45 protein-coding genes and 1 other RNA gene are annotated in these 42,805 nt (G+C 67.1%); 27 read left to right on the top strand and 19 right to left on the bottom strand.

The window, feature by feature from the left end:
• Nucleotides 1-100: 100 nt before the first annotated feature.
• The 7 genes from rnk to AAHM44_RS17915 form a co-directional block, all read right to left on the bottom strand.
• Nucleotides 101-490 (bottom strand): nucleoside diphosphate kinase regulator, encoded by a 390-nt coding sequence (gene rnk, locus AAHM44_RS17945; protein ID WP_342250833.1) that lies wholly within the window; start codon nt 488-490, stop codon nt 101-103.
• Nucleotides 491-701: 211 nt separating this feature from the next.
• Entirely contained in the window at nt 702-1,859 is a 1,158-nt protein-coding gene (locus AAHM44_RS17940; protein WP_342250832.1) for an MFS transporter, read from the bottom strand.
• Between the two features lie 43 nt (nt 1,860-1,902).
• Nucleotides 1,903-2,460 carry a helix-turn-helix domain-containing protein gene (locus tag AAHM44_RS17935; RefSeq protein WP_269574852.1) on the bottom strand — a complete coding sequence of 186 codons (558 nt, stop codon included), beginning with the start codon at nt 2,458-2,460 and terminating at the stop codon, nt 1,903-1,905.
• Between the two features lie 31 nt (nt 2,461-2,491).
• Complete coding sequence (locus AAHM44_RS17930) at nt 2,492-2,695, bottom strand: hypothetical protein (RefSeq protein ID WP_269574853.1); 204 nt, start codon at nt 2,693-2,695, stop codon at nt 2,492-2,494.
• Nucleotides 2,688-3,902 (bottom strand): radical SAM/SPASM domain-containing protein, encoded by a 1,215-nt coding sequence (locus AAHM44_RS17925; RefSeq protein WP_342250831.1) that lies wholly within the window; start codon nt 3,900-3,902, stop codon nt 2,688-2,690. Before AAHM44_RS17925 ends, AAHM44_RS17930 begins: the two co-directional genes overlap by 8 nt.
• Complete coding sequence (locus AAHM44_RS17920; RefSeq protein WP_184167549.1) at nt 3,899-4,132, bottom strand: hypothetical protein; 234 nt, start codon at nt 4,130-4,132, stop codon at nt 3,899-3,901. The genes AAHM44_RS17925 and AAHM44_RS17920 overlap by 4 nt, the downstream gene beginning before the upstream one ends.
• A gap of 258 nt (nt 4,133-4,390) precedes the next feature.
• Entirely contained in the window at nt 4,391-6,463 is a 2,073-nt protein-coding gene (locus AAHM44_RS17915) for a TonB-dependent siderophore receptor (RefSeq protein ID WP_342250830.1), read from the bottom strand.
• Nucleotides 6,464-6,582: 119 nt separating this feature from the next.
• Here AAHM44_RS17915 and AAHM44_RS17910 point away from each other — a divergent pair, with 119 nt between their 5' ends.
• A complete protein-coding gene (locus AAHM44_RS17910; protein WP_342250829.1) occupies nt 6,583-7,695 on the top strand; it encodes a DUF1624 domain-containing protein in 1,113 nt (370 codons plus the stop codon).
• Between the two features lie 53 nt (nt 7,696-7,748).
• Nucleotides 7,749-8,558 (top strand): hypothetical protein, encoded by an 810-nt coding sequence (locus tag AAHM44_RS17905; protein ID WP_342250828.1) that lies wholly within the window; start codon nt 7,749-7,751, stop codon nt 8,556-8,558.
• Nucleotides 8,559-8,610: 52 nt separating this feature from the next.
• Here AAHM44_RS17905 and AAHM44_RS17900 read toward each other — a convergent pair whose 3' ends face one another.
• The gene (locus AAHM44_RS17900; RefSeq protein ID WP_342250827.1) at nt 8,611-11,022 is read right to left on the bottom strand and encodes a TonB-dependent receptor plug domain-containing protein; all 2,412 of its coding nucleotides are present in this window, start codon (nt 11,020-11,022) and stop codon (nt 8,611-8,613) included.
• Between the two features lie 176 nt (nt 11,023-11,198).
• On the bottom strand, nt 11,199-11,891 hold the full coding sequence (locus AAHM44_RS17895; RefSeq protein WP_342250826.1) for a hypothetical protein: 693 nt from the start codon (nt 11,889-11,891) through the stop codon (nt 11,199-11,201).
• 294 nt (nt 11,892-12,185) lie between these two features.
• Here AAHM44_RS17895 and AAHM44_RS17890 point away from each other — a divergent pair, with 294 nt between their 5' ends.
• The 10 genes from AAHM44_RS17890 (at nt 12,186) to AAHM44_RS17845 (ending at nt 25,209) form a co-directional block, all read left to right on the top strand.
• Complete coding sequence (locus tag AAHM44_RS17890) at nt 12,186-12,782, top strand: XrtA/PEP-CTERM system exopolysaccharide export protein (protein WP_409372633.1); 597 nt, start codon at nt 12,186-12,188, stop codon at nt 12,780-12,782.
• A 10-nt stretch (nt 12,783-12,792) separates the two neighbouring features.
• Nucleotides 12,793-14,307, top strand: coding sequence for an XrtA system polysaccharide chain length determinant (locus tag AAHM44_RS17885; RefSeq protein WP_269574861.1), 1,515 nt, complete (start codon nt 12,793-12,795; stop codon nt 14,305-14,307).
• Between the two features lie 337 nt (nt 14,308-14,644).
• Entirely contained in the window at nt 14,645-15,487 is an 843-nt protein-coding gene (locus AAHM44_RS17880; protein WP_342250825.1) for an AAA family ATPase, read from the top strand.
• Nucleotides 15,484-17,079 carry a hypothetical protein gene (locus AAHM44_RS17875; RefSeq protein WP_342250824.1) on the top strand — a complete coding sequence of 532 codons (1,596 nt, stop codon included), beginning with the start codon at nt 15,484-15,486 and terminating at the stop codon, nt 17,077-17,079. The genes AAHM44_RS17880 and AAHM44_RS17875 overlap by 4 nt, the downstream gene beginning before the upstream one ends.
• Before the next feature lie 16 nt (nt 17,080-17,095).
• On the top strand, nt 17,096-18,298 hold the full coding sequence (locus AAHM44_RS17870; RefSeq protein WP_342250823.1) for an XrtA/PEP-CTERM system-associated ATPase: 1,203 nt from the start codon (nt 17,096-17,098) through the stop codon (nt 18,296-18,298).
• Between the two features lie 8 nt (nt 18,299-18,306).
• A complete protein-coding gene (locus tag AAHM44_RS17865) occupies nt 18,307-19,161 on the top strand; it encodes an XrtA system polysaccharide deacetylase (protein ID WP_269576600.1) in 855 nt (284 codons plus the stop codon).
• A complete protein-coding gene (locus AAHM44_RS17860; protein WP_342250822.1) occupies nt 19,158-20,231 on the top strand; it encodes a FemAB family XrtA/PEP-CTERM system-associated protein in 1,074 nt (357 codons plus the stop codon). Before AAHM44_RS17865 ends, AAHM44_RS17860 begins: the two co-directional genes overlap by 4 nt.
• Complete coding sequence (locus tag AAHM44_RS17855) at nt 20,231-21,481, top strand: TIGR03087 family PEP-CTERM/XrtA system glycosyltransferase (RefSeq protein WP_342250821.1); 1,251 nt, start codon at nt 20,231-20,233, stop codon at nt 21,479-21,481. Before AAHM44_RS17860 ends, AAHM44_RS17855 begins: the two co-directional genes overlap by 1 nt.
• A 156-nt stretch (nt 21,482-21,637) precedes the next feature.
• Entirely contained in the window at nt 21,638-23,146 is a 1,509-nt protein-coding gene (gene xrtA, locus AAHM44_RS17850) for an exosortase A (RefSeq protein ID WP_342250820.1), read from the top strand.
• 170 nt (nt 23,147-23,316) lie between these two features.
• Nucleotides 23,317-25,209 (top strand): XrtA/PEP-CTERM system amidotransferase, encoded by a 1,893-nt coding sequence (locus tag AAHM44_RS17845; protein ID WP_342250819.1) that lies wholly within the window; start codon nt 23,317-23,319, stop codon nt 25,207-25,209.
• A 110-nt stretch (nt 25,210-25,319) separates the two neighbouring features.
• On the opposite strand, the gene AAHM44_RS17840 is transcribed toward AAHM44_RS17845, so the two are convergent.
• The 4 genes from AAHM44_RS17840 to AAHM44_RS17825 form a co-directional block, all read right to left on the bottom strand.
• Nucleotides 25,320-25,799, bottom strand: a complete 480-nt coding sequence (locus AAHM44_RS17840) for an MAPEG family protein (protein ID WP_342250818.1) — start codon at nt 25,797-25,799, stop codon at nt 25,320-25,322.
• A gap of 59 nt (nt 25,800-25,858) precedes the next feature.
• Nucleotides 25,859-26,440 (bottom strand): TetR/AcrR family transcriptional regulator, encoded by a 582-nt coding sequence (locus AAHM44_RS17835; protein ID WP_342250817.1) that lies wholly within the window; start codon nt 26,438-26,440, stop codon nt 25,859-25,861.
• 216 nt (nt 26,441-26,656) lie between these two features.
• On the bottom strand, nt 26,657-27,742 hold the full coding sequence (locus AAHM44_RS17830; RefSeq protein WP_269574869.1) for a 1,9-bis(guanidino)-5-aza-nonane synthase: 1,086 nt from the start codon (nt 27,740-27,742) through the stop codon (nt 26,657-26,659).
• Between the two features lie 166 nt (nt 27,743-27,908).
• Nucleotides 27,909-29,150, bottom strand: coding sequence for a type III PLP-dependent enzyme (locus tag AAHM44_RS17825; RefSeq protein ID WP_342250816.1), 1,242 nt, complete (start codon nt 29,148-29,150; stop codon nt 27,909-27,911).
• A gap of 153 nt (nt 29,151-29,303) precedes the next feature.
• Between AAHM44_RS17825 and AAHM44_RS17820 the strand changes: the two genes are divergently transcribed.
• From AAHM44_RS17820 to AAHM44_RS17795, 6 genes are all read left to right on the top strand, one after another.
• The gene (locus tag AAHM44_RS17820) at nt 29,304-30,272 is read left to right on the top strand and encodes a threonine ammonia-lyase (protein ID WP_269574871.1); all 969 of its coding nucleotides are present in this window, start codon (nt 29,304-29,306) and stop codon (nt 30,270-30,272) included.
• Between the two features lie 4 nt (nt 30,273-30,276).
• Entirely contained in the window at nt 30,277-30,453 is a 177-nt protein-coding gene (locus tag AAHM44_RS17815) for a hypothetical protein (RefSeq protein ID WP_269574872.1), read from the top strand.
• Nucleotides 30,453-30,620, top strand: a complete 168-nt coding sequence (locus AAHM44_RS17810) for a hypothetical protein (protein WP_269574873.1) — start codon at nt 30,453-30,455, stop codon at nt 30,618-30,620. Before AAHM44_RS17815 ends, AAHM44_RS17810 begins: the two co-directional genes overlap by 1 nt.
• A 75-nt stretch (nt 30,621-30,695) precedes the next feature.
• On the top strand, nt 30,696-31,541 hold the full coding sequence (locus AAHM44_RS17805; protein ID WP_342250815.1) for an alpha/beta hydrolase: 846 nt from the start codon (nt 30,696-30,698) through the stop codon (nt 31,539-31,541).
• A gap of 38 nt (nt 31,542-31,579) precedes the next feature.
• Nucleotides 31,580-31,789 (top strand): DUF2093 domain-containing protein, encoded by a 210-nt coding sequence (locus AAHM44_RS17800; RefSeq protein WP_260396068.1) that lies wholly within the window; start codon nt 31,580-31,582, stop codon nt 31,787-31,789.
• Between the two features lie 46 nt (nt 31,790-31,835).
• Complete coding sequence (locus AAHM44_RS17795; protein ID WP_342250814.1) at nt 31,836-32,279, top strand: hypothetical protein; 444 nt, start codon at nt 31,836-31,838, stop codon at nt 32,277-32,279.
• A 5-nt stretch (nt 32,280-32,284) separates the two neighbouring features.
• Here the strand turns inward: AAHM44_RS17795 and AAHM44_RS17790 are convergent, their stop codons facing one another.
• A complete protein-coding gene (locus tag AAHM44_RS17790) occupies nt 32,285-32,941 on the bottom strand; it encodes an alpha/beta hydrolase (RefSeq protein WP_184167482.1) in 657 nt (218 codons plus the stop codon).
• Nucleotides 32,942-33,038: 97 nt separating this feature from the next.
• Here AAHM44_RS17790 and AAHM44_RS17785 point away from each other — a divergent pair, with 97 nt between their 5' ends.
• From AAHM44_RS17785 to AAHM44_RS17775, 3 genes are read left to right on the top strand one after another with little or no spacing between them, the layout of a single operon-like run.
• Nucleotides 33,039-34,115, top strand: coding sequence for a cysteine desulfurase family protein (locus tag AAHM44_RS17785; protein WP_342250813.1), 1,077 nt, complete (start codon nt 33,039-33,041; stop codon nt 34,113-34,115).
• Nucleotides 34,112-35,203 (top strand): cysteine desulfurase family protein, encoded by a 1,092-nt coding sequence (locus AAHM44_RS17780; RefSeq protein WP_342250812.1) that lies wholly within the window; start codon nt 34,112-34,114, stop codon nt 35,201-35,203. The genes AAHM44_RS17785 and AAHM44_RS17780 overlap by 4 nt, the downstream gene beginning before the upstream one ends.
• Nucleotides 35,200-35,535 carry a 2Fe-2S iron-sulfur cluster-binding protein gene (locus AAHM44_RS17775; RefSeq protein ID WP_269574878.1) on the top strand — a complete coding sequence of 112 codons (336 nt, stop codon included), beginning with the start codon at nt 35,200-35,202 and terminating at the stop codon, nt 35,533-35,535. The genes AAHM44_RS17780 and AAHM44_RS17775 overlap by 4 nt, the downstream gene beginning before the upstream one ends.
• Here AAHM44_RS17775 and AAHM44_RS17770 read toward each other — a convergent pair.
• On the bottom strand, nt 35,532-36,026 hold the full coding sequence (locus AAHM44_RS17770; protein ID WP_342250811.1) for a GNAT family N-acetyltransferase: 495 nt from the start codon (nt 36,024-36,026) through the stop codon (nt 35,532-35,534). The two genes, AAHM44_RS17775 and AAHM44_RS17770, sit on opposite strands and share 4 nt — an antisense overlap.
• Before the next feature lie 194 nt (nt 36,027-36,220).
• Here AAHM44_RS17770 and AAHM44_RS17765 point away from each other — a divergent pair, with 194 nt between their 5' ends.
• The 5 genes from AAHM44_RS17765 to AAHM44_RS17745 all read left to right on the top strand — a co-directional run bounded on the left by AAHM44_RS17765 (nt 36,221) and on the right by AAHM44_RS17745 (nt 38,995).
• The gene (locus tag AAHM44_RS17765; protein WP_342250810.1) at nt 36,221-36,451 is read left to right on the top strand and encodes a hypothetical protein; all 231 of its coding nucleotides are present in this window, start codon (nt 36,221-36,223) and stop codon (nt 36,449-36,451) included.
• Between the two features lie 69 nt (nt 36,452-36,520).
• An RNA gene (gene ffs / locus AAHM44_RS17760) (signal recognition particle sRNA small type) lies at nt 36,521-36,618 on the top strand.
• A gap of 85 nt (nt 36,619-36,703) precedes the next feature.
• Nucleotides 36,704-38,323 (top strand): DNA polymerase III subunit gamma/tau, encoded by a 1,620-nt coding sequence (locus AAHM44_RS17755; RefSeq protein WP_342250809.1) that lies wholly within the window; start codon nt 36,704-36,706, stop codon nt 38,321-38,323.
• Between the two features lie 8 nt (nt 38,324-38,331).
• Nucleotides 38,332-38,652 (top strand): YbaB/EbfC family nucleoid-associated protein, encoded by a 321-nt coding sequence (locus tag AAHM44_RS17750; RefSeq protein ID WP_221416264.1) that lies wholly within the window; start codon nt 38,332-38,334, stop codon nt 38,650-38,652.
• 58 nt (nt 38,653-38,710) lie between these two features.
• Nucleotides 38,711-38,995 (top strand): hypothetical protein, encoded by a 285-nt coding sequence (locus AAHM44_RS17745; protein ID WP_342250808.1) that lies wholly within the window; start codon nt 38,711-38,713, stop codon nt 38,993-38,995.
• Here AAHM44_RS17745 and AAHM44_RS17740 read toward each other — a convergent pair.
• From AAHM44_RS17740 to AAHM44_RS17725, 4 genes are all read right to left on the bottom strand, one after another.
• Nucleotides 38,989-39,390 (bottom strand): NUDIX hydrolase, encoded by a 402-nt coding sequence (locus AAHM44_RS17740; RefSeq protein ID WP_342250807.1) that lies wholly within the window; start codon nt 39,388-39,390, stop codon nt 38,989-38,991. The genes AAHM44_RS17745 and AAHM44_RS17740 overlap by 7 nt on opposite strands.
• Complete coding sequence (mtgA, locus tag AAHM44_RS17735) at nt 39,390-40,187, bottom strand: monofunctional biosynthetic peptidoglycan transglycosylase (RefSeq protein WP_184168330.1); 798 nt, start codon at nt 40,185-40,187, stop codon at nt 39,390-39,392. Before mtgA ends, AAHM44_RS17740 begins: the two co-directional genes overlap by 1 nt.
• Before the next feature lie 167 nt (nt 40,188-40,354).
• Nucleotides 40,355-41,257 carry an RNA polymerase sigma factor RpoH gene (gene rpoH / locus AAHM44_RS17730; protein WP_184167455.1) on the bottom strand — a complete coding sequence of 301 codons (903 nt, stop codon included), beginning with the start codon at nt 41,255-41,257 and terminating at the stop codon, nt 40,355-40,357.
• A 55-nt stretch (nt 41,258-41,312) separates the two neighbouring features.
• On the bottom strand, nt 41,313-42,260 hold the full coding sequence (locus AAHM44_RS17725) for an RluA family pseudouridine synthase (RefSeq protein ID WP_184167452.1): 948 nt from the start codon (nt 42,258-42,260) through the stop codon (nt 41,313-41,315).
• A gap of 18 nt (nt 42,261-42,278) precedes the next feature.
• Between AAHM44_RS17725 and AAHM44_RS17720 the strand changes: the two genes are divergently transcribed.
• Nucleotides 42,279-42,683 carry a M67 family metallopeptidase gene (locus AAHM44_RS17720; RefSeq protein ID WP_184167449.1) on the top strand — a complete coding sequence of 135 codons (405 nt, stop codon included), beginning with the start codon at nt 42,279-42,281 and terminating at the stop codon, nt 42,681-42,683.
• Nucleotides 42,684-42,805: the final 122 nt, after the last annotated feature.

Genomic DNA, 42,805 nt, shown 5'->3' with positions numbered 1-42,805 from the left:
CCCCCGGCCCCCCCCCCGGGGAACCGATGGGTGAATGGGCCGGCCTTTGGGTGTCCCGATATTCGTCTATCCCCTGCCACCAGGGGGAAGGGCAGGATTTTCAGGCCCGTTGCACCCCCAGCACCGTGAGATAGCGGTCGGGCCAGAGGATCGACTGGCCGGTGCGCAGGCCGATCAGGGCGGCACCGACAGGGGTGAGGATCGAGATCCGGCCCTGGGCGATGTCCGCATCCGGCGGATAGACCAGGGTGACGGTGCGGGGCTTGCCGTTGCTGTCGTCGACGAACTCCACCGTGGCGCCCATCGTCACCGTGTCGGGCGAGATGGCGGCGGCGCTGTGCAGGCGGGCGCGCTCGGTTTCGCGCAGCAGCAGCGCACTGACCGCCGGGAAGCGGCGGGCGACGCTGAGCGCCAGGCCGGCGAGGCGCTCGGCTTCGGAATCGATCATGTCGATCGGCGGCCGGCTGGCCGCCTTGCGGGTCTTGCTCATGTTCTGGAACTCCCAGGCAAAGGCGGCCTTACCGCCGGGGCGCCTAACGACGGCGCGCTGCTTGGCCCCGGGCCTCCCGGGACATGCCTGAGGAGAACCCGGGGCTAGATGCCTGCCAGGAGCTGTCCCGCATGGACGCGGTATCGCAGCATGGGTGCGCGAGCGGTCATGCTGCGAGGATGGCCGCCGGGGTGCGGCTTGTCAAACCAGGTCAGAGGCTTTCGGCGAGCAGCAGGCAGGCGAGCATCGCCAGCACCAGCCCGATCATCGCGATCCCGAGCGCGGGCCAGCCCCAGACGGCGACGACCATGCCGGCCAGCGGCGGCCCGAGCAGCGCGCCACCGGCGCCGAACTGGGTGATGAGGCCGTTGGCGGCGGCGATGCGGGGATCGTCGGGCGTGGTCGCGCCGGACTGGGCGGGCAGGCGGGCGAACATCAGCGGCGGGACGAGGCCGCTGACCAGCGTGGCGGCGATGGCGAGGATGGCGCTCGTGGTCAGGCTCGCGCCGCCGGCCTGGTAGAGCCAGAAGACCAAAGGCAGGGTGGCGAGCAGGGCGAGGGTGGAGACCAGCATCATCCGCCGGCGGCCGAGCTGCCCGCCGCGCATCAGCCACATCGCGGCGGCGGAGCCCGGCAGCGCGGCGAGCGAGGCGAGCGCGGTGACCAGCCCGACCTGCTCGATCGGGGCGCCGCTGCGCTCGACCAGGAAGCTCGGCAGCAGCATCAGCAGCGCGCAGACGAACAGCGTGTAGAGCCCGAAGGCAAAGGTGGAGACCCAGGCGGCGGGGGCGGGCAGGGTGATCCGCCTGCCGCTGGCGCCGGGGAGGGGGAAGCGGGTGAGCAGCACGGTGATGCCGGCAAGCGCCACCGCCCAGGCGAGCATCACCCCGCGCGGGCCCGCCAGCGTGACCAGCGAGGCAGTGACCGCGCTGCCGAGCGCGAGGCCGACGGGGACGAAAGTGCTCCACAAGGCGAGCGCGCGGCCGCGGCTCTCGTCGGTGGCAATGGCGGCGATCGCGGTGGGGCAGACGATGACCATCAGCAGATAGCCGACGCCTTCCACCGCGCGGGCGGCGAACAGGAGGGCGGGGCCGGGGGCGATCGCCTCGACAAGGCTGGCGGCGGCGAGGGTGGCACCGCCGGCGAGCAGGAAGGCGCGCATGCCGAAGCGGGCGAGGCCGAGGCCGGCGACGAAGCCGAACAGCCCGCCACCGACTTCGAGCAGCGAGATCAGCAGGGCGATCTGGGGGAGCGAGAGGTGGAAGCCCTCGCGCAGGATCGGCGCGATCGCGGAAATCTTGGCGAGCTGCGCGGCGGCGAGGATGCCGACCAGCCAGAGGATCAGGATTCGGGGCCAGGGGGTACGCATGCCGCCCTGCTAGGGACGGGCGCCGGCGATGGCCACGAATAGATTATACGGGGTCGGAAGCGATCGTGGTGGTGATGCGGCCGATCCGGCCGTCGGCGAGCGGCACCGTCTCCCAGCGCATCAGGCTGGGCAGCACCGCGATCACCGCGCTGTCGTTATGGCCGGTGTGGAACTCGAGCCGCTGGAACGGGCGATCATACCAGCCGCGATCGGCAAGGCTTTCCTCGGCGGCGATGATCTCGGGACTCGCGAAGGACCAGAGCGAGCGGTTGAGGAACGCATCGGCGCTGCTTCCCCAGCCCTGGGTCCGGGCGGGCGAGGCGGCCAGCAGGCGGTGGGTGGCGTCGCAGACGAGGTGGACGGGCGCGCGCGAGGTCTCGATCAGGCGCTTGAGCGCGGCGTCGGCGTCATTGCCGGCATTGGCGGCGATCATCGCGAGGATGCGTTCGCGCATCGCCGGCTCGGGCTCGTGCATGCCGCTTTCCCAGCGCGACACGCTGGCCTGGGTCACCGCCAGGTGCTCGGCGACATGACCCTGCTTGATCCCGTTGAGGATGCGGAAGCGGCGCAGGGCCCTGCCCACGGGGAGATCGTGCAGCATGGCGGGGAAGATAGGCCGGCCGGGCGGCAGGTCAATGCGCGGACGCGGTGCCGCTGAGGGCCGCCTGCAGCCTGGCGATCATGTCCTGCACCTCGGCGCTGCGCAGCTGGTGCGCCGCCTCCAGCGCGGCGAGGTCGCCGCCGCAGAAGTCGCAGGCGGCGTTCTCGATGCGGACGAAATGCTGGCAGCCGCGGCAGAGGCGCAGCGGCACCGGGATGCGGCCGGGTTCAGGCATGGACCGGAACTTCGGCAAGGGCCTCCACGACGATCTCGAACTCGCCATGATCGAAGGAGCGGCCCTCGGCGTCCTTCACCTTGACCAGTCGCTCGCGCAGGCCGCGCGACTGGAAGTCGAGCGCGCGGTGGTGGCACATCGGGTTGTTGCCGGCGCGGCCCATCAGCGCGTGCGCGGTCCAGGTGCAGCCGGCCATGCAGGTCTCGGCATAATAGCAGCCCCGGCAATAGCCCCAGAGATCGTCGAGCGTGCGGCGGCGGTTGAACGCCATCGGCTCGGCATTCTCCCAGATGTCGCGCAGGCGGCGCTCGCGGACATTGCCGCCGGCATAGGGGCTGGGCAGGCCGGGGCAGGACTTGATCGTGCCGTCCGCTTCGATCCCCATCACCGTGTCGCCGGCATTGCAGCCGTGGAAATGGATCTCCTCGTTCATCACGTTGCGCAGCGCGCTTTCGTGCGGGCCGAAATAGCCGATATTGCTGGCGGGCTGGAGGAAGAGGCCGCGCTCGCGCCCCTTGGCGGCGAGATCGGCGAGCAGCGGCATCACTTCGAGCATCTGCCAGGGCTGGAGCAGCATCTCCGGATGATCGGCGGCATTGCCCATCGCGGTGGTGATGGCCAGCTGCCAGTTGCGGCAGCCGGCTTCGATGATGATGTCCATCAGCTCGGGCAGCTGGGCGAGGGTGAGGGCGTTGATCTGGGTGTTCACCCCGACTTCCAGCCCGTGCGCGCGGACATGGCGCATCGCCGCCAGCGCCATCTCGAACGAGCCGATCACGCCGCGCAGGCGATCATGGGTGGCGCCGATGCCGTCGATCGAGATGCCGACCGCGTTGAGCCCGGCGGCGGCGGCCTGGGCGACGCGATCCTCGCTGAGGTTGCGCCCGCCGGTCTGCAGGTCGCACTCCATGCCGGTGGCGCGGATCGCGGCGATGATCTGGAGCCAGTCCTTGCGGAGATAGGCCTCGCCGCCGATCAGCCCGACGCTGCGCGCGCCGAGCTCGGCGATCTGCTCGACCAGGTCGAGCGCCTCGGCGGTGGAGAGCTCGTCGCGGCGGCGGCGGCCGGCGCGCGAGCCGCAATGCTGGCAGGCGAGATCACAAGCCAGCGTGATCTCCCAGACCACGCTGACCGGGATGCGGCCCATTATGTCGTCGAGACCGGAATAGCGGACAGGCAGGGTTTCGCTTGTCCGCGCCCCGGTCACTTGGCGGTAGCCTTTCGCAGCACGCCTTCGGCGGCATGGATGATGCCGTCGAGATCCTTGTACTCCGCCTTCAGCTCCTTCGCGCCGGTGATCAGCGCCTTGAGTTCCGCGGCATTGGCTCTTTCGAGAATGTCGAAGACGACCGGACGGTAATAGACCCGGCCCGGATCAAGCAGAAGGTGGAGTCGTTCGAGAGTCAGCGCTTCGCGCTGTATCTTGGGAATTGCCATAAGCCGTCTCCCGTATAAAGCGACGTCGAGTCGCAAGGAAAACGTACCGGATTCGCAAGTTGTTTGGAAGTGACTACAAGTTTAGTTGAATTGATGTGCTTTGGAATTGATGATGATTATAAATCCATTTCGGATTGTATTCGGATTAATTTCAGGAATACCATTATCCGACGCCGTGGGGGAATTCGTGCGGGCATAGATATTTGCGCGGTGCTCTGCATATCCCGGGGTGCCTGGCGCACCCCGGGGCAAGGGTGTTCAGAGCGCGATCCGCAACGAGGCGCGGACGGTGCGCGGCGCGCCGGGGAAGATCCAGACCGGGCTGTACGAGCTTTGCGCGTAGCGGGCGTCGAACAGGTTGTCGGCCTCCAGGCGCAGGCTGAGCGCCGGCGAGAAGGCGTATTCGACTGCCGCCTTGGCCTTCACATAGTCGGGCAGGACCAGGCCGCTGCCGTCGATCGCGCCGGCGCGGTCGCCCATGTAGCTGGCGCCGGCGCTGAGCGAGAGGCCGCGGCCCTCGGCATCCTGAAAGCGGCCGAGAACGAAGAGCGTGCCGGCATGCTCGGGCACGTCGAGCACGCGATCGGTGGCGAAGCTGGCGTCGTCGGTGCGGGCATGCGTCCAGGCATAGTTGGCGACGATCTGCCAGTGCGGGGCGAGCCTGATCGACGCATCCGCCTCGATCCCGCGGCTGCGCAGGTTGCCGACGGGGGCGAGGAAGTTCGGATCGGTGGGATCGTTGGTGAGGATGCCCTGCTTGCGGATGTCGAACCAGGTGACCGCGAGGTCGATCCCGGTCCAGGCGCCGGTGACGCCGAGCTCATAGCCCTTGCCGCGCTCGGGCGCGAAGCCCTGGCCGAAGCGATCGGTGCCGGAATTCAGCAGGAAGCTTTCGCCCCAGTTCGCATGCAGCGCGAAACGCTCGTCGAGCTTGTAGCGGGCGCCCGCGCGGAAATTGACCGGCTGGTCGACCGCGCGGCCGGTGGCGCCGGTGTTGTTGTTGTGGATGCGCTGGCGATAGGCGTCGAGGCGGACGCCGCCGGTCAGCGTGAGCCTGTCGCTCACCTCCCACATATCCTGCGCATAGAGCGTGCCGGACCAGCGCTTCTCGTGATTGTTGGTGAAGGGGAGCAGCACCGGCGGAGTGCCGCCATAGACGGGGTTGAAGATGTCGATCGCATAGGGCGCGGCCGCGGTCGGGTTACGACGCATCCAGCGCTCGGCATAGTCGAGGACATAGCCCTTGGCGCCGAAGCTGAGGCGATGCGCGCCGGCCTGGCCCGACAGCTCGATGCGGGCGGAGAGATCGTCCACCACGAAATCGCGTGAGCGACGCTGGCGCCAGAGGGTGGTGCCGCCGACCAGGCGCGACTGATCGGAGGAGAAGCCCTTGAGCGAGCCGGTGCGCCAGGCGATGCCGGCGTTGAGGCTCCAGCTGTCGCCGAGATCGGCGAGCGCCGTGAGCTGGTGGCGCTCATTGCGGAAGCGGGTGACGCCGTCATTCGGCTCGCCATAGAAACGGGAGCGGGGCAGGGCGTTGGCATCGCCGTTCAATGCCGGGATGCCGCGATCGAAGGGTGCGTCGAAGCGGGTGATCTCGCCGACATAGGTGAGGCGGAAGCTGTCGCTCGGGCGCCAGGTGAGCGAAGGCGCGACGGTGCGGCGGCTGAGTGTGACATGATCGCGCCAGCCATCGCTGTCTTCCCCCGCCACGACGATGCGGCCGGCCAGGGTGCGCGAGATCGGCATGTTGGCGTCAAGCTCGACCCGGCGGGTGTTGAACGAGCCATAGGTGAGCACCGCGCTTGCGGCGGGGGTGAAGCCGGGCGTCTTGCTGACGATGTTGACCCGGCCGCCGGGATCGATGTCGCCGAACAGCGCGCCGGCCGGACCCTTGAGCAGCTCGATCCGCTCGACAGTGGAGGGATCGCGGGGCGGGCCCATGCCGCGATTGGCGAGGAAGCCGTCGACATAATATTCGGCGCCGCCATCGGGGGTGCCCAGGAAGCCCCGGATCGCGAAATTGTCGAGGAAGCCGCCGCGGTTGTTCTGGTTGCTGACGCCGCTGACCAGCTCGAGCGCGTCTGACAGGCGATAGGTGCCGGCGGCGACGAGCAGGTCGCGCTCGATCGAGCGGCTCGACTGCGACATGCGCTCGGTGACCGGGCCCGAAGAAAGGGTCGGATCGGCGCCGGTGCGGCGGGTGCCGAGCACGACGATCTCCTGGCCGTCCTCGACGACAGGCTCCTCCTTTTCCGGCTCGGCAAAGGCGGGGAAGGTGCAGAAGAGCAGCGGCGAAAGCAGCGCGGCCGCCGGAAGATGTCGGAACAAGGGGCTTGCCTTTCAGGTGATGATGTAACATCGCATGTGACGAAAGGAAGCCGATGCTGTCAACCCTGAAGCCTGGTGCCGAAACATTTCCTCATGCAGCCGGGAAACCCGCGCGGATCGTGTCGATCGATGCGCTGCGCGGGCTGGTGATCCTGCTGATGCTGGTCGACCACACCCGCGAGTTCTTCTTCCGCTACGTGCCGGTGAGCGACCCGATGGATGTGGAGGCGACCACGCCGGCGCTGTTCTTCACCCGACTGTCGGCGCATCTCTGCGCGCCGATCTTCGTGCTGCTGACCGGGGTAGGGGCGTGGCTCTATGCGGCGCCGCGCGGCGGGGCGCGGGCGGCTTCGGACTTCCTGTGGAAGCGTGGGCTGTTCCTGGTGGCGCTGGAGCTGACGGTGGTGAGCTTCGCCTGGAGCTTCGAGCTGCTGCCGGACCGGTTCTTCCTGCAGGTGATCTGGGTGATCGGGCTTTCGATGCTGGCACTGGCGGCGCTGGCGCATTTGCCGCGATGGGCGCTGATCACGGTGGGGCTTGTACTCGTGCTTGGGCATAACCTTTTGGACGGGGTGCATGTCGCGCCGGGTGAGCCGCTGCATATGCTGTGGTCGGTGCTGCACGAGCGCACGCTGCTGCAGCTGCCCTGGGGCGGCGATGTGCGCACCTCCTATCCGCTGCTGCCGTGGATCGGGGTGATCGCGCTGGGTTACGCGATCGGACCGTGGTTTGCGCGGGGCGTGGAGCAGGGCTGGCGGCTGCGGACGCTGGTGGTGAGCGGGGCGGTGGCGCTGCTCGGATTTGTCTTGCTGCGGGCGGTGAACGTCTATGGCGACCCGACGCCGTGGCAGGTGGGCAGCGACGGGCTGCATACGGTCATGGGCTTCCTCAACCTGACCAAATACCCGCCTTCGGCCGACTTCCTGCTGCTGACTTTGGGTGTCGGTGCGTTGCTGCTGGCGGCGCTGGAGAGGTTGCCTGCGCGGCCGGTCGCGGTGCTGGCGGTGTTCGGGGCGGCGCCGTTGTTCTTCTACATCCTGCACCTCTATCTGCTCCACGCGATCAACCGGATCGCGGCGCTGGCTACTGGGGCGGATGGGCTGGCGACGCTGCCCAATGTCGCGAGCCTGTGGCTGCTGGCGGCGGTGGTGGCGGTGCCGTGCTGGTTCGCGTGCCGGTGGTTCGGCGGCGTGAAGCGGGCGAGCGGGACGTGGTGGATGCGGTATTTGTAGGTTTGACCTATGTGGTGCAAAGGAAGAGCAAGTAGATCGAAGGTTCGCTGCTTATGATCGCCATGTTGGTGGCAACTGCGTTGGCGATGTCAGCCTGCACGCCGCTGGAGAATACAGATACGCTTTGGGCTTCGCCCGAAACGCGCTGGGTATTTTTCGGAGAGATGCATGGCACCAACGAGATGCCTGATGCCTTTGCGAACCTCGTGTGTCTGGCGGCGGTGAAGCGAGGGCCGATCACAGTCGTGATAGAATGGCCGGTGGAAACACAGCCCATCCTGAACGCGTGGTTGGACTCCGATGGCGGGGAACGCGCCAAGGCGGCGTTGTTGTCGGCACCGGAATGGCATTTCAAGGATCAGGCGGGTTTTACCAGCGTGGCCTTTTTGCGCATGCTCGAACGTCTGCGAGTGCTGCACAAGGAGCACAAAGTCGCCGCGCTACGTGCCTTCGACAAGGCAGCAGATGGATCGGACGCCCGGGACCGTAATGTCGTGATGGCGGAACGGCTGATGGCGATATCTCGCGAGACGGACGGTCTGACATTGATCCTTGTGGGAAATGTTCACGCGTCGCGAATACCTCTGCAATTGGGACCGGATGAGGTCAGGCCGGCGGCATATCTGCTGCCGGAAGCAAAGCGTATTACCGTCGGATTCACGTCACCTGGCGGCACCGCATGGATGTGCCGTCGGGATGGCTGCAAGATATATGACGACGGCTCAGGGCCGTCGCATCCACCCAGTCTGACCTGGCACCGCGAAGCCGATCGCCGCTTCGATGTTACCTATGATCTAGGTGTCCCTGTGACAGCGGCCGTACCCGCCGTTTCGGGAAGCCAGCGGGGTTCGTCGAATCCGTAAGAAGAAAAATGGGAGCGGCGGGGGATCGCCGCTCCCAGGCAGGGAAAGGCGGTTACCAGCTCAGGCCGATGCGGGCGTAGATGTAGCGTCCGCCGAAGCCGAAGGGCGAGTAATAGGGGAAGCCGACCACGCCGGTGCTGTTGTTCGCGGCGATCGTGTAGTCGGGATATTCGTCGAACAGGTTGTTCACGCCGAGCGCGAACTGGGCGCCCTTGAGTGCCTGGTAGCGCAGCTCGAGGTCGGCGATCGTGTGCTTGCCGGTGTAGATGTCCGCCGCCGGCGTGGTGCCCGGCTGGATGACGTTGCCGTAATAGCTGGCGCGCGCGGTGATCGCGAGCTTGTCGAGCGACCAGTCGATCGTGCCGGTGAGCTTCTCGCCCGGCGTGCCCTGCTCGATCGAGTAGATGCGGCTGCGGGCGAACAGGGTCGGCGCCGGGTTGATCGCGCCGGTCGAGGTCGGGATCGAGCTGCGGTCGAGTTTCGTCTGGTTGAAATTGCCGGCCAGGGTGAAGTCGAAGGTGCCGGCATCGTCGGCGCGCAGCTTGTAGTGTGCGACGACATCGACGCCGCGGACGCGCGAGCGCAGGCCATTGATGAAGAAGCGCGCGGCCGAGACGTTGTAGGGCGCGAGCAGCGTGGCGACCTGGGGGCTGAAGCTCGATGCGATGTTCTCCGACAGCGCGAGCTGGTTGCGCAGGCGGATCTGATAGGCGTCGACGGTGAGGTCGAACCCGCCCGAGCGGATCACGGTGCCGAGCGACAGGTTGGTCGAGCGCTCCGGCTCGAGCGGCAGGCCGCCGAGTGCGGTGGCGACCGGGCTGACCGACGGGAAGGTGCCGGTGAGGATCGGGTTGCCGTTCTGGATCACCGAGGCGACCGAGGTGAAGTATTGCTGCTGGAGGCTCGGCGCGCGGAAGCCGGTGGAGGCAGTGCCGCGCAGCGCGAACCAGGGCGTGACGTCATAGCGCAGCGAGACCTTGCCGGTGCCGGTGTCGCCGAAATCGGTATAGTGCTCGGCGCGGCCGGCGAGGCCGACCAGGAACTTGTCGGTGACCTGGGCTTCGAGGTCGATATAGCCCGACACGTTCTTGCGGCCGCGCTCGATCGCATTGGCCGGCGAGAAGCCGCCAAAGCCCTGCGCGCCCGGGGTGCCGGTGGTGACGCCCGTCGGGTAGCCATAGGAGGCCTGCTCGCCCGGGGTGATCTTGAAGCCCTCGCGGCGGCCTTCGACGCCGAAGGCGACATTGAGCGACTGGAACACGTCGAAGCTGCGCGACACGTCGAGCCCGGCGACCCACTGGTCATAGATCAGCGCGCCGTCGTAGAAATTGGTCGGCGAGGCGTTGCCGTACGCGTAGTTCGCGGAGTTGCGGGTGTAATAGGCGATCTTGTTGCGGCCGTACGCGACGTTGAGGTCGACGTTCCAGCCGGCCAGGTCGCCCTTGAGGCCGAGCGCGCCGTTGGCGTTGGTCGACTTGGTGTTGATGATCGGCAGGAAGCCGTTCGGGTAGATGCCCGAGACCGCGGTGGCGGCGCTGGCGAGGCGGGGGAAGGCGGCGCTGCGGCTGTCGCGGTCCTGATAGCCGAACCAGCCATAGAGCTTCCAGTTGTCGCCGATGCCGGTGCCGGCGTTGATATAGCCGGTATACTGCTCGACCTCGGGATCGCCGAAGCGGCCGGTGACGCGGGTGGGGGTGACGCGCGGATCGAAGTCGGCGCGGTTGGTCGGCTCGCGCTTGGTATATTCGCCCGAGAGGGTGACATAGCCGTCATTGCCGAAGCCGAGGCCCTGCCAGGCCGAAGCGGTGAAGGTCGGCTCGCCGGTGACCGAGCGGCTGCCGCGAGCAGTGTCGATGTCGGTGGCGTAGAAGCCATAGGTGGCGGTGACGCCGCCGCCCGAGCGGGCCTCGCGCAGGCGCACGTTGATCACGCCGGCGATCGCGTCCGAGCCGTACTGGGCCGAGGCGCCGTCACGCAGCACTTCGATCCGCTCGAGCGCGGTGGCGGGAATGGTGTTGAGATCGACGGCGGCCGAGCCGCGGCCAACCGAGCCGTTGATGTTGAGCAGTGCCGAGGCATTGGCGCGCACGCCGTTGATCAGGACGAGCGTCTGGTCCGGCGAGAGGCCGCGCAGCGTGGCGGGGCGGATCGCGTCGGTGCCGTCGACCGCCGAGGGGCGCGGGAAGTCGATCGAGGGCGCGACTGTGGACAGCGCCGCGCCAAGCTCGGTCGTACCCTGGTTGCGCAGCGCGGTGCCGCTCAGCACATCGACCGGCGAGGCGGTGTCGAGCCGCGAACGGCCCTGAGCGCGGGTGCCGGTGACGACGATCTGGGTGTCTTCGGCCGGCGCTGCCGGTTCGGCCTGCGGTTCCGCGGTGGGCGTGGTGTCCTGCGCGAAGGCGGGAGGGGCGGCGACCGCCAGCGTGGTGGCGATGGCGAGGAGCGAGGATGTACGGAAACGCATGTGATGGCCCACCTTTTCTTATGGTGAGCAGAATTCACACCAATCTGATGGGAATTGGTACAAAGGAAAGCTTGGCGAAGGCAAAAGCGGGTTTTCGCGGTGTTGCGTGATAGCAACACACTCGGTCCGATAACGCCCGTCCGCGTGATTGGTTCCGCGATACCGCGGCGCGGCTCCTATGCGTCGGCGACATAGCCGCGCAGGAGGTCTGCGCGATCCTTGGCAGTGAAGCGTCCGGTCCTGATGACCTCCCAGACCACTTCCTGCAGCACCTCGACGCGCTGGCCGTCGCCCTTGAAATCCTTGTCCGCCGTGAAGGCGTAGAGCTCGGCAAGGCCGGCATGCTGGCTGACCGGCCCGAACGCATATTGGCCGCCGCCCTCGGGAATTTCGCGGTCCTTGTTGAGGCAATAGACGTGCAGCGGGATATTGACGATGTCGGTCGGCTTGCCCTTCTCGTCGAGCAGGCGGCCGGGACCGCCATTGGTGGTCGGCGGGATCCTCAGTACCTGCTGCTCGACCAGCAGGCCGTTCTGGAAGCCTTCCGATGCGCTGACGATGACCAGGCCGGCGGGGAAAATCACGGTGACGGGGGCGCCGGTGCGGTTGCGGACCGGCACGCAGCGCCGGACCATGAGGCCGCTGCCGACGGTTGCCGTCCGCGCCCTGGGGCAATTGCCGTCGTCATCGGCGGGGAACAGCGGGCCAGCGAGCTCGATGCCGGCCGGCAGCGTGAAGGGGGTTCCCTTTGGCGCGCGCTTGTCGGTGCCGAAGCCGGGCGTGGCGGTCTGGGCATGCGCCGGTTGCCCCGCAAAGGCGGCGATGGTGATCGCCAGCGATGCGTGGAAAAGCGATTGCCGAATCTTCATGTGGTTCCTCCCGATAATTCGGCGGTGCCGGGCAGGCTCGCGAGCCGCCAGCACGGGGCGACTGGCGATGACCTGGCTGCGACCGGCATCGCTGTCCCGCCCCGGAACGCGTGCGCAATCGGGATGAATCGATTGCGCACGCCCGACCCCTAACCCGATATTTACCTCTCAAGCGCATAGCTGACCCTGATCCTGCGCGGGTTGCTGTCGAGACGTCGGCGGCTTTCGGCCCGGCAGGAAAAGGAGCTCGGTATGCGTTTCATCGGTTTCGGCAGGACTGTTCTGGCTCTCGGCATGGCGGCTGCGCTTGCCGCGTGCGGTGGCGGCGGGGGCCGTCCGGAACTGCCGCCCGCGGCCGCGGTGGCGGAGCGCGAGGTGCCGAGCGAGGAATATGTCATCGGCCCGATGGACCAGCTCCAGGTATTCGTGTGGCGCAACCCCGAGCTGTCCTCGAAGGTGCAGGTGCGCCCCGACGGCCGGATCACCGTGCCGCTGATCAGCGACATGCCGGCGGTGGGCAAGACCCCCGCGATGCTCGCCGACGACCTGAAATACGCGCTCAGCGAGTATATCAAGGATCCGATCGTCTCGGTGATCGTCGAGAATTTCAACGGCACCTACAGCCAGCAGATCCGCGTCGTCGGTGCGACCGAGAAGCCAGCCTCGATCCCGTATCGCGCCAACATGACCGCGCTCGACGCGATGATCGCGGTGGGCGGGCTCAGCGAGTTCGCATCGGGCAATCGCGCGCGGCTGGTGCGCTACGACCGGCAGACCGGCAAGCAGACCGAATACAAGCTGCGCCTTGGTGCCCTGCTGGGCGGCGACATCAAGGCCAACGTCAAGCTCGAACCGGGCGACGTGATCATCATTCCCAAGAGCATGTTCTGAGGTAGCGCGGGTGGGGAACCTCTACGAAGAACTGCGCGGCGCACTGCACGCGGTCTGGCAACGGCGCTGGATTGCGCTGGCGGTGGCGTGGTGCATCTGCCTGGCCGGCTGGCTGGTCGTGTCGCAGATGCCGAACAAATATGAATCGCGCGCGCGCATCTTCGTGCAGCTGCGCCAGATCATCCCGACCGACGGGACGACCGCGCTCAACCAGCAGAAGGACCTTGACCGGATCCGCCAGACGCTGACCAGCGCAGTGAACCTGGAGAAGGTGGTGCGTGGCACCGACCTGGCGCGGACGGTGGCGACCGACCGCGACGTGGCGGACCGCGTGGCCGGGCTGCAGGCGGCGATCAAGCTGACCGCGCAGCAGGACAATCTGTTCGAGATCACGGTGACGACGCAGAGCGGCAAGCTCGCCAAGCAGATCGCCCAGAAGCTGATCGACATCTTCGTCGAGACCAACCTTTCCGACAATCGCGACCAGTCGAGCCAGTCGCTCGACTTCATGGACCAGCAGCTCGCCGAGCGGCAGAAGCAGCTGCAGGACGCGGACAGCAAGCGTGCCGACTTCCAGGCGAAGTTCCTCGGCTCGCTGCCGGGCACGGGATCGATCGAGGATCGCGTCTCGGCCGCGCGGACGCAGCTGGCGCAGATCCAGGGCGACCTGGCGGCGGCGCAATCGGGTCTCAACGTGGTCAATGCCCAAATGGCGGGCACGCCGGCGAACATCGCGGGTTCGGGCGGCGGCGCGGTCGCCGGGCCGGCACGGGCGCGGCTGCAGGCGATCCAGGGCCAGATCGCCGATGCGCGGGCCAAGGGCTATACCGATAGCCATCCGGACATGATCGCGCTCAAGAACCAGCTGGCGGCGGCGCAGTCCGCCGCTTCGCGCGAGCCGGTGGTGAGTGGTGCGTCGGCGGGGGCTTCCAATCCGGTCTATATCGGCCTGCAGTCGATGCGGGCGGACAAGCAGGCGACGGTTGCCGCGCTCGTCCAGCGCAAGGCGCAGATCGAAGGCGATCTGAACGCGCTGAGCGCCAAGATGGCGGAAGCGCCGGGCGTCGCGGCCGAGCAGGGCGAGATCGAGCGCCAGTACCAGGTGCTCAAGACCCAATATGACCAGCTGCTCGCCCAGCGCGAGCAGATGAAGATTTCGAGCCAGGCGCAGAATGTCGCCGACGCCGACAAGTTCAACGTCGTCGATCCGCCGACCCAGCCGCGCGCGCCGACCTCGCCCAATCGTCCGTTGTTGCTGACCGGCGTGCTGATCGCCGGGCTGGGCGCGGGCGTGGCCTTCGCGTTTGCGCTGGGCAAGCTGACCGCGACCTTCCCGACCGCCGCCAAGCTGGAAAAGGCGAGCGGCATGCCGGTGATCGGATCGATCGGCGAAGTGGTGACCGCGGCGCAGACCGCGATGCGCCGCAAGAAGCTGACCCTGTTCGCAGGCGGCGTCGCAGCGCTCGGCGTTGCCTATGTCGGGCTGATCGGGGTCGAGTTCCTTCAGCGGGGCATGGGAGCCTGAGATGAATGACCATACGCCCCGCCGCCTGAAGGGATCGTTGCTCGAGCGCGCCGCGCAGGGCTTCCATTATGCGCCCGCGCCGATCGAGGACGTGCCACCCGCACCGGTTTCCAAGGCTGCGCCGAAGCCGCGGGTTGAGGCGCCGCGTGCAGAGGCTCCATCGCCCGCGCCTGCGCCGCAGCCGCGAGTTGAGGCTCCTGTTCTTGTGCCGGCTCCGGTCGTGGCGCCCGCGCCTGCGCCGGTTGCTGGGCCCGTTGTTGTTGCTCCCGAGCCAGTGCTCCAGGCACAGCCGGTCCCCGGCGAAAGCCGGGGTCCCGAGCCCGGCAGCGAGTCGCCCGTGATCCTGGGCCCCGGCCTTCGCCGGGGCGCAGACGCAAATGCCGAGAGCGCGGTCTCCGAGCCGCAGATTTCGACCGCCCGTACGCGCGATCGCGTCGCCTCGATCGATCGGGGCGTTCTCGAACAGGGCGGGATGCTGATCCCCGGTGGGCCGATCACGCCGCTGGCGGAAGAATTCCGCATGGTGAAGCGCCAGTTGCTGCTCACCGCGCGCGCCGTTGCCGCCAAGGATACCGTCAAGGCCGCCGACCGCGCCCGGATGATCCTGGTCTGCTCGGCCCAGCCGAACGAGGGCAAGACCTTCTGCGCGATCAACCTTGCGCTCTCGATGGCGACCGAGCGTGACGTCGAGGTGCTGCTGGTCGATGCCGATTTCCCGAAGCCTGACGTGCTGCCGCGGCTTGGCCTGCCGAACGGTCCGGGTCTGCTCGATGTGCTCGCCGGTTCGGTGGCCAATGTCGAGGACTGCATCATCGATACCGATGTGCCGCAGCTTTCGGTGCTGCCGGCCGGTGCCCGCTCGATCAGCGATACCGAGCTGCTGGCCAGTGATCGCGCGCGTGCGGTGATCGACGGGCTGGCCGAGGCCAATCCGCGCCGCATTGTGATCTTCGATTCGCCGCCCGCGCTCGCGGCGTCGCCCGCTTCGGTGCTGGCGCTGCATGTCGGGCAGGTGATGCTCGTCGTGCGCGCGGACAAGACCAGCGAGGGCGACCTGCGCCAGGCTGTCAACACGCTGGATGCCTGCGAGCATATCCAGCTCGTGCTCAATTCCGTCTCGTTCCAGCCCGGCGGCCGCCGGTTTGGCAGCTATTACGAATATGGGGAGGAAAGCCGGTGAAGCGGCTTGTCGTTACCGGTGCGGCGCTGCTGGCCGCCACCGCCATCACGCCGGCGAGCGCCCAGCGCGCCCGGATCACGCCCTATGTCGAAGCGAGCCAGGTGGTCGCGGCCGATCTGAACGGCGGCGACGTGCTGACCTACTCGACGCTTGGCGCCGGCATCGATGCGCAGGTGCAGTCCCGCCGCGTCGAGGTGCAGGTGAGCTATCGCTACGAGCACCGGTTCGACTATCAGAACAAGCTCAACAACGATCACACGCATAGCGGCCTCGCGACCGTGAAGGCGGCGGTGGCGCCGGGCCTGTCGATCGAGGCGGGCGGCATCGCCACGCGCACCCGTTCGGACGTCCGCGGTGACGTGCAGACCAGCAATGTCGGCAATTTCAGCAACTCGGCACAGGTCTTCTCGGCCTATGTCGGCCCGAACCTCGCAACGCATCTGGGGCCGATGTTCGTCAACGGTGCCTACCGCTTCGGCTATACGAAGGTGGAAGCGCCGGGTTCGACCGGATTGGCCGCCGGCCAGTCGCGGCTCGATTACTATGACGATTCAAAGGTGCATGTGGCGACCGCCAGCGTCGGCGTGAAGTCGGGCACGGTGCTGCCCGTCGGCATCACGGTAAGCGGCTCGTACACGCGCGAGGACGCCGGCCAGCTCGACCAGCGCTTCGAAGGGAAGTGGGGCCGCGGCGACGTGGTGCTGCCGATCATGCGCGGCCTCGCGCTCGCGGGCGGCGTCGGCTACGAGCAGATCAAGATCAGCCAGCGCGACGCGCTGCTCAACGGCGCCGGCCAGCCGGTGCTCGACGGGGCAGGGCGCTTCCGCACCGATCCCAACTCACCGCGCCGCATCGCCTATGACCTGGACGGCGTGTTCTGGGATGCCGGCGTGATCTGGAAGCCGAGCCGCCGCACCTTCTTCGAGGCGCGCGTGGGCCGGCGTTACGGCTCGATGAGCTATACCGGCTCGCTCAGCTACCAGCCGACCCCGGGCAGCGGCATCCAGATCGGCGTCTATGACACGGTGCAGACCTTCGGCCAGCAGCTGAACGGCGGGCTCTCCAACCTGCCGACCAGCATCGCGAGCAGTACCGATCCGTTCGGTAACCAGTTCCAGGGCTGCATCTACGGGACGACCAGCGCGGCGACAGGTGGCTGCATGAACGCTGTGCTCGCTTCCGCCACCACCTCCGCCTATCGCGCACGCGGCGTGACCGGCGTGGCGGTGATGGGCCGTGGCGGCACCCGCTTCGGCATCGGCGGCGGCTATGCCAAGCGCGACTTCATCGCGCCGACCGGCGGCACCGGCTTCACCACCAACGGCACCAGCGACACGACCATCTATGGCCAGCTCTTCGCCTCGACCGATGTCGGCGCGAACGGCTCGCTCCAGGGCAGCGTGCTGGGCAGCTATTACAACAGCGACATCCCGGGGAACGACGGCATTTACGGTTGGGGAGCGAATGCCGCCTATACCCATCGCTTCGGACGACTCGGTGCCACGCTTTCGACGGGCATCTTCGGGTTCGAGCGGGATGGCGAAAGCTCGGCCAGCGCACAGGCGCTGCTGGGCCTGCGCTACGGCTTCTAAGGGTCGGGACGGGAACATGTACGACGATCACTATGGATTGACCGGCCGGCCCTTCCAGCTGACCCCCGATCCGAAATTCTGGTTCGACACGGCGACGCACCGCAAGGCGATGGCCTATCTCGGCTATGGGCTGAGTCAGGGCGAAGGCTTTGTCGTGATCACCGGCGATCCCGGCGTGGGCAAGACCACGCTGATGGGTCACCTGCTCGGTGAGATCGACCGCGAGCGGCTGAATGTCATCAAGATCGTCTCGACCCAGCTGCGCCCCGAGGACCTGCTGCGCTTCGTCTGCCAGGGGCTGGGGATCGACAGCTCGGGGCTGAACAAGGCCGAGATGCTGGGCGAGATCGAGCGCGGGCTGCATGCGGTGGCGCGTACCGGGCGGCGAACGCTCGTCGTGGTCGACGAGGCGCAGTCGCTGCCGATCGAGAGCCTGGAGGAGCTGCGCATGCTCTCCAACTTCCAGGCCGGCGGCTATCCGCTGCTGCAGATCTTCCTGCTCGGCCAGCCGGAGTTCCGCGTGACCCTCAGCGATCCGCGGCTCGAGCAGCTGCGCCAGCGCGTGATCGCGATGCATCATCTCGATCCGATGCAGGCCGACGAAGTCGAGCCCTACCTGATCCACCGCCTGTCCTGTGTCGGCTGGCGCGGCAAGCCGCGCTTCACCAATGACGCGGTGGCGGCGATCCATCGCTGGTCGGGCGGCTCGCCGCGCCGGATCAACCAGCTCGCCAGCCGCGTGCTGCTGTTCGGTGCGGTCGAGGAGATGGAGACGTTCGGCGCGAACGAGCTGGCGGCGGTGATCGCCGACCTCAACCAGGATACGCCGCTCTCCACCTATCGCCCGGCGCCGATCGCGACGCCGGCTGCCTTCGCGCCGCCGCCGGTCGAGGCCTTCGCCTCCCCGCCGGTTGCGCCGGTGGCCGAGCCGGAACCCTATGAGCTGACCGATGTCGCGCCGATGGGGATGGGTGCGCCGGTGCCGCCGCCGCATCCCACCGACCCGGTGCCGCTGCGCCCGGTCTTCACGGCACCGGCTCCGGTGGCGCCGGTTGCCGACGACACGCTCCAGCGCCGGATCACCGACCTGGAGGCGCAGCTGCGCGACCAGGACGAGGCGCTGCGCCGCGTGCTGGGTCTGCTGGTCGACTGGGTCGAGCAGGGCGATGCGCAGGGCCGCCGCCCTGACCTGTCGGCCGTGCGCGGGAACGTGGCCTGATCGCGATGGTGGTCAACGCGCTCTCGGTCGATGTCGAGGACTGGTTCCAGGTCGGCGCCTTCGAGAACACGATCGCGCGCGACGACTGGGATTCGCTCGAGCACCGGGTGGAAGCGAACACCGACAAGGTGCTGGCGCTGTTCGATGCGGGCGGGGTCAAGGCGACTTTCTTCACGCTGGGCTGGGTGGCGGAACGCTATCCGGCGCTGATCCGCCGCATCGCCGAAGCGGGGCACGAGGTCGCCAGCCATGGCTGGGATCATGCCCGCGTCTTCACCCTCGATCCCGAGCAGTTCCGCGCCGATATCGGCCGGGCGCGCAAGGCGCTCGAGGATGCGAGCGGCTCGAGCGTGACCGGATACCGCGCGCCGAGCTTCTCGATCGATCGCCGCACGCCCTGGGCCCACGAGGTGCTGGCCGAGGAAGGCTATGCCTATTCTTCGAGCGTCGCGCCGGTGAAGCATGACCATTATGGCTGGCACGATGCGCCGCGCGGCGCCTTCTGGCCGGTGCCGGGCGCCGAACTGATCGAGGTGCCGATCACGCTGGCGAGCTTCTTCGGTCGCGAGGTGACCACCGGCGGCGGCTTCTTCCGGCTGCTGCCCGGCGAAGTGACCTATCGCGCGGTGCGCGCCGCCAATGACGCGGCTCGTCCCGCGATCTTCTACTTTCATCCCTGGGAGATCGACCCGGGCCAGCCGCGCGTGCAGGATGCGCCGTTCAAGTCGAAGCTGCGCCACTACAGCCGGTTGGGCGCAATGGCGGGCAAGCTCGAAACGCTGATCGCGGGGCATGAATGGGGCCGGATGGACGCAGTCGCCGCACGCGAGGCGGAGAAGCTGAAGGCGGAGTGCGCCAAGTGAACGCGCCCTTGCTCGCCAAGCCGGTGTCTCTGCGCATCGCGGACCTGGGCGACGAGATCGAGCGCGCGCGGATCGGTGCGTTCGTCCACGATCATCCCGAGGGTACACCCTTCCATCTGCCTGCCTGGAGCATCGGGGTGGCACGGGGCTGCGGGCAGAAGAGCCACTATCTGATCGCCGAGAACGCCAAGGGCGACCTGGCCGGCGTGATGCCGCTGACCGAAATCTATTCGCCGATCTTCGGCAAGGTGCTCGCCTCGGCCGGGTTCGGCGTGGGCGGAGGCATCCTGACGCATGACGCGCGGCTGGTCTCGCAGATGGCGGACGCGGCCTGGACGCTGGCGCAGAAGCGGAAATGCCCGGTGATGGAAGTGCGCGGCGGGCCGCTGCCCGGGCCGGAATGGAGCGTGGACGACACGCGCTACCTGGGTTTCGTGCGCGACCTGGCCGCGGACGATGATGCCGAGCTGCTCGCCATCCCGCGCAAGCAGCGCGCCGAAGTGCGCAAGGCGCTGGAGAACGATCTGGAGATATCGATCGGCTGTAATCCCGACGACATCGCCGCTCATTATGCCGTCTATGCCGAATCGGTCCGCAACCTCGGCACGCCCGTATTTCCCCTGAGTCTTTTTTCCGAGGTTTTGCGGGAATTTGGCAATTCGGCGGACGTGCTTATAGTCCGCCATGGCGGGGTGGCAGTGGCGAGCGTTTTGAGCCTTTACTGGAAGGGGACGGTCTACCCCTATTGGGGCGGCGGCACGCGCGCGGCGCGCGGCCTGCGCGCCAATGACCGCATGTATTTCGAGCTGATGCGCCATGCCCGCGAACGCGGCTGCCAGCGTTTCGACTTCGGCCGTTCGAAGACCGGGACCGGCCCGGCGGCGTTCAAGAAGAACTGGGGCTTCGAGCCGAAGCCGCTGACCTATTACGACCGCATCGCCGAGGGCGCCAAGCCGCGCGACGCGAGCCCGGTGAACCCGAAATATTCGCTGCAGGTGCGCGTCTGGAGCAAGCTGCCCCTGTGGATCGCCAATCGCGCGGGTCCGCTGATCGCGAAGGGCCTTGGCTGATGGGCGATATCCTGTTCCTGGCACACCGCGTGCCTTATCCCCCCGACCGTGGTGACAAGATCCGCGGCTTCCACGTCCTCAAATACCTGTCGACGAAGCAGCGGGTGCATTTGATCGCCTTTGCCGACGATCCTGCCGATCTGAAGCAGAAGGGCGGGCTGACCAAATATACGGGCAACCGCTCGATCGTGTGGCGTGCCAAGTCGCAGATGGTCGCGGGCTTACAGGCGCTGATGCAGCACCGCCCGGTGTCGCTCACGGCGTTCGACAATGATGCGCTGCGCCAGTCGGTGGAGAATATCCTTCAGCGGCACCGGATTGACACGATCTACGTCTTCTCCAGCCAGATGGCGCAGTATCTGCCGCCGCGGCCGCGCCAGCGCGTGATCATGGATTTCGTCGACATGGATTCGGCGAAGTTCGCGGCTTATGCGAAGAGCTCCAAGGGGCCGATGCGCTGGATGCTCGGCCGCGAGGCGCGGATGCTGCTCGCGCATGAGAAGGCGATCGCGCAGCGCGCCGACGCGAACCTGTTCGTCAGCGAGGCGGAGGCGGAGCTGTTCCGCCAGCGCACTGGCGCCGATCGCGTCCATGTGCTCGAGAACGGCATCGACACCGAGTATTTCGACCCCGCATCGACCTTCAAGCGCGTCGATGTGATGGGATCGACGATCGTCTTCACCGGGCAGATGGACTATCGCCCGAATATTGAGGGCGTGACCTGGTTCGTCGAGACGATCCTGCCGCATATCCGCCTGGTCCATCCCGATGCCCGCTTCATCATCGTCGGCCGCAACCCGACCGACGCGGTGAAGGCGTTGGGCAAGCATCCGGGTGTCGCGGTGATCGGCGAAGTGCCGGACGTGCGCGGCTGGCTGGCGCAGGCGGCGGTAGTCGTGGCGCCGCTCAAGCTGGCGCGGGGCATCCAGAACAAGGTGCTGGAAGGCATGGCGATGGCACGGCCGGTGGTGGCCAGCGAGGCCGCCGCGACCGGCATCGACCATGGCGGCACCATCCTGGTCGGCGCCACCGTGGGCGAGATGGCCGAACATGTGACGCGGCTGCTCTCCAACCGGCGCAAGGCGACCGAACTGGGCGAGGCGGCGCGCCAGCGGGTGATCGATCGATACAGCTGGGAAGCGCGGCTGAGCCCGCTCGACGAAGTGCTCGGCCAGCCGTTGCGCCCGGCCAAGGAAGAACGCGTGGCCCGCGTGACCGACGTGCCCAAGAAGCCGCGGCGGGCGGCGTGATTTCCTTCTTCCGTCATCCCCGCGAAGGCGGGGATCCAGAGCCCAAAGCGATGCGCGAAGTAACCCTGGATCCCCGCCTTCGCGGGGATGACGGGATTGGGGTCGCGATGCCGAGGTTTGGTGATGGCTGATGTAGCGATCCCTGCGCAGGCTCCCATGCCCGCCACAGCCAGCTTCGACGCGCGCTGGAAGCGGCATGCCGCCATCCTCGGCGCCGTATGGGTCGCGCTGCTGGCGATCTTCCACCGCGACTCCGCCGATCTGGCAACGATCTACTGGACCAACACGACCTTCGGGCATTGCCTGTTCATCACCCCGGTGATCGCCTGGCTGGTATGGCAGCGCCGGCTGGAGCTAAGCGAAGTCGTGCCGCAAGGTTGGTGGCCCGGGCTGGCAATCGTCGCGTGCGGCGGGCTCGGCTGGATGGTCGGCGATGCCGCGGGCGTCGCGCTGTTCCGTCATGCGGGGCTCGTGCTGATGCTGCAGGGGGCGGTGGTGAGCGTGCTGGGGCCGAACGTGTCTCGCGCCGTGCTTTTCCCGCTTTGCTACATGGCGTTCCTGGTGCCGTTCGGTGACTTCATGGAAGGGCCGTTGCAGGACATCACGATCACGATGATCATGCCGATGCTCCACGCATTCGGGGTCCCGGCGAGTGTGGACGGGGTGCTGATCACCACGTCCAACGGCTATTTCGAAGTGGCCGAGGCGTGCTCGGGCGCCAAGTTCGTGATCGCGATGATCGCGTTCGGCGTGCTGGTGGCGAATGTCTGCTACGTCTCGTGGCGAAAGCGCGCGGCATTCATGGTTGCGGCGGTCGTCGTGCCGATCCTTGCCAATGGGCTGCGCGCCTTCGGGACGATCTATGCGGCATGGTGGACCTCCGTGGCGGCGGCGACCGGCTTCGACCATATCGTCTATGGCTGGGTATTCTTCGCGCTGGTGATGGCCGCGGTGTTGGCGATCGGCTGGAAATGGTTCGATCGCGATCCCGATGCGCGCTGGTTCGATCCGGCCAAGTTGCAGACGGTGCCGAGCCGCCGGGTGGATGCGCCGATCGCGGCTGTGCTGGTGCTGCTGGTGGCGAGCCTGTTCCTCGGCTGGTCGAGCCTCAACGACGCGCGCGCCTCGAAGCTGCCCGCGCAGATCGCCTTGCCCGACGTGCCGGGCTGGCACCGCGTGCCGCCGGCGACACGCGCGGCCTGGTCGCCCAATTTCCCGGCCGCCGATCACATGCTGATCGGGCGCTATGCCGACGACAATGGCCGCAGCGTCGATCTGGCGGTGGCGGTCTATGCGACCCAGCATGAGGGGCGCGAGCTGGTCGGTTTCGGCATCGGTGCGATCCGTGAGAATGACCGCTGGGTGAAGATCGAGGACCTCGGGCCGGTACGCCGCGGCGCCGCGCTGCGGATGACCGGGCCGGGGCGCGTCGAGCGCGAGGTCGTCACCTGGTATCGGATCGGCGGCGTGCTGACCGGCAGCGAGAAGCGGGTGAAGCTGGAGACGCTCAAGACCAAGCTGCTCGGCGGCAACCAGTCCGGCGTGGCGGTACTGCTCTCGGCCGAGCAGGGCAGTGAGAATGGCGCACACGCTGCTATCCAGGATTTCCTGGGTGCGATGGGGCCGGTGGAGGGGCTGGCCGATCGCATGACGGGCACGCGCTGATTTCCTTGGCTTCCACCCGTGCTATTCCCCTCCCTGCAAGGGAGGGGCTAGGGGTGGGTGGCGTCTTGGCGATACGGTGGCCGCGTGATGGCGTCACCGTATCGTGTGCAAGGACCCACCCCCGACCCCTCCCTTCCAGGGAGGGGAGTGAAATGAGGAATCTTCGCTGAATGTGCGGCATCGCCGGCCTTTACTATCCCGCGCTGGCCAAGCCTGTGGACCCCGCGCGCATCGTGCAGATGACCGATGCGCTGGTGCATCGCGGGCCGGACGGATCGGGCGTGTGGGTCACTGCCGGCGTGGGGCTGGGGCATCGGCGCCTGGCAATCATCGATCTGGAAGGCGGCGTGCAGCCGATGGCGACGCCGGACCAGGGCGTGGTCGTCACCTACAATGGCGAGATCTACAATTTCCAGGAGGTCCGCGCCGAGCTGGAAGCCAAGGGCGCGCGCTTCGCCACCGACAGCGATACCGAGGTGCTGCTGCACGGCTGGCGCGCCTGGGGGCCGCGGATGCTGGAGCGACTGAACGGCATGTTTGCCTTCGCGCTCTACGACGCCCGGACGCAGAGCCTGTTCCTGGCCCGCGACCGGTTCGGCGTGAAGCCGCTCCACTACGCAGAGCTGTCGGACGGGGCGGTGGCCTTTGCCTCGGAGCTGAAGGGGCTACTGGCGCATCCGCTGTTCCGCCGCACGCCCGATTTCAAGGCGGTCGAGGATTATCTGGGACTCGGCTACGTGCCCGACGACGCCTCGATCCTGAGCGGCGTGAAGAAGTTGCCCGCCGGGCATTTCCTGCTGCTCGAACGCGGCAAGCCGGTGCCGGCGCCGCAGCGCTGGTGGGATATCGACTTCTCGAAGCGCGCAACCGGCAAGGTCCGTGATCTCGAGGCCGAACTGCTCGACATGATGCGCAGCGCGGTGCGCTCGCGGATGATTGCCGACGTGCCCCTGGGGGCGTTCCTCTCGGGCGGCGTCGACAGCTCGGCGGTCGTCGCGCTGATGGCCGAGGCGAGCAAGACGGCGGTGAAGACCTGCACGATCGGCTTCGACGAGGCCGACCATGACGAGACCGCCTATGCGCAGATGGTCGCGGAGCGCTTCGCCACCGCGCACCAGGCGCGCAAGGTCGCGTCGGACGATTTCGCACTGATCGACACGCTGGTCCATGCGTTCGACGAGCCCTTTGCCGATGCCTCGGCGCTGCCGACCTACCGGGTGTGCGAGCTGGCGCGCGAGAGCGTGACCGTGGCGCTGTCGGGCGATGGAGCGGACGAGGCGCTGGCGGGGTATCGCCGCTACAAGTTCTTCGCGGCTGAGGAGCGGATGCGGGGGCTGCTGCCGCAGGAGCTGCGCACCAGCCTGTTCGGCACGTTGGGGCGGCTCTATCCCAAGGCCGACTGGGCGCCGCGGCCGTTTCGCGCCAAGACCACCTTCCTGGCGCTCGCCGAGAATGGCGAGCAGGCCTATCCCAAGGCAGTGGGTGTTACCGGGCCGGCACTGCGGGCCGCGCTCTACAGCGACGCAATGAAGAAGGCGCTGGCCGGGCATACCGCCGAACAGCGCTATACCGACACGATGCGCCAGGCGCCGGCGCGCGATGGGCTCGACCGGGCGCAATATGCCGATATCCAGCACTGGCTGCCGGGCGACATCCTGACCAAGGTCGATCGCGCCAGCATGGCGGTGAGCCTGGAAGCGCGCGAGCCCTTGCTCGATTATCGGCTGGTCCAGTTCATGGCGACGCTGCCGCCATCGCTGCGGATCCGGGCAGGGCAAGGCAAGTGGCTGATGAAGAAGGCGCTGGAGCCCTATCTGCCCAAGGACGTGCTCTACCGGCCCAAGATGGGCTTTGTGACCCCGATCAGCGCCTGGTTCCGCAAGGCGCTGGCGGATGAAGCTGCGGGGCTGGGGCGCTCGAAGCTGCTCCAGAGCACAGGCTGGTTCGACCTGCATGCGATCGAGCGGCTGGCGGCGGACCATAAGGCAGGCCGTGCCGAGCATGGCCGGACGCTGTGGCAGTTGCTGATGCTTGAGCGCAGCCTGAGTAGGCTATTCGCCTAGTTGCTCCCGTCATGCTGAACTTGTTTCAGCATCCAAGGTGCGACCAGCGACGGTGTCGCCCGCGGAAGGTTGCCCCTTAAACAAGTTCAGGGTGACGGTGCTGGCCAAGCCTAGCGATCCACCACCATCGCCGTTGTCTCGATCGGGGTAGGGGCAGAGTGATCCATCACGATCGCGATGCCGGCGTGCAGGGTCAGCGCCGCCAGCGCCAGGGTGGAGAGCAGGAACAGCGCGAAGCGCGTCGAAACCTTGTTGAAGGTCGCCTGCACCAGGCTGTGGGCGATGCGAAGGATCACATAGGCCCAGGCAAGCCACAGGTTGATGCCCTCGCCCCGATCGAGCAGCGCGAGCGTGAGCGCGGTGGCGTAGAACAGGGTCGGCTGCTCGTGGAGATGGTTGTAGTTGTGGGCCTTCCACTGCGCTTCGGCGGGCAGGATCTTGTCCGCATCCGAGCCCTTGGAGCCGATCAGCTTGCCGAGATCGACGCCAGCCTTGCTCATCGCGGGGATGCGCAGGACCAGCATCCAGGCCAGCATCACCAGGGTCCAGGCGACAAGCGCCACCACTGGCACGAGAATTTCGCTGTGCATTGCAGTCCCCCTCCACTGCGTTGTGCGGGGAGGCTGCCGGAAACCTTCCGGGAACGCAACTAAACCGGAGCGAGCAGGCTTTCGAACAGCAGGTGCGTCGCGCGGCGGAGCGCCGCCTCGTCCTGCGCGGGCCAGACGGCGTTGCGGCAGAGCACGCCCATCACATGCGCCTGGGTGAGCCAGCCCACTGCTTCCGCATCGGCATCGGCGCGCGCCTTGCCGGCGGCGACCAGGCTGTGCACCGCGGTTTCGATCGCCATGCGCAGGCGCTCGAGATTGGCGGTGTTGCGTTCGCGCAGCCCCAGGTCACTGGCGCTGGCGGCCGTGATCTCGATGCCGAAACGGGCATTGGCGGGGGGCAGGGCAGGGGCGATCTGGCGCTCGAACACGGAATCGGCGAGCGCGGCGATGCTGTTGTCGTGCACCGGGCCAAGCTCGGCGGAGAGCATGTCGGTCACTGCGTGGATCAGCGCCTCGCGGCTCGGGAAGTGGCTGTAGAAGGCACCCTTGCTGATCCCGGCCTGCGCGCAGACATCATCCACCGAAGTGGCGAGCAGGCCGCGTTCGAAAAGGCAGTGCGCGGCGGCCTGGAGGATGTGCATGCGCCGCTTGGCTGCGGTCGCTTCGGTCAGACGGGGCATTCAACTCTCACTGATACGTCAACCATGAGACTGCAACCCGATTGATGCCCCCATGTTGCAGCGCGCGGTTGGTTGGCAAGGCACGGGCTCCACTATTCCCGGCGTGGGACAGGTTGATCGCGGCTTGAGCCTTCCGACCCTTCGCTCGCCGGCAAAAGAAAAAGGGCGGCCGGGGATGTCCCGGCCGCCCTGTTTTGTTGCGATCCGCGGAAAGGATCAGGCGAACAGCTTCGCCCAGCCGCGCTTCACGCGCTCGCGCCAGTGGCCGCGGTGATAGGCGTCCGACGCCAGCAGCGGCATGACCGAGCCCGCTTCCGCGAACACCATCTGCTCGATGCCGGTGTTGACCTTGCCCCACGAGGCGGCTTCCTGGAGGGTCGAGGACGAGCAGGCGCCGTCACGCACGTCGGCGACGGTGATCTGCACGGCGTACTTGTGCACCTCGACATCGTCATGGCCGAGGATCTCGGCGCAGACGACGGTGTCCTGGATGAAGTTCTTCGGCACGCCGCCGCCGATCATCAGCAGGCCGGTGGTGCCCGCCTGGATCTTGATCTCGGTCAGTTCGCGGAAGTCGGCGATCGCGTCGAGCAGCAGGTAGGGCTTGCCTTCCTTGGCGCGGTCCACCTGGTGCTTGACCAGGCCGAAGCCGGCCGACGAGTCGACGAACGCCGGGCAGAAGATCGGCACGTCATGCTCATAGGCGAGCTTGACCAGGCTGTTGTCCTTCTTGCCGTTCTCGACGAGATACTTGCCCATCTCGCGGATGAACGCGCGGCTCGAATAGGCCTTGGGCTCGAGCGTCTCGGCGATCTCGAAGATCGTGTGGTCGACGTTCTGGAGCGCTTCCTCGTCGATGTACGTGTCGTAGATGCGGTCGATGTAAAGCGAGCGCAGCGTGTCGTCGTCGGGGATCTCGAGCGCCTGATAGTGCTTGTGGCCGAGGCCCTCGAAGAAATCCATGTCAACGATGGTGGCGCCGGTGGCGACGATCACGTCGACCATGTTGTTGCGCACCAGCTCCGCATAGAGGTCCATGCAGCCGCCGGCCGAGGTCGAACCGGCGATCACCAGGACGACGGTGCAGTCCTTGTCGGCCAGCATCTCGTTGTAGATCTTGGTGGCGCGGCCGAGGTCGCGGCTGGTGAAGCTCATATCGGCCATCGCATCGACGATCGGGCGCGCATCGAACGACGTGATGTCGATGTGCTTGACCTGCTTCGACAGCAGCTCCGCCTTGCGGGTGTCGTTGATCGGGGCGTTGGCGCTCGCCTGCTTGTTGAGCGTGTTGGTGTCCGTCATGGGGTTGCTCCCATCTTTCTTGGCCGCCGTCATTTCGAAAAGGGGACGCGGAAACCCAAAGCATTCGTCACCCCGGCCCTGAGCCGGGGTCCCGCTTATCGACGCCTGTAAAGGCAGCGGGACCCCGGCTCAAGGCCGGGGCGACGTGGTAGTAGCGTGTGTTGCGTTACAGCTTGACGACGTTCCACGCCGGCTGGCGTTCCGCGAGCTCGACATACATCGAGGCCATCGGTTCGTCCGCCACGACAACGGTCGCGTCGGTGCCGAAGCCGTTGAACGCGGTGCGCATCGCCGAGCCATAGGCGCCGAGCATGCCGATCTCGAAATAGTCGCCCGCGCGGGTATCCGCCGGCAGAAGGAACGGACCCTTCATGTAATCGAGATCGTCGCAGGTCGGGCCGTAGAAGCTGAACTCGACGTCCTTGGCGTTCGATTCCGGTTCGCGCAGCAGCTCGACCGGGAACTTCCAGTCGATATGCGCGGCGTCGAACAGCGCGCCATAGGCGCCGTCGTTGATGTACAGCTCCGCGCCGCGGCGACGCTCCACGCGCACCACGATCGAGCTGTACTCGGCGCACAGCGCACGGCCCGGCTCGGCCCAGAGCTCGGCCGAATAGGAGATCGGCAAGCTCTCGAACGCGCGGTGGATCGTCTCGAAATAGGCTTCGAGCGGCGGCGGGGTCATGCCCGGATAGACCGAGGGGAAGCCGCCGCCGACGTCGATCACGTCCACGGTGACCGCCGACTCGACGATCGCCTGGCGCACGCGCTCCATCGCGTTCGAATAGGCTTCCGGCGACATCGCCTGCGACCCGACATGGAAGCAGATGCCCAGCGCGTCGGCGACCTGGCGGGTCTCGAATAGCAGCTTGGCGGCTTCACCCGGGCCGGCGCCGAACTTCGACGCGAGGCTCAGCTTCGAATGGTCCGACGAGACGCGCAGGCGCACGCAGAGCGTCAGGTCGCTCGCGGTCACGCCGTCGCGGCTGGTGGCGCGGACGATCTTCTCCAGCTCCTCAAGGCTGTCGAGCGAGAAGGTACGGACGCCATGGGTGAAATACGCCTCTTCGATCGCTTCCTCGGCCTTGACCGGATGCATGAAGCAGAGCGTGGCTTCGGGCAGCGTGCGGGCGACCAGGCGAACTTCGCCGATCGACGCCACATCATAGGTGGTGATGCCGTTTTCCCACAGGATCTGCAGCAGTTCGGGCGAAGGGTTCGCCTTTACCGCATACATGGCCTTGCCCGGGAACTTCTCGACGAAGAACCGTGCGGCCCGTGCCGCAGCATGCGGACGGACGAGCGTGACCGGCTGAACCGGACCCTGCTTAGCGATGTCGATGCCGGTGACGTTGATGCCGGCGGTCGAAAGGGGTGCTAACCCCAGCGCGCGATGATGCTGGTGCAACTCAAGGGACCTCCAAGTGCCTTACGGCGATCGTTGACAATTGCTGCCTTGCGGTTGGAAGTCCCATGGGGCAGCGGGAGAGCGGCACATAAGGACGTTGGTCCGGTGTGTAAAGCGATTCGCGCGTCCGGATTTTTACGGCGGGGGTGAAGTGTGACGATTGTGCGACAGCCAACGCGGGCCGGGGTCCGGGATGCCGCTGCCAAGGTTGCTGGGATCCTGCCGCAAACCCCTTTGTTCGTTCAGGAAATTCGGGGCGTGCCGGTGTGCTTCAAGGCTGAGTGCCTGCAGCCGATCGGCGCGTTCAAGATCCGCGGCGCATGGCATCGACTGAGCGCATTGGATGATGATGCGCGCGAGAAGGGCGTGGTCGCCTTTTCCTCCGGAAACCATGCCCAGGGCGTCGCCTGGGCGGCGAAGAAGCTGGGTATCCCGGCGGTGATCGTGATGCCGGCCGACGCGCCGAAGGTGAAGCGGGACGCGACGCTGGCGATGGGGGCCGAAGTGGTCTCCTATGACCGGATGACCGAGAGCCGCGAGAAGATCGCCGCGCATCTTGCCCATGCGCGGGGTGCCACCCTGGTGCCGAGCTTCGACGATCCCTGGATCATCGAGGGGCAGGGGAGTGCCGGCATCGAGGCGATGACCCAGATCGTCGAGGCGCGGCTGCCCGATCCCGCCAATGTCATCGTGCCGTGCGGCGGTGGCGGGCTGGCGGCTGGCCTGGCGCTGGCGCTGCCCGATTCCGAGATCATCGTGGTCGAGCCCGAGGGCTGGGACGACATGACCCGCAGCCTGGAGGCGGGCTGGATCGAACCGGTGGGCGAAAATCCTCCGCCGACCGCTTGTGACGCGCTGCAGACCACGCGCGTCTCGCCGCTGACCTTCGACGTGCTGTCGCGGCGCGGCGCCACCGGTCTTGCCGTTAGTGAGGCCGAGATCCGGACAGCGCAGCGCTGGGCGGCGGCGAAGCTGCGCGTGGTGGTGGAGCCGGGCGGCGCGGTGGCACTGGCGGCATTGCTGGCGGGCAAGGTCGATGTGAAGCCGGGCTTGCTCGTGATCCTTTCCGGCGGCAATGCCGATCCCGATGCCTATGCCCAAGTCCTTGCCGGGAAAGACTGACCCCGTGTCCAACCGCTTCGGAGCCGTGATCGCCAATGTGATGAGCGTCGGCGCGCGCGGGCTCGGCTATTTCCTCTGGGGCCTGCTGCGGATCATCTATCGCGGCGACCTGAAGATGATCGCGCTTTTCAGCGGTGTGATCGGGGCGATAGCGCTGGTGATCTGGCTGCTCGTCCGCTGATGCTGAACCCGGCGCTCGAACCACTCTGGCTGAGTATCGCGGTGATCGCGATGGGCCTGCTCGTATGGGGCGGGTGGAGGCAGTTCCGTGCCGACCGGACCAAGGCGATCCTGATGTGGGTCTGCGCGCTGGTGATCCTGGGCAACCTGCTGATCCTGCGCGCCTGAAATCTCGTGCGGGACCGAAGGGTTTCGCGGGGCGCACCGTTAGACAGGTCGATTTGGTTCGATCCGAGGTGCCCGATGCGAAAGTCCCTTTTCCTGTTTCCCCTGTTGCTACTCGCCGCTGGGCCCGCGCTTTCGCAATCGGTGCCTGCCCGCGAGATCGCCTATGGCGCGGCGGAGCTGCAGAAGCTCGATTTCTACAGGGGCTCGAAGACCGATGCGCCGCTGGTGGTGTTCATCCATGGTGGCGGCTGGAAGCGCGGTGACAAGGGCAATGCCACGGGCGCGGAGAAGGTGGCGCATTTCACCGGGCGCGGATTCGCCTTCGCCAGCATCAACTATCGGCTGGTGCCCGGTGCGACCGTGGAGCAGCAGGCGCAGGATGTCGCCGATGGGCTGGCATATCTGGTGCAGCATGCCCGTGCGCTTGGCTTTGATCCCGGCAGGGTGGTGGTGATGGGACATAGCGCCGGTGCGCATCTCGCGGCGCTGGTCGCCACCGATCCGCGTTACCTGCAAAAGGCGGGCTGGGGGCTCGACCGGATCGCCGGCGTCGTGCTGCTCGACGGCGCCGCCTATGACGTGCCGCGCCAGATGGACGAGGGGCCGCGGGTGATGGGCAAGACCTATCAGGCGGCGTTCGGCAGCGATCCGGCGCGCCAGCGGGCATTGTCGCCGACGCTGCAGGCTGCGGCACCCAATGCACGGGACTTCCTGATCCTCCATGTGCAGCGCGAGGACGGCACCCGCCAGTCCGAAGCGCTGGGGCGTGTGCTCAAGGCGGCGGGGGCACGGGTGACGGTGCAGGGTTTTGAGGGGCGCGGGTTGCGCGGCCATATGCAGATCAATCGGCAGCTTGGTGACCTGAACTATCCTGCCACGGCGGTGGTGGATCGCTGGATCGACGGCGTGCTGGCGCGCTGAGCATTGGCGTACAGGCCATCAGCCCCTAGATGGGCTGCATGTCTCCTATCGCCGAACTCCATTACGACGCGTCCGATTTCGACGTGATCCGTCCGGGCACCCATGTCGTCTGCGCCGTCAGCGGCGAACCGATCCCGCTCGATCGGCTCAAATATTGGAGCGCCGAGTTCCAGGAAGCCTATCGCGGCGCGCATGAGGCGACGGCGGCGATCCTCGCGGGCGGAGCGAAGAACCTCAAGAAGGACTGACGGCCGCCGCATTTCAGGTTAGCCTCCCGCGAAATAGGGGGCAAAGATGCGGCTGAGCGATCTCAAGTGCAGCGGGCCGGCGTGGCTGTTCGGCTGGGCAACGGCGGTGTTCCTGCCGGGACTGTTGATCGCATTCGAGCGACATGGGCTGGATCGGCTGCCGGCAAAGACGTGGCAGATGGGTGACGATATCGGGCCGGTGGCCAAGCTGCTGCTCGGCGCGCTGCTGATCCTCTGCTTCTGGCTGGCGACGTGTATCCGGATCGGGCAGCTGAGCTTGCGGGCGGCGCTGGGCGCGCTTGCGGCGATGCTGCTCACGCTGGGGCTGGTCCCGGCGGCATATTCGCGTGGTTTCGGAATCGGGCTTACCGGCGCCCGTTTCGATCCGGCGGTGCTTCCCTGGTACGCGGTGGGAGCGGTGGCGGCCGGACTGGTCTTCGCGCTGTCGCTGACGCGGTGCCGGGCGCGGAGCTCAGCCCCGCGCCCGTGAAATGCTCAGCGGATCGGCGAGTTGGGGTCGAGCCGCATGTCCAGATACTTGTCCACGCTCTTCATCAGATCGTCCATCTCGTGCTCGAAGAAGTGGTTCGCGCCCGGGATGGTGTCGTGATGGATGGTGATGTGCTTCTGGGTGCGCAGCTTGTCGACCAGCTTCTGGACCGCGCCCGGCGTGACCACCTCGTCATTCTCGCCCTGGATGATGATGCCCGAGGACGGGCAGGGAGCGAGGAAGGTGAAGTCGAACATGTTCGCCGGTGGCGCGACCGAGATGAAGCCGCGGATCTCCGGACGGCGCATCAGCAGCTGCATGCCGATCCAGGCGCCGAAGCCGAAGCCGGCGACCCAGGTCGAGCTGGCTTCCGGGTGGAAGCTCTGCACCCAGTCGAGCGCCGAGGCGGCGTCGGACAGTTCGCCGATGCCGTTGTCGAACGTGCCCTGGCTCTTGCCGACCCCGCGGAAATTGAAGCGGAGCGTCGCGAAGCCGCGGCGCTGGAAGGTCTTGTAGAGTTCCTGGACGATGCGGTTGTTCATCGTGCCGCCCGCATTGGGATGCGGGTGGAGGATCATGGCGACCGGCGCGCGCGGCTTGGGCGCGGGTGCGAAACGGCCTTCGAGGCGCCCTTCGGGGCCGGGGAAAATGACTTCGGGCAAGGCGTGTCCCTGTAGAATTTGAGGCGCGCAGTGGAGCGCGGTGAGTTGGGCGCTATATAGGCACCGCGCTGCTTTACGCAATTATTACGAGAGCAACTTGGCCGAGCGAATCTATCTGGATCATGCCGCGACTACCCCGATGCTGGCCGAGGCAATGGCGGCGGTTGAGGCGGGAATGCGCCATTGGGCCAATCCCAGCTCCCCCCATGCCGAAGGCAGGGCTGCCCGTGCCGCGCTGGAAAAGGCGCGGGCCGAGGTCGCGGCGGCCTATGGCTGGGCGCATGAGCTGGTGTTCACCGGCGGCGCGAGCGAATCGCTGCACATGGCGCTTACGCGGTCGATGGCCGAGCGGCGGCTGATCAGCGCGGTCGAGCATGATTCGGTGCTGCGCCATTCGGAAGGCGCGCAGGTGCTGCCGGTGGATGGCAACGGCGTGCTGAGGCTCGATGCGCTGGAGGCGGCGCTGGCCCAAGGCCCGCGCGCACTGGTCGGCGTGCAGCGGACCAACAGCGAGACCGGCGTCATCCAGCCGATCGAGGCGATCGCGGGGATCGTGCACGCTGCGGGCGGGATATTGCTGGTCGACGCGGCGCAGATGCCGGCACGGGCATCGGCGGCGGTGCTGCGCCATGCGGACCTGGTCGCGGTCTCCGCTCACAAGCGCGGCGGGCCGCCCGGCATCGGCGCCTTGCTGGTCCGTGACTTCGGCACGCTGCTGCCGATGGGCGGGCAGGAAAAGGGCTATCGCGCGGGGACCGAAAATCTTCCCGGCGCGCTCGGCTATGCGGCGGCGGTCTCCCTGCCCGAGGATCTGGAGCGGATGGCCGGGCTCCGCACCCGGCTCGAGGCGGCGATCCTGGAAGAGGGCGGGGAAGTCGTTGGTGCTGCGGCCTCGCGCAGTCCGATGATCGGCGCCTACCGGATGCCCGGCGTCTCCTCCGCGGCGCAGCTGATCCGCTTCGACATGGCCGGCATCTCGGTCTCGGCCGGCAGCGCCTGTTCCTCGGGCAGCATGCGGCCCAGCCATGTGCTCTCGGCGATGGGCTGGGAGGAGCCCGCGTTGCGCGAAGTGGTGCGGGTCAGTTTCGGGCGCGGGACGACCGAAGCCGAGGTGAATGCCTTCACGACGCTCTGGCGTCAGATCGCGATCGAGGCCAGAACCAGAGCGGCATGACCTATCTCGATTATCAGGCGACCACGCCGCTCGCCCCCGAGGCACTGGCCGCGATGCTGCCGCTGCTGGAGGGCAATTTCGCCAATCCGCATTCCGCGCATGCCCCGGGCCGCGCGGCGAAGGCGGCGGTGGAAGTGGCGCGCGACGATGTCGCCGGGCTGCTGCCGCCGGGCGGGACGGTGAGCTTCACCAGCGGCGCGACCGAAGCGCTCAACTGGGCGATCAAGGGCACGACCGGCGGGATCGTGACGATCGCCACCGAACATGCCGCGGTGCTCGACACGGTGGCGGCCGAGGCGCGCAAGGGCAGGGACGCGACCGTGCTGCCCGTGGGCCCCGAAGGGCTGGTCGACCTCGCCGCGGCGCGCGCGGCGATCAAGCCGGGTGTCGGGCTGGTCGCCGCGATGCTGGTCAACAACGAGATCGGCGTGATCCAGCCGATCGAGGAACTGGCGCATCTCGCCCGCCAGGCAGGCGCGCTGTTCTTGTGCGACGCGGTGCAGGGCTATGGCCGGGTACTGATCCCCGATGGCTGCGACCTGATCGCGGTATCGGCGCACAAGATCCACGGCCCCAAGGGTGTGGGTGCGCTGTGGATTCGCGACGGTGTGACGCTGGAGCCGCTGCTGCATGGCGGTGGGCAGGAGCCCGCGGGCCGCTCGGGGACGCTGTCGCCGGCGCTGTGCGCGGGGTTCGGCGCGGCGGTCCGGGTGGCCAAGCAGCGTTTCGGCGCCGATCACGCGCATGCCGAGCAGCTCTATCGCGCGGCGCTCAACCGGATCGCGGGCGACTGGATCCTGAACGGCGCGCAGGAGGACCGCTATCCGGGCAATCTCAACCTGCGCCATGACGGTCTCGACGTCGCGCGGCTGATCTCGGACCTGCGCGATATTGCCTTCTCCGCCGGCTCGGCCTGCGCCAGCGGTTCCGGACGACCCAGCCATGTGCTGCAGGCGATCGGGCTGAGCGATGCACAGGCGCGCTCGAGCATCCGCATCGGCTATGGCCGCTACACCAGCGAGGACGAGTTGATGGGCGCGATCGACCGGATCGTTTCTGCCGCCCGCGCGCAGAGCCGCGCGGCATGATCCGCGTCACCTTTGTCAGCGCCGATGGCATCGACCGCCATGAGGTCCAGGCCGAAGAAGGGTTCCGCCTGCTCGAGGTCGCGCAGAATGACGGGCAGCCGCTGGAGGGCACCTGCGAGGGGCAGATGGCCTGCTCGACCTGCCATGTGATCGTCGATCCCGAACACTTCGCCCGGCTGCCCCGTGCCGCCGAAGAGGAAGAGGATATGCTCGATCTCGCAGTGGGCGCGGTGCGCACCAGCCGGCTCGCCTGCCAGATCCTGCTCACGCCGGAGATGGACGGGCTGGTGGTGCGGATGCCCACCGGGCACCGCGACATGCAGGGGCGCTAGAGCGTCAGCGCGTAGAAGCGCGTGTCCACCATCATCCGGGGGAAGGTGGGCGGCAGCAGTGTGTGGTCGATCAGCGCGAAGCCGTTTCGGGCGTAGAAGCGATGCGCGGCGAGGAAGCGATCGGTGGTGCCCAGATAGACACGGGACAGCTGCAGTGCGCGGGCATGCGCCAGCAGCGTATCGAGCAGTGCCCTTGCCAGGCCCCGCGCGCCGCGATGTTCAGGATGGACGAACATCTTGCGCAGGGCGCCCGCGCCGTCGCCGATGTCCCTGAGCGCGATCGTGCCGACCACTTCGCCGTCCGCGGTCTCGGCGACCCAGAAATCGCCTGAGTCGCGCTGGTAGAATTCGGGGATCTCCTGGAGATCGGGCTGGTCCTCGGCGGTGATCGCGATCCCGATCCCGAACTCCTCATTCTGGATCGATACGATCAGCGTGGCCACGCCGTCCTGGTCGGCGGGTTCGAAACGCCGGATTTTCACCTTGTCCATTCGCGCCGGCTAGCATCTCGGGGCCGGGGAAGCGACCATGCAGGGCCCTGTCGCCAGATTTTACACACTCCAGCAATGCGCCAGACATTCAGCCCGGCGCAATCCGTCCTGTTTCAGGATCGCACATGGAACCGAAACGATCGTTCCGGTTTCCGCCCATGCGGGTTTTCTCCCGCCAGCAGGAGAGAGAAACTATGAAGCTTCTTCCGATCCTTGCGGCCGCTGCCGCCGCGACGCTCGTCATTCCGGCCGCCAGTGCCGCTGCTGCTGCGCCGGCCGCTCCCGCGGTCGCGTCGCAGCCGGACTTCCAGCATCACCGGCCGCATCACGTGCGCAAGCGCTCCTATTATCGCAGCGTCTGCAAGACCGTGTGGCGCCATGGTCACCGCCAGCGGGTGTGCCGCCGGGTGCGCTATTATCGCTGATTGAACGGGGGCGGGAACGTGCGCCGCGTTCCCGCCCTTGCCTAACCGCTTGAACTTGCCCATATGCGCTGCGGGAGTCGGGCGGACGTAGTCGTCGCCAACCTGGTCAGATCGGGAACGAAGCAGCCACAACGATTTCGCTGCGGGTCGTTCCGGCTCCCACCTTTCCGCACATCGACAGCCTCTTTTAACCGCCTTTGCGGCGTGCATCGCCTTGGACGTGGCGGTTGGAACACGCTAGGAACGGGTGGCATGTCCGAATCCTTCCTTGGCCTCGACGAACCCGCGCAGCCGCGTGACAACGCCTATCGGGTGCTCGCGCGCAAATACCGTCCGCAGACCTTTTCCGAGCTGATCGGGCAGGATGCGATGGTCACCACGCTGGGCAACGCGATCAAGCGCGACCGGCTGGCGCACGCCTTCCTGCTCACTGGGGTCCGCGGGGTCGGCAAGACCTCGACCGCGCGCCTGATCGCCAAGGCGCTCAACTGCATCGGTCCGGACGGGCAGGGCGGGCCGACGATCGACCCGTGCGGCGTCTGCGAGCCGTGCCGCGCGATTGCCGAGGGCCGCCATATCGACGTGATCGAGATGGATGCCGCCAGCCATACCGGCGTCGACGACGTCCGCGAGATCATCGAGGCGTCGCGTTATTCGGCGGTCTCGGCGCGCTACAAGATCTACATCATCGACGAAGTCCACATGCTGTCGAAGAGCGCGTTCAACGCGCTGCTCAAGACGCTCGAGGAGCCGCCGGCGCATGTGAAGTTCCTGTTCGCCACCACCGAGGTGAACAAGGTGCCGGTGACGGTGTTGTCGCGCTGCCAGCGCTTCGACTTGCGCCGCATCCCGGCCGAGCTGCTCGCCGAGCATTTCGCCAAGGTGACTCAGGCCGAAGGTTTCGAGGCGGAGCCGGAAGCGCTGGCGCTGATCTCCCGGGCTGCCGAAGGTTCGGCGCGCGACGGCTTGTCGATCCTCGACCAGGCCATCGCCCATGCGGGCCTGGAAGGCGAAGGCGTGAAGGCGGAGGCGGTGCGCCAGATGCTCGGCCTGTCCGATCGTGGCGCGATCCGCACCTTGTTCGGACTGCTGCTGGAGGGCGACGCGCAGGGCGCACTGGCTTCGCTGCGCGGCCAGTATGACTTGGGTGTCGATCCGCAGGCCGTGCTGCGCACGCTGCTGGAGACCGTGCATGCGGTGACGCTCGCCAAGCTCGGCACCGATGCCAATTCGGGCCAGTCGGCCGAGGAGCTGAAGTCACTTGAGCGCTGGGCGGCGGGACTGAGCTTCCCGGCGCTGCACCGGCTGTGGCAGCTGGTGCTGCGCGGGCATGACGAAGTCGCCAGGGCGGTGCTGCCGATCGAGGCCGCGGAAATGGCGCTGCTGCGCGTCATCCACGCCTCGCAGCTGCCCGATCCGGGCGAGCTTGCCCGCCAGATCGCCAGCGGCAGCGTGACCATTTCGGGCGGCGCTGCTCCCGCTCCTTCCGGTACAAACGGCTCGGCCATGCCGACCTCGCTCGGCCAGCTCGCCGATTATCTGGAGGAGAAGAAGCGCTACCAGCTTGCCACCCAGGTGCGCGACTATCTGCGGCCGGTGCGTTTCGAGGGCATGGAAGTCGAGTTCGCTGCTGCGAAGCCGCTGCCGTTCGATTTCATGAAGGAGCTGGGCGCCGCGCTCAAGGAGTTGACCGGCACCAACTGGAAGCTTGCCTGTGTCGACGTGCCGGCGCAGGCGATGACGCTCCGCGAGGAGCAGGCGGCGAGCGAGCAGGCCGAGCGTGATGCGGTACTCGCCTCGCCGCTGGTTGCCGCCGCAATGGAAGCCTTTCCCGATGCCGAGCTGATCGGCTGGGCCAAGACTGGAAGCTAGGAAGTATAATGGATCTCGAAAAGATGATGGCCATGGCGCAGAACGTCCAGGCCGAACTCACCAAGGCGCAGGCCGATCTCGACAATATCGAGGTCGAGGGTGTCTCGGGCGGCGGGCTGGTCAAGGTTCAGGCATCGGCCAAGGGCCGGATCATCGGCCTGAACATCGACGATTCGCTGCTCAACCCGGCCGAGAAGGGCATGCTCGAGGATTTGCTCGCAGCCGCCTTCAACGATGCCCGTGCCAAGGCAGATGCGGCGTCGCAGGAAGCGATGTCGAAGATGACCGCCGGTCTGCCGCTTCCGCCGGGCTTCAAGCTGCCCTTCTGATTTCCGGAACCATTGCAAGGCCTTCTCGGTTGCTGACGGCATAATCGAGGAGGATGCAATGGTGGAACGAGTTACTGAGCGTACCGATGGCGTGACGGCCGAGCGTGTTACCGAGACGGGTGGCGCCAGCACCGTTGTCGTCGAGCGCCGCGGCAATGGCGCGGGCCTGTTGATCGGGTTCGTGCTGCTGATCGCGGTGGTGATCGGCGCGGTCTATCTGTTCAACCAGAACAACCGCGAGAACGCCAAGACCGATGCCGTCTCCCAGGCGGCCAAGGATGTCGGCGGCGCGGCAAAGGACGTGGGCGACGCCGCCAAGGACGCCGCCAACAAGATTCAGTAAGGTTCGATCAGGCCGAGCGCGATCGGCAGGACATGGGTGCGGGTCATCGGGGCGAGGGGCAGGGCCGCGGCCTCGGCGATCGGCACCCATCGCGCTTCCGCTATTTCCGCCGCGGCGCTCGGCTCGTGCGGGGCGGTGAGGTGGAACAGCTCCGCCTCGACCACGCGGCCGGGCTCGTTGGCTGTGGGGGACTGGAAGCAGCCGAGCGGGCGTGCCTCGCTGATCGCCAGGCCGATCTCCTCGGCCAGTTCGCGGCGGAGTGCTTCGAGCGGGGTTTCGCCCGGTTCGATCTTGCCGCCGGCTTGCATATAGGCCGAGGTACCTGCCTTGCGGACCAGCAGCATATTCCCCGCGCCATCGTCGATCAGCGCGGCGGCGATGCGGATCGGCGCCATCAGCGGATGCAGCTGTCCAGGCCGTCGCCGCGCACCGTGCCGATGCGCGCGGTGATCGCATTGCCATAGCGCCGGGTGAAGCCGCGCGGATCGATGCCGGCCCGCTTCTTGGGCAATGGCAGCACCGCAGCGACTTGTGCCGCCTCGCGTGGGGAGAGATTCGAAGCGTCGTGCTTGAAGTAGCGTAAAGCGCCGGCATTGACGCCATAGGTGCCGATCCCCGTCTCCGCGACGTTGAGATAGACTTCCATGATCCGGCGCTTGCCCCAGATATTCTCGATCAGCACCGTGAAATACGCCTCGAGCGCCTTGCGGGCATAGCCGCCGCCCTGGAACAGGAAGACGTTCTTCGCGGTCTGCTGGCTGATCGTCGAGCCGCCGCGGATCTTCTTCTTGCCGGTGGCATTGCGGGCATAGGCCTGCTCGATCGCCGTGAAATCGAACCCGTGATGCGAGCAGAAGCGCGCATCCTCGGCGGCGATCGCGGCGCGCGGCATGTTCGGATCGATCCGGTCGATCGACATCCAGCGCTTGGTGACCCCGTGGCCCGAGAAGATGTCGCCGATCTGCGTCCAGGTGATCGGCGGGGGCACGAACTTGTAGATCACCACCATGCCGACCGAGACGGCGATGAAGAGCAGGATCGCCTTGAGGATCCAGAACAGGATGCGGCGGAGCAACGGCTTGCGCGGGCGCTGCGGCTTGATTTCTTCCTGCGCCGGAATGGGGCGAGGCGCTTCTTCGCGGCGAGACGCAAAGGGATCGGGTTCTTCGCCGAGCGGGCGCAGGTCTGGCATCGGCGAGACGCCAAGTTCCTCCGGCTGCCCGGCCGTGGTCGCGCGCGGCGTCCAGTCGCGCGGGCGCGGCGCAGACGCGGAAGGCGCCGGCGGGATGTCCGCCGACGCCTCAGGCTGGCGCGGAGCCTCCGCGCCGGTATCGCGATCCTGATCCCCCACGTCGTCCGTCAGGCAGTGAGCAGGCGCTTCTCGCCGGCGATGCGCATCATCGCCTTCTGCAGCTTCTCGAACGCGCGCACCTCGATCTGGCGGACGCGCTCGCGGCTGACGTCATAGACCTGCGAGAGTTCCTCGAGGGTCTTGGGATCGTCGGTCAGGCGGCGCTCGGTAAGGATGTGACGCTCACGCTCGTTGAGGTCTTCCATCGCCGACACGAGCATCTCGTGGCGGACATCGGCTTCCTGTGCCTCGGCAACCTGCTCGTCCTGGAGCGCGCTGTCGTCAGCGAGCCAATCCTGCCACTGGCCCTCGCCATCCTCGCGCATCGGCACGTTGAGCGACGTATCGCCGCCCATCGCCATGCGACGGTTCATCGAGGTGACTTCCTCCTCGGTGACGCCGAGATCGGTGGCGATCTTGGTGAGGTGCTCGGGGCTGAGATCGCCGTCCTCGAACGCGTCGAGCTTGGCCTTCATCCGGCGCAGGTTGAAGAACAGCTTCTTCTGCGCGGCGGTGGTGCCCATCTTCACGAGGCTCCACGAACGCAGGATGAATTCCTGGATCGAGGCGCGGATCCACCACATGGCATAGGTCGCCAGGCGGAAACCCCTTTCGGGCTCGAACTTCTTCACGCCCTGCATCAGGCCGATATTGCCTTCCGAGATCAGCTCGGAAACGGGCAGGCCATAGCCGCGATAGCCCATGGCGATCTTCGCCACGAGACGCAGATGCGAGGTGACCAGCTGGGCCGCGGCATCGGTGTCGCCATGCTCCTGGAAGCGCTTGGCGAGCATATATTCCTGCTCGGGGCTCAGGATCGGAAACTTCTTGATCTCGGCCAGATAGCGGTTGAGGCTCTGCTCACCACCAAGAGCGGGGATCGTCGCCGGGACGTTGCTTCCGCTTGCCATGATCATTTCTCCCTTTCACTAAGGCGCACATAGCCGAAGCCAGTGCCGCCTGAAATCATACGATGAGGTTATCGAACAGTTCCTGCATGTCGGCAGGGATTTCGCTTTCGAACGCCAAAGCGATACTATTGATGGGGTGGATGAACCCCAGGTGAGCCGCATGCAAGGCCTGGCGCCGGAAATTCAGGGTTTCCAAAAGTTCACGGTGCGCCTTGCGCGTGCTGCCATACACCGGATCGCCGACCAGCGGATGACCCAAAGAGGCCATGTGAACCCGCACCTGATGGGTACGGCCCGTCTCCAGCCTGCATTCGACCAGCGCGGCCTCGTACAGATCCCTGACCTTGCGCCAATGGGTGACCGCGCGCTTGCCGTTCTTCACGATCGCAACCTTCTTGCGATTGTGTGGCGAGCGGGCGAGTGGCGCATCGACCGTGCCTTCCAGCAGACGGACCTGCCCCGACACGATAGCCTTGTAGCGCCGATCGATCGAGTGCGCCTTGAACTGGCGGGCCAGCCCTTCATGCGCCCGGTCATGCTTGGCGGCGACCATCAGGCCCGACGTGTCCTTGTCGATCCGGTGGACGATCCCGGGGCGTGCTTCGCCACCGATGCCCGAAAGCGAGCCTTGGCAGTGATGCAGCAGCGCGTTGACCAAAGTCCCGTCGAGGTTGCCGGCGGCGGGATGAACGACCAGCCCGGCCTGCTTGTCGATCACGATCAGATGCTCGTCTTCATAGACGATGTTGAGCGGGATCTCCTGCGCCTCGTTGTGCGCGGGGGTGGGGGCAGGCACCGCGACGCTGAACAGCGCCCCGCCGGCCGCCTTCTTCGCCGGATCGCGGACAAGGCCCTGGGGGCCCGTGACCGCGCCGGACGAGATCAGCACCTTCAGCCGTTCGCGCGACATTGTCGGCACGGCGTCGGCGAGCGCACGATCCAGACGCCAGCCATCGGCTGTGTCCGCGATGCGTGCTTCGATGATGGAAACCCCCGGATTCATGTTTTATCGTAGATGGGCATGAGGATCGAGATTTCAAGATATGTACTGATCGGTATTCGGCAGATTTCCGCGGATGCGGCGCCGAACGAAGCGTGCGGGCTGCTGTTCGGTTCCGAAGATCGGATCGATAGCTTTCAAGCTGTTGAAAATGTTCACGAAGCGCCGGATCGGCATTTCGAGATAGACCCCGCAGCCCTGTTCGCCGCGCTGCGTGCCGAGCGGGCGGGCGGGCCCAGGCTGGTTGGGTACTGGCATTCGCATCCGAGCTGCGATCCCACGCCGTCGCTTGTCGATGCCGAGATGGCGGCGCCCGACGGCAAGCTGTGGCTCATCGACGGGTTCAACGCGATCACCGCCTGGCGTTCCGTGGAGCGGGGTGGGCTCCACGGACGCTTCGATATGATGGTGGTGGAGCTGGTTTAGGGAGCCCGCCATCGCGCTATCCCGTTCCCCCGGGGGGGGGGGGGGGGGGGGGGGGGGGGGGGGGGGGGGGGGGGGGGGGGGGGGGGGGGCGGGGGGGGGGGGCGGGGGGGGGGGGGGGGGGG

Source organism: Sphingomonas sp. OTU376, assembly GCF_038440415.1.
GTDB lineage: Bacteria > Pseudomonadota > Alphaproteobacteria > Sphingomonadales > Sphingomonadaceae > Sphingomonas > Sphingomonas kyeonggiensis_A.
This window is presented reverse-complemented; position numbering and strand designations above follow the sequence as displayed.

Coding starts and splice junctions, on each gene's coding strand:
- rnk (WP_342250833.1), bottom strand. CDS start 490: ATGAGCAAGACCCGCAAGGCGGCCAGCCGGCCGCCGATCGACATGATC.
- AAHM44_RS17940 (WP_342250832.1), bottom strand. CDS start 1,859: ATGCGTACCCCCTGGCCCCGAATCCTGATCCTCTGGCTGGTCGGCATC.
- AAHM44_RS17935 (WP_269574852.1), bottom strand. CDS start 2,460: ATGCTGCACGATCTCCCCGTGGGCAGGGCCCTGCGCCGCTTCCGCATC.
- AAHM44_RS17930 (WP_269574853.1), bottom strand. CDS start 2,695: ATGCCTGAACCCGGCCGCATCCCGGTGCCGCTGCGCCTCTGCCGCGGC.
- AAHM44_RS17920 (WP_184167549.1), bottom strand. CDS start 4,132: ATGGCAATTCCCAAGATACAGCGCGAAGCGCTGACTCTCGAACGACTC.
- AAHM44_RS17905 (WP_342250828.1), top strand. CDS start 7,749: ATGATCGCCATGTTGGTGGCAACTGCGTTGGCGATGTCAGCCTGCACG.
- AAHM44_RS17900 (WP_342250827.1), bottom strand. CDS start 11,022: ATGCGTTTCCGTACATCCTCGCTCCTCGCCATCGCCACCACGCTGGCG.
- AAHM44_RS17895 (WP_342250826.1), bottom strand. CDS start 11,891: ATGAAGATTCGGCAATCGCTTTTCCACGCATCGCTGGCGATCACCATC.
- AAHM44_RS17890 (WP_409372633.1), top strand. CDS start 12,186: ATGGCGGCTGCGCTTGCCGCGTGCGGTGGCGGCGGGGGCCGTCCGGAA.
- AAHM44_RS17870 (WP_342250823.1), top strand. CDS start 17,096: ATGTACGACGATCACTATGGATTGACCGGCCGGCCCTTCCAGCTGACC.
- AAHM44_RS17855 (WP_342250821.1), top strand. CDS start 20,231: ATGGGCGATATCCTGTTCCTGGCACACCGCGTGCCTTATCCCCCCGAC.
- xrtA (WP_342250820.1), top strand. CDS start 21,638: ATGCCCGCCACAGCCAGCTTCGACGCGCGCTGGAAGCGGCATGCCGCC.
- AAHM44_RS17845 (WP_342250819.1), top strand. CDS start 23,317: ATGTGCGGCATCGCCGGCCTTTACTATCCCGCGCTGGCCAAGCCTGTG.
- AAHM44_RS17840 (WP_342250818.1), bottom strand. CDS start 25,799: ATGCACAGCGAAATTCTCGTGCCAGTGGTGGCGCTTGTCGCCTGGACC.
- AAHM44_RS17835 (WP_342250817.1), bottom strand. CDS start 26,440: ATGCCCCGTCTGACCGAAGCGACCGCAGCCAAGCGGCGCATGCACATC.
- AAHM44_RS17830 (WP_269574869.1), bottom strand. CDS start 27,742: ATGACGGACACCAACACGCTCAACAAGCAGGCGAGCGCCAACGCCCCG.
- AAHM44_RS17810 (WP_269574873.1), top strand. CDS start 30,453: ATGCTGAACCCGGCGCTCGAACCACTCTGGCTGAGTATCGCGGTGATC.
- AAHM44_RS17805 (WP_342250815.1), top strand. CDS start 30,696: ATGCGAAAGTCCCTTTTCCTGTTTCCCCTGTTGCTACTCGCCGCTGGG.
- AAHM44_RS17800 (WP_260396068.1), top strand. CDS start 31,580: ATGTCTCCTATCGCCGAACTCCATTACGACGCGTCCGATTTCGACGTG.
- AAHM44_RS17795 (WP_342250814.1), top strand. CDS start 31,836: ATGCGGCTGAGCGATCTCAAGTGCAGCGGGCCGGCGTGGCTGTTCGGC.
- AAHM44_RS17780 (WP_342250812.1), top strand. CDS start 34,112: ATGACCTATCTCGATTATCAGGCGACCACGCCGCTCGCCCCCGAGGCA.
- AAHM44_RS17775 (WP_269574878.1), top strand. CDS start 35,200: ATGATCCGCGTCACCTTTGTCAGCGCCGATGGCATCGACCGCCATGAG.
- AAHM44_RS17770 (WP_342250811.1), bottom strand. CDS start 36,026: ATGGACAAGGTGAAAATCCGGCGTTTCGAACCCGCCGACCAGGACGGC.
- AAHM44_RS17765 (WP_342250810.1), top strand. CDS start 36,221: ATGAAGCTTCTTCCGATCCTTGCGGCCGCTGCCGCCGCGACGCTCGTC.
- AAHM44_RS17755 (WP_342250809.1), top strand. CDS start 36,704: ATGTCCGAATCCTTCCTTGGCCTCGACGAACCCGCGCAGCCGCGTGAC.
- AAHM44_RS17750 (WP_221416264.1), top strand. CDS start 38,332: ATGGATCTCGAAAAGATGATGGCCATGGCGCAGAACGTCCAGGCCGAA.
- AAHM44_RS17745 (WP_342250808.1), top strand. CDS start 38,711: ATGGTGGAACGAGTTACTGAGCGTACCGATGGCGTGACGGCCGAGCGT.
- AAHM44_RS17740 (WP_342250807.1), bottom strand. CDS start 39,390: ATGGCGCCGATCCGCATCGCCGCCGCGCTGATCGACGATGGCGCGGGG.
- mtgA (WP_184168330.1), bottom strand. CDS start 40,187: ATGCCAGACCTGCGCCCGCTCGGCGAAGAACCCGATCCCTTTGCGTCT.
- rpoH (WP_184167455.1), bottom strand. CDS start 41,257: ATGGCAAGCGGAAGCAACGTCCCGGCGACGATCCCCGCTCTTGGTGGT.
- AAHM44_RS17725 (WP_184167452.1), bottom strand. CDS start 42,260: ATGAATCCGGGGGTTTCCATCATCGAAGCACGCATCGCGGACACAGCC.
- AAHM44_RS17720 (WP_184167449.1), top strand. CDS start 42,279: ATGAGGATCGAGATTTCAAGATATGTACTGATCGGTATTCGGCAGATT.